A 57,671-nucleotide genomic window follows, 5' to 3' on the forward strand; every position below is an offset into this window, starting at 1 on the left:
TGAGAAAAAGGCTTTTAGCACCAAGTTCGAACTGATCTTGCGGCGGAACGTCGCCCAAAAGCGCACCGACCGTGATCGAGCGCTTGCCATTGGCATGAAGGATCGGACGCAACTTCCCGGCTTCGGCGATAGCCTCCCGCAACTGGTCCGCAAGCAACACATTGCGTGGATAAACCGCGATCACCTTTGTAAAACGCGCAGCGGCGGGGTCGAGTTCTGCGCAGATCGCAGTAAATGCGGGGATATAAAATGCCTTAGTCTTGCCAGCGCCGGTGCTCGCACAGACCACCGTTCCGCTTTGCTCCTCGGAACCGTATGAACGAAAAATGCGCTCGAACGAGCGGACCTGAAACCCAGCGAATGTATAGTTGCCGCCGCCAGGCCGTGATGCCAGCGCATCAAATATCTGGCGTTGGAAGGATGGGTGGGTGGCATACGGCGCCATGCCTTCCCAGGCGACCTTTGCTGTAATGCCAATGGCTGGATAGCGCCGCGGCGCAAGATGTAGTTTGACATCAGCGACAAGGCGACGACCGCTGGCCCAATCCTGGTGACTGAAGCGCTGGCGCAAGTGCGCAATTAGCCGAAGTCCCTCAGCAAAGCGACTGCGTACCCGACCCGAGCCGTCGGGCAGCAAATAAAGTAGATCTGCGCGCCTCATTTCCTTGAGCAGCGTCCCAAGGCTTGCGCCATTCGAGACGAGACTCTCCCAGACCCGAATTAAATTATCGGGCGCGTCGGTATGGATCAATGCTTCAAGGTCGGTCTCGTCAAAAGCGACATCGTAAAACCCCCAATTCTGAAGTCGCTGTTCGCACTCTTCAATAAAGTTGAGCAGGTCGGAAACAAATTCGGGAGATGCAGTTAACACTAGAGTGAAACTTTCAGCATCGCCCAGACCGCCGGATACGCCTCAAGAAATGCAAGAACGTCGGCGTCCTGTAGATCGCGTGCCTTGGCGCGACCGTTCGAAGCATCGACCATGAATTTGCCCGCACGCCCCTCAAGACCGAGTTTCGCGATTGATGCTGGCATTTGTGCAGCATGTTCGCTGTAGAGGTGGGCGGCTTGGCGGTTCACCGGCGGCCTATCCCGCCAGCCCTCGACCACTCCGATTGCGTTACGCAGCGAAGACGCCCCCGGCAGCATTGCCCGTTCGGCCGCTTCCGCCAACGGTTTGAACCGGCGCACCTGATCGTCAATTAAAGCGCGCCAACCCTTATCGACTGCCGAACTTCCCTGATCGAGGCGCTCGTTGATTTGGATAAGCGCTGCATCCGCGCGTTTGAGATCGAACCCCAAGCCCTGGTCGTAGCGCTTCTTTAATGTGGTCGCCGATTGAGAAGCTTGCGTAAGACTCAACGTGCCCTTGTCAACAAAATCCACGTCCATAATTGCCGCCAACGCGACGGTCCGCACACGTAATCTATCGGCGGCATCAGCGGCGGCACGGACCTTATCGCGCACTGCCTTCATGCCTTCCAACTGAGCTGCACGCGTTTCCTTGTCCGGAATCGCTTTCATGCGCTCCACGAGTTCAGCGATCTTGTTCACAAGTGAACCTCCGCAGGTGCATCCAGGCGCAAAAGTTCCGCAATGATTTCTCCCTCTATTAGATCGGGATCGCCATCCGCAGTCAAATGGTCAAGCTTAGCATCAGCAAAGCGACTAGCGTCATCAATGATTTTTCGACAACGCTCCACAAAAGCGGCTACAGATTGCAGTTCTTTAGGATCAAATTGTAGGACCTCACTGTCGTTGACACCCTCAGCCACCGCAGCGGCTCTTGTGAGTACCTTAGCAAAGGCCTCAGCGCGATCAATGATGCGGTCTCGCTTAAAAAAGTCGATCTCGTTCGCGGGCCAGTGAAACGCCGACTTCATCAGTTCTATGAGGCGAGCAGTTTCGGCGAAGAATTCTATACACCCCCCATAATTTGCGCCAACTGTAAACCCAAAGCGAAGGAAAATCCTGTCGATCTCGCCAACCAGATCCCCGATGGCAGCGCGCTCATTCGCGATGGCTTCCGGGAGCGCCGACCAACCGCGTAACCCGTCGAAGGCCTGATACCGCGATTTCCAGTAGCTTGCTGCATATTCATCCGGAAGGGCAGCAATTGACGGATCGGTTCGGGCCTCGGTGATCGCCTCCATGATGATCTGCGGATCAATGACAACGACGTCGCCCCGCCGCCCCTGGGGAAGATTGGTCTCGTCAACGACAAACGACTGGAGCATGCGTCGACGGTCAGGCAAATCAGCATAAAGTTTGCGAAGCTGTTCGGTCAGCACCGTCGGTGGTGACGTTTGTGCAGTGGAAGTCACATAAGACAGCGCCACTGGCGTATCTGCTGGCAGGCCTGCTCTACGCTCGATGATAGACGCGACGCACAAGAATTTGGTTGCGAGCTTGATTGGGTCGGTGGGTGAAAGGCCTTCGGGATCGAGTGCAGCAAACATCGCGGACTGATACTTACGAAGCCAGCGCGCAACGATCCGCTTGTAGCGCTCAGCGCCCGGGAACTGCCATGACCCGCCACCTTCGACGTCGTGGTGAACAAGTGCTTGGATCAGTTGATGCGTGTCCTCGGTGCGCGGGAAATGAAACGATACGCGATTCTTCGTCGCCTGGGTAGAAGCCTCTTCGATACGGATGGAGCCACGATCGGCATCACGTAGTTTGAGTTGCGCGGGAATTGCTGGCGTTCGGATATCGTCGAGAGGCAGTGCGCCCTTGAGGAACTTGATCAACAGGTCTTGATAATCCTTAGGCGTCTCAAGTTTCTCACCACTTATCCAGCGGTCTAGTCGATTGAGGAGGCCGTCGAGCCGCTTTTGCATAGCCGTATCGATCGGCTGCTTGCCCGGCCCCATGGCGTCGTCGATCGGCACCGTCGGTCCCTTCGCGCCGCCCGGAAGAACCGGCGTCGCGTCAGGTGCCTTCGCGCTATAATCTGGCAGATTTAACGGCTTAAGCAAAAGCTTTAGGTCGCTGGCGATGTCGGTCGCTTTGACCTTCGGGGTCCAGGCCTCGGCCAGCAGGCGAAAGCGTTCTCGCTCGATCTGGGCCCAACCACCTAGGAAGACTTCACTCAGCGTCTGCCAGTCGGTAGGCTGTCGACGGTTGATCGGAAGTGTCAATGCGTGACGATCGCCTTCGGCAAGGGCACCGACATAGCGCATAACCGGCTTGGTCACATGATCGAGAAGACCGCGTTGAGTTGGCCGCACCCCAGTTTGGTGGGCATCAAGATTATCCAGCAGATAGTGTGCCGTGCTTGGCCGGAACGGAAACAATCCGATGACGGTATCCGTATCTAGAACGACCGAACCAAAAACTGCATGGCAATTCTCGCGGACTGGGCAGTCGTCGCATGCGCTCAATTCTACATCCGCGCCCTGGCGGCGGCGGTCAGCGATTTGATCAACGTGGGTCTCTGAGAGGCGCGCCGCGTTTAGATAGCGCCCGACGAAGCGGTCGACATAAGCGCTGTCATCGACCCATGCATCGGCGCTGGAATCCTTGGGAAAGGAAAGGATGAAACCACTTCCGGTTATACGCTGATATTGGTTATCGCGAAGGCGCTGATACGCCTGTTCGGTCATGCCTAACACAGCCGTAAGATCGCATAAGCTCGCGTCGTCCTGGGGTTCAACGGCGTTGACTACCTCGTCATCTAACACCGAGAGCGTTGATACGTCTTCGATAAGTAGGACGAGACGCATGTTTTCTTTGCGCAGATCCTGCCGGATGTCGCGTAGAATGCTCGATAGAGCAGCGTTCCCTAGCCCCATCAATTCGCGCAGTGCGCCGCGCAGACTTTCATTGCATAAAGCCGCCGCTTGCTCGGCTGATTTTGGCTCGTCTTCAAGCTCGTCGATCAACCGGATGACATTATCGGTATTAAGACCGCGGCTGCGTTGCCGGGGATTGGTGATACGAAATTCTTCAGCCGTGAATGGTGGGAAACTCTCGCGATCTTTGATTTCGCTTGGACTGATTAGTTGTTGAATATTGCGGTCTATCACGCCACCTTCGCGGCACAGCCAAGCGCCAAATCCTTCCGCGTGAAATGCCTCGGCGAGGTGTCGGATGGTCCGCGGCAAGCGTTCCTTTCCTGCATCTTCCCTCCGAATACCAAGTTCAAGGTGCAGTTCGGTGGCAAGCTTCTTGCGCGCTTCCTTTTCTGAAATTCTATCAATCGCGGACTGCACTGGTTCGAGATAATTGTGGAAGCGCTCTGGGAGTTGCTCGACCAACTGTTCGAGCGCATCCTTGAGACTGCCGGTACGGCGTCGCACCAACACCGGGAGGACCCCGACAATTTCACCAGAATCGACGGCGTGGTCGTAGCGAAGTTTGATCCAATTAATCAGATGCGATTTGCCGGTTCCCGGAGCCCCATGGATCAGAACGACATTTTCTCGTGCGCGCAACCGCGCAACATTCTCGAACACTTTAGCGTCAGAGAGCGTACGGTCGGTATCACCAATCCTTACATGGGTAATGGGAGCATGGGTTGCCAAGAAGCGCGAGGCGCTTTCGTCGCCCATCGCAGCAACGGTCCTGATCGTCGCCTCGAGGTTGGCTTCGGTCCAGCACGGGTCGCCAAGGCGGTCAGGGATCGCAATGGGTTCAACCATTGGTCCGCGCTCCACCAGCAGACCGCATTCGCACACTGGCAACGCGATCGGATTTTAGATTTTTACCGTCATATGGTGGCGCGGCTTTGGCAATGCTCCAACCGTCGCTGTCGAGTGGGCAATTGAGTTCGATGGCACCATCCAGATGTAGATCGACTAATGCATGCGATAGTCCGAGTGAGACCGTCCGCGCAGAGACATCCCAATCTCGGTTGGCCCTAAGAAATATGTGCCCACCGTCAAGTTCCGGGCACAGTTCCGAGAGACGGTCCATGAATAGATCGATCGAAAGATCACGCACTTTGTTGAAGATTGCAGGCAACTGACGTTCAAGTCTCTGATATGGGTTAGGATGGAAGCATTCTTCGCCATCGTGCCAACCGAGTCCTGAATAGCGGAACCAGCGGCGTAAGCCACGATATTTCGATTCATTGAAGCGATTGTTCTGCCTCGTACCGCCAAAAAGCTCGCGTTCGAAGCGGTTCTCCCAATGTGTTCCGGCCGCAGGTCCCAGTGCCGCCATTTCGTCCCGTCCCAGGAGGAACGCATAAAATAGTGCAAACCACGGTTCCACTTCGTCGCTCCGCAGCACCTTATCATCGATCGCATCTAGGACGGCGCGATGTGCGGAGCGTGAGTCACGTTGGCGAGTTGGCCGGATCATAGCATCGTCTTGTTCCTTGACGAGATCGAGTTCCTTGGCCGCGTTTAGCACGATGCGGTACTGGTTGCTCCCTTTCGTCAGACCAGGCAGCCCGGTAGGCTGAAGGAGTTGCTGGATCGTCGAAGAATCGAACTTCCTGCTTTGCATGCTGCGTGCCAGATCGAGGAGCATTTCAACACGAGCAGGTGTTGCTTGGTCATCAGTGAACATTAGAGTTCTGTCCGCCATTGGTCAAAGGAAGGAAAGAAGAATGCGCCTTCGTGTGTGAGCAAGACCCGATTATTGGCGTCAGTGATTTGCGCGTCGGCGGGAAATAGATGTGAAACCCGCACGCCTGCTCGTAACCGTAGCATCGCCCGATCGGGTAAACGGCCATGAATCGCAATGATATGGTCATTGGCGTCGATACCGAGCCGATCGACCTCATTTGCGCCGTCGAGACGGTAGAAGTGCCGACCGATGGGCGGCAGGCGCTGTCCAATCTCTCTCGTAAGATTCTCAAGCAGATCAGACGCAATAAGAAATCGGACGCAATGCTGCTCGCTAATCAGGTCGACCAGATTTTCGGCCAGCGCGGCATGCGACTTTGCACCAGTGGAGAACATCCCGGTTGCAACAACATCGAGTCGCGGTTCGGTCGGGCGAGGAGGATCGAAATCAAGCACTGGAATAGAGTGCCGGTCGAATGGGTGATCGCGGCAAGCCAGACAACCACCGCAAGCAATGATAGTCTCATCGCCATATTCGCGGCGCAACAGCCTGCATATTTTTGAGCTACCGTCGAGATATGTGTCGAGCGCCGCAATCCCACACCTCGCGTTATCAAGTTCGCGTTGGCGTGGCAGCTTGAGCAACTCAGCGATCCGTGGGTCGCTTGGTACGAAGTTGCAGCGCAACAAAATGCGCTCGACATGCCCGCCAGGTTCATCGTCGTCTTCCTCATAAACGAGGTCGACTAGATCTATAAGCGCCGCTCGCGCCATCATAAGCAGCAACCTTTTGTTCCAGCGAATATTTTCGCCGTAGCTGCGCCCACCCATAAGACCCTGGTGCTTCGCATTGGTCTTCACACTTAGAACGCCATCTTCGAGTTTCCGTGCACCGACGCGCATTGTCTCCCAGCGCAGTTTGATCTTCTCAGCGCCCAGCATGTTAGGCAAAAGATTGCTGGCGACTGTTCGGTCGCGCGGTAACAGTGGCATCCAGAGCGCAATCGACCGGGCACCATCCCGGCCGCCGCGCCCGACTTCTTGGTAATAGCGATGTACGCTTTCAGGAAAACACGCGTGAATGACCGTTCGAACATCCGCCTTGTCTACGCCCATGCCAAACGCTGAGGTTGCGACCATGATTTCGATCTTATTTGCGCGCCAATCCAGTAACAAGCGCCGCCGGTCAGCACCCGCAGTCTCACCATGGAAGCATTGGGTGTGGATAAAGCCGGCATCGCTCAGCACCTTCGCGAGGTGTTGCGCCTCTTTTACCTCGGTAACATAGAGGATCAGCGGCCTGGGCAAATGCAGCAATCCCTCGAGCAACGCTTCTTCGCGATCAGAGGCGTTGACGAAAGCTCTATGGAAATAGGATAGTTCCGGTCGGAGGCGCTGGCAGGCGAACTGGCGCCAAAGCCCACCACCGAACATCGACTTCAGCAGGTCCAGACAGCCCAGCGTGAAAGTCGCCGACAACAACAGTGTTCTCAACGTGCCGCCACTTTTCTGCAGCCATTGCTCACGTCTAAGCGCGAGCAACTGAAATGCGACACGAAAATGGCCACCCCAACTGTCAATGATATGCGCTTCGTCGACCACCAGCGTATGCAACCGTCCAGCGGTGGCAAGGTCATCGATAATGCCACGCAGGCTTCCAGACACGCACGATTCTGGGGACGCAAAAAGCAAACGACAACTGCCATCTAGTAGCGCCGCCCTGACCGAGGCGGGATCGCTGTTCGGATCATTCGACGAATAATAGCGCGGCCCCAAGTGTGGAAAAGCAGCGAGTATCTCGCTAGCTGCAATGCACTGGTCTATCGCGAGCGCAGTCGTTGGAACGATGACAATGGTAACCCCGGGACTAAAACGGGCCGCTAGTTGGAAACTTAGGCTCTTGCCGGCCCCGGTCGGAAGGCCGAGTAATGTTGTCGCGCCGGGCGGTGCTGTTAACGCTTGCCAGCAAGCCTCCTTTTGAGCGGGTGAATGCCATGTGCGCATCTGCCCGTTGGCCAGCGACCAAAGCCAGGGTTCCGCTGGAAGTGTTTCCTCAGGTATCGCAGGTTCGGGAAGTTGATCGAGGCCTTGTCCATCGGCCCACGGTTCGCTGGTCATCCAGAATGGCTGATAAGGCGCTGTGATCAGATCGCCGGCGGCTGACAGAACAATTCCACAGCGCGTGCCAACCGCCGCCAAAGCTGGCGTCCAGCTTCCTACGAAGAGCTTGTCGCCCGACCATCGGACGGCCTGGCGAAGCAGAACACCATGGTCTAGGGTTGGCGTCGGGCACCGTTTGAGCAGTTGCAGAAAGCGCCAGCACGGATAGTCTGGATGCGCAGTGCTCGTCGGCAGCGGGATGGCTTCGGCAGCCACTCCGCTGCCGACGGCCAAACGGAACTGCTGAGCGAGGCTCGTCGTCGAGGGAGGCGCGATCGCACTCACTATCTTAATTCCTAATATTGACCGCGAGAAAACCTATACCGTCGATTACGATATCCCAGCTTTCAATGAGCGCCTGATATTGCTCGAGCATCGTTGCTTCTGCAATGGAACTGGGATCGGCAGCAGCGAGGAGTTGGTCGCGTTGTGCAACGATTCGCGCGATCTCCGCACCAATCGGCTCAGCAAGGTCCTGGGCCAGTGTTTGCCGTGCCATTGGGATAAGTTCGGTCTGAGCACGGTGCAAACAGCCAGCCAAATCTCCGTCGTAACGCTGCACAAAGCTCTCGACTTCGTCGCCGCCAAGATCACGCCAGCGCGGACTCGATCCGCCAGGCTTCAGCGATGACCGCAGAACACCAAGTGCCTGCCCGTCGACCGGATTTTCGGCCAGGAGTGGCACAAATAACGGCCGGCGACGCGTGCCAAAGATTGCCTCGGCGAGGTTAAGTAGGCTGGGTGATATGTCCGCTGAACTAAGATGCGGCCGGGCTGCAATGATAACCTCGAGGCCGATGAATTCGGCCGTGCCTGGTGCTTGGCACGCAATTGCATAGGTGCGGCCCGTCAGCTTCTGGCCAAGTGCTGCAACGATGGCGTCGAACAGCGGGTTTCCATAGGTGAAGAACTCAATGTTACGCTGCCGCTGAGCGAGGTTGCGCCGAAACGTGCCGACGCGTTTTCCGATTTCACCAGTACCGTCGCGATCAACAACTGTAATCTCACCATGGCGGATGTCGTCTGGGCGCAAGGTCCATATTCCATCTGTGTCGTCTGCGCCTTTGTAGCGTGACACACCTTTCCCTCCGGCCAGCAATCGAAAATAGTCTAGGAACGCTGTCTCGAGTTCAGTCTCATTATCTGCAGCAGGCGTACGGACAAATCGTTCGGCGCGCACTGCGTGGTAAGAGGCCTCGTCGAGCAATGCTTCACTGTCATCGCGAACCCGTTCGTTTGCTGCCATGACACTAAGTGCAGGGGCTAAATCAGACAGCGCGTCCCGCCCCCCGGCAAGCGCAGCATCGATAATCTGATCCTGAATGTGCCGGAGTGAGAATTCCAGGCCGCTCACGGAGGAGCCGAAGAGATCTAGGCCTTCATTGTAGCATGCATACAGTCCGGCTTCCCAGGCTCCGGAGCTAACGCAGACGTGCGAAACTACTTCGGTCGACACCAATTCACGCCCAAGGCGGTCGAGACGACCAATGCGTTGCTCGATAACGGCGGGCTGCCACGGAAGATCCATATGTACAAGGCTGTGCGCAAACTGGAAATTTCGACCCTCGCCACCGCTCTCGTCGCTGACCATGACCATCACATGCGGCTCGGCGCGAAATCGGCGAACATTTTCCTCCTTCGCCATATCATCAAGATCACTGCGGAACTCAGTGACTGCCTTGTCGCCGAAACGATTTCGCAAGGTTTGGGCCAGTCGATCGGCAGCGCCGGGGAAGCCCGCAAACACCAGCGTCTTGCGGCCTTGGCCGATTTCCACCGCGACCAGCTCGGCCAATGCCTCTGATCGTCCTGCCGATGTGCGGGAGGATCGCCAGATTGCGACCAGCCTGTGTGCGTTCGCGAGCAGCCCCGGTTCGACATGCGCTTTGACGCCAGCACATGCGGTCTCGAGGAGTACCCTCCAACGTTCACCGCCCATACCAACGACACCGTTAAGCATCTCTATACCGTAGGAATTGACTTTCGATGCCTTGGCACGCTTCAGCGAATCGAGCACATCAAGTGTCGAGCTTGGATCAACCAGCGCCTGCAGAAGCACCTGTGCAAATGGTCGAAGAATGTCAGCGGAAAGGTCCGGAATTTTAGCAAGGCTACCCAGAAGTTCCTGAACAGCATCGACCGCTTCGCCCTCGATTTGATCAGCATCGTATAGGAGCAGTGCTGGCATCCGCGTGATAGCGGCAAGGCGATCCTGGCTGATAAGTCGTTCGCGGCGATTACGAAGAATGCGTCGGTTAACTCGATAGCGATCTGAAATGAGTGTATGTACTTGACGCGCAATGACACCGACGCTGGCTGCATCGTTTTCAGCAGCGGCCAACATAGCCTGCAGTTGCCTATCGCTTTGAAGGATGGGCAATGAAAGAAGGCGATCGAGGCGATCGATCACGTCTTCTGTACTAGCTTCCCCCTCATCGAGATCAGCCAGGTCATGCGACAGAAGATTAAGCCGGCGCCCGAGTTGTTCCTGCGCACCATAAATGGCGAGGAAAGTCTCTTCTTTGGTGCCGCCAGGCCCATATGCACGCGGATCCAGCAGTCCGAGCAATCGATAGAGTTCAGATTCGCGCCGTCGAACTGGGACAGCGCTCAACAGGAGGAGATCGCGAGCCTTCAATGAGAGTCTCTGGACCAGATCGTACAGATGCGGGGTGTTGAGCAGATGATGAACCTCATCGACTACCACTAGATCCCATGGGACTTCGAGCAAATCCTCGTCAAGCCCGTCGAGTGCAAAATTGGTTGAGCAGATCAGCTTCGACCAGTTGTTGAGATCAACTGCTTCGATCGGATGCAGGTCAGCAAGCTTGAAACCTTGACCGCCGAAGCTACTATGCATTTCACAAAGCCATTGGCGCGTCAGGGGCCCCGGCGTCAGGATAAGAATCCGCGCATTTGGTCGACGGGATAATAGATCATGAAGAATGATCCCAGCTTCTATCGTCTTTCCTAGCCCAACTTCATCGGCAAGAATATAGCGGCGCACCGGGTCAAGAATGACCGTGCCCGCGACGAAGGCTTGGTGCGGATGTAAATCGATCCGACTAGCAAGAAGGGCGCGAAGGCCGCCGACCTGGCGATTAAAGCGGCCCAGCGAGATAAGCAAGCGGTGGCGTGCACTGAAGACCGCATAGTCGTCAGCCCGTCCTTCGAGTATGCGATTTGGTAGACTGTCGGCGAAACTTGCGGGGAGAGGCAGGAGTTCGATTTCACTGACATTGGCACCGAGGCCATCCTCAACATAAGTGATACGGTAGTGTCGGGGACCGGCAGAGTCACTTTCAATTGTCGCGCCAACGACACATTGACCATGCGGTCCGATGGCGAGAGCGCCCGATCGCAGAACGGTTCGTTTGAAATCACGGCCTTCGATCGCTTCGCGGGAAAAAAGCTGGCGACCGCCGCTATCGCACAGGCGCAACTCGACACGGGCACCGTCGATCTTTAAGATTTTGCACGAACCAAAATGACGATGTTGGACGAGGAATCCAAGCATTGCTGAAGCGGGAGACGATACCGGGGTTTTCATTTGAGATTTAAAAACGAAGGCTAAATGCGAATGCAAACCAAGGATCGAGACCGCATTTCAGCGGCATCTCACCATTACTCAGTTTCGAATCGTGTGCTTCAGCCATTACATGCTCCCACGTCTATGATGGTGCATGGGTAGCGCGGATGCAATCGCCGAATAGTTAACCTTTGACCATTCAGGATGCGCTAAACACTTGCCATCCTTTGATTCTTAGCGCGCAAGCTGGACACTCACTGCATCCATAGCCCCAGTCATGTAAGACGTCATGCTCGCCGCGATAGCAGGTGTGGGTGCCTCTGCGGATGAGATCGACCAGCCGTTTACCGCCGATCGATTCCGCCAAACCCCAAGTCTGCGCCTTGTCCAGCCACATTAGCGGCGTGTGGACGACAGAGCGGCTACCCATGCCCAGATTGAGGGTTACCTGCAGCGACTTGAGCGTGTCGTCACGGCAATCCGGATAACCCGAATAGTCAGTCTCACACATACCGCCAATGAGATGCCGCAACTCTCGGCGCGAGGCGAGCGCTGCGGCCAGTGTAAAGAAGAGCAGATTGCGGCCGGGCACGAAGGTGTTGGGGAGACCATCTGCGCGCAGCGCAATTTCAGCATCGCGCGTCAGTGCCGTTTCACTCACTTGACCTAGCAGCGAGAGGTCAAGCATGTGATCCAGTCCAAGCCTACCGGCCCAGGTGGGATTCAATTTGACCACCTTCGCGCGAAACTCCTCGCGGCATTCTAGCTCAACGCGGTGACGCTGGCCGTAGTCGAATCCTATGGTTTCGACGGTCTCAAACCGGTCAAGCGCCCAAGCGAGGCATGTGGCGCTGTCTTGGCCGCCGGAAAAAAGTACGAGTGCGCCATTGCCACCGGTCACGCCGGAACTTCCTCGCCCCAATAGGAACAAGCCTCGCCGCTGCTGTCCCGGTACACGCTGACCTTGGACAGATTGCCGACCTCTGGCGAAAGCCGGTCCCAGATCCAGCGGCTGAGATTTTCCATGGTCGCTGGTCCCAGGTCATTGATCTCGTCGAGGAAGCGGTGGTCGAGCGCGTCGCGGGCGTCGTCCATGATGCGTTCGAGCAGCCCTAAGTCGACCACCATGCCGGTGACCGGATCGGGGCAACCGCGCACGGTCACCTCAGCGCGGTAACTGTGGCCATGGATACGTCGGCTCGATTCGGTGTTAATCGACCGATCAAGGGTATGGGCAGCGTCGAAGCGAAACTGTTTGCTGAGTTCGAACATCAGCGGATTCCGATCATCTTGTGCGACTGGAGCGACAATCTCCAACGCGGGTTGTCGGTGCAATAGGCAATCGCGGCCTTGAGATTAGCGGCCGCGGCTAGCGAGTCCATCGGCTGTATAAAGAAATGGCTAAACGCCAGATGTTCAAAGTTGTGAGGCGCAGCGCTTGCCTGAGGGTACACGAGTTTCAGTTCATGGCCGGACTTCACCACTAGGTCGGCATCAGCCTTGGGACTAACGCAGATCCAATCGATACCGGCGGGCGGAACCAGCGTCCCGTTGGTCTTCACGCCAATCTCGAAATCGCGAGCATGGAGCGCTGCGACCAATGCATCGTCCACCTGGAGCAAAGGCTCGCCGCCAGTCAGCACGACATAACGATTGATTGCGGCTCCATTCCATTCGACCGCAATCGCGTCGGCAAGTGCGTCGGCATCAGCAAAGCGCCCGCCTCCGCTCCCATCCATCCCTACGAAGTCGGTATCGCAGAAAGTGCAGACCGAGGCTGCGCGGTCGGTCTCGCGGCCCGACCAGAGGTTACAGCCGGCAAAACGGCAGAAGACTGCGGCGCGGCCCATTTGCGCGCCTTCGCCCTGCAGAATCTTGAAAATCTCTTTGACCGCGTAGCTCATGCGGTCCCCGCTTCGGGTTCGAACAAGGGCACGGGTGCGGCCTTGCGACGCTTACGTTGGTCGGCCTTCACAATACCGATCAGATAATGTTTGAGTAATGCGATATCGCGATTAACGTTCTGGAGGCTATTCCAGCGGCGGACCTCGCCCGACAATTCCCATTCGCCGCTGGTCCAGGCGGTTTTGTCCCTTAAACATTCGAGTCCCTCGCGGAACTCCTCGACGCTGCGCGCTTCGGAGCGCTGCGCGAGCACTTCCATGACATCGCCCAACGCCTGGATGCCAGCGCCGTGCAGGAGCCGCGAGGTCGCGGGCTTCTGGCCGTGCCAGGCCTCGGGCCACACCTTCTTTACAGCTTCAAAGAAATTGGAGACGAGGCGGACGCAACGCTCGACGCCCTTGGGGGTACGGATCAACTCACGCATCACGCCGTTGGTGAGCGATTCCATGATGATTCGCTGCATCACTGTATCGGCGATGATTCCCTCTGGGCAGGTATGCTGCTTGATATACCCCCTGAGGGCGGTGTTCTCGAAATTGAGGCGGGCGGTGAGATCGGAGGCGACCGACCGGCGGCCGAGCCGCGGCGGCAGATTGTCTACGGTCGGCAGCAGTTCGTAGATCAGCGACTTCGGCAGCGGCTTGGTATTGTTGATTAAGACGAACTGTCGGCGCAGCTCCGCCTCGTCGCGGCATATGAGTGCGGACACAAAGATCTGAAATTCGCGGTCTACCTCGGCCAGCGCAGACAGGCGCTGCTGGCCATCGACGACTAAGCCGGGCACGCCGCTGCTCATGTCGATCGACAGCCGCATGGTGCCATTGCCGAGATCCTCGACCTCGACGCGATCGGTGAAGGCAACGACGATCGGATTTGGGAGGACGGAATTCGGCTGCTCGAGGTAGTCACGAATCTCACGGATGTGCGCGGCGACCTGCGGGCGTTGGAACCCGCTGAGTTCACCCTGCGCGTCGCGGCCGATGCGCTCGATAGCGGCGAATTGGAGCACATCCGCCGCTGTAGTCGCGAAGCTGAGCACACGGTGTTCACTGCTCTGTTGCGCACAGACGGCGAGGTAGGTCATTGGGGCTAACGGCACGCTTCAAATCCAGTCGTTCAATATGGTCGTGGTAGACCGCGAGATTGTGAATCCCGCGGCGCTTGTTGCGGTTGCTGCCGCGAAAGATGATCACATCGATCGCGGCGTCCTGGCAGATCTTGCATGTACATTGCTTCCAGGGACGTTCAGTCAGGGTAACGCGATAGCGCTGCGCGAGCCGCGCCAGCGCGATGCTGTCCTTGCAGTCTTCAAAGGGCTTTTCCTCGATCAGCGGAGCGCTGTAAACGAGGACATTGTGAAGGGTTTCCTCAAGGTCGGCGGCGCCGCGATCAAACGCGCGCAACGAATTAAGCGCCAGCGCCTCGAGACGCACCAGTTCCTCGGCACGAAAAATACCCTTCTTGACCCCGCGCTGGAGTTTGGGGTTCTCGATTGCCTGGGGCACACGGATTGACGTGAAATAGCGCAGGCCGAAACCGTCGCCGGGCAGGTAGTAGTTCTGCTTGGCGTCCTTGAAAGCGCGGATCAGCGGCGAGGTCGTGTCGAAGCTGGCGATGTCATAGCCGTGGAAGCTGGCGATATCGTCGGCCTTGGCGAACCCCAAGATATGCAACCGGGTCGATGCAGGCACGGCGTCGCGGATCGCCTCGAGGACCAGCTTGATCTCGGGTGACTTCAAGGGGACCATGCCGCCGATCGCGAGATAGTCATAGCCCATAGTCACAAGTCGGCGCGCCGCCTCGGCCATGCTGCCCGGCGACCAGCCCTGGACCACGCCTAAGGGTGTGAAGCTTGCGTCGATCGCCTTCGCCTCGCGGCGGAAGGCATCGGCATTTTCAAGCGTGATCTCGAATCGCGCCTTTGCGTCATCGCTGCCGCCGCTCATCCCTTGGATGGCGGGATCGAATTCGAAGATGATGTGATCGACCGAGCAGCCATGGGTGAAACCGCATTCGTCGTAGAATTCGGCCATCTCCCCGGCCGAATAGGGCGGACGCTCTTCCTGCACATAGGTGAAGGCGCCGCAGTCGCCGAAAATGTCGAGATGCGCGAACTCGGGTTTGTCCAGCCGCAAAAACTTTCGCACGCCGACCAGGTGGAAACGGCGCGCCTGGCTGGCCGTGTATTTGCCTTTTACGCGGTGGTCGCCAACGATGCCGCGTGATACCAGCACGCCATCATAAGGCGCATAACCCAGGATCTCATGCGGATAGGCGTCGTCCCAATAGGGCTGACGCTCGGCACGACTTCGGTCGCCGATAAAATCGAACGCAGGATCGACATAATCGAGGCTATCGGCGAAAATGAACTTCATGGCGCCCCGCGCGCTAGGTCGCGCTCGACATGCATCAGATGGTCGCTGAGCTTGGTAATGTGCTGCGAGGTCGACTGGATCTCATTCCAAACCAAGCCCAAGCCCTTCCAAGTACCACTGGTCCAACAACAATGCGGCGCCAAGCGCTGCAGCGTTGCGCGCACAGCGGCGGCCTTGTCGGCAGCAGCATCGGCGCGTAGCATAATCGTATCCATCAATGCGCCCATCGCGCGAATGCCGGCCGAGTGCATGAGCCGGCTTTCAGTCGCTGGCTTGCCCCAGGCATCAGGGAAGATGTCGCGTACCGCAGTCCAGTAGAGCAGCATCGCGCCATACATAGCTTCGGTATCGTTGCCGTCGCCAATGTGCTTGTATTGCCCGAGAGCGCCTGCGGGCGTCTTCAAGCTCGCCTTCATGGTCTCGATCAGCGCGCTGTCAGTGACGATGCCCGCGCGGTCCTTGGCGTCGGACTCGCGCTTGATCAGCTTGAAGAAGGGCGATTTGGGGTCGGTGTTGAGCGCTTCGCACAAGGTGCTCGGCAACTGTTTGGCAGCGAGATTACGCGGCAGCAGGACGCTCACTTCGGGTAGCAACTCGTTGATCAGTCCGGTCGGCAGTTTGCGGGCCTTGTTCACGAGGATGAACTGCTCCCGCTGGATTGCGAGTTCGTCGGAAACAAACCCGATCACTGGCACAGCGATCGAAGGGTCCTTTGCGGCCCCCAATGCCAATGAACGCTGCTGACCGTCGACGATCCAAGCGGCTCGATGGCCTTCGGGATATAGTGGTATCTTGAGAGTGCCGGTCTCACCGACCTCACAGGCCTGGTCGGGCGAGCGGCCTCGAGAGCGGGCAAACTCGACCTCTGGTGACATAGCAAGGATAATTGCATTAGGAAAAAGCACTGGGCCACTGTCGAGAAACGCAGTGATTTCTTTGACATGACCGCGGATTTCCCGGCGCTGGAAGCCCTTAAGTTCTTGCTCTTCGCGGCGGATACGGCTGATATCAGCGATGCGATTGATATCGGAGCCGTAAAGGAAGAAGGCGAACACGCCGGTCCGGTTTCCCTGCTCCGAGCGGACCGCGCGAACCTTGAGATGCTCGCGTCCGATCATGCCTTCTCGCCGCGCACTTGGCGCGCAAGATCCGCAAATCGCCCTTGCTCGCACGCTACCCCGAGCTTATCACGTAAGCGCCGCAACAGCCGCGCGGTGCTGCCGCGCTCGGCATCCCAATGATCGCGGATAAGGCTCAGAACTGCCGAATCGTCGAGTCGCTGTCGACTAAATCGAACTGGCATGCGCCATCCATCAAGCGCCGCCGCTACAGCCGCGCCATGCTCGCCGGCTGATCGGTCATCTCCTTCATTGACAATGTAGTCGCTAAAATGATGCACGGCACGCCCAGCAAAGTCACCGCGCGTTCCGCGGACACGACTATCGGGTCCGTCGAGCCTGTCATCATAGGGCATTACGAACGGCCGGAGCGGAGGCGCAAGTCGCTCCAACGGCGCCCGCGTAAACAGCCGCAGTCGCGCCAATGTCTCGGCTGGCAGAGCACAAAGGTCGCCTGTGATCATCTCGATGTAAGTCTCGGAAAGCGCCGCGCAGATTAACCCCCCTGTTGACGCAAATGCCCCTTCCAGCGACTCGGAAAATGGCGACACTTCTACGAGCGCCTTCCACCAACAAGCTACCGAATAGTCTCCTTTCACCCGTGACGCGATGCTGTCGGGCGCCTCAGCGAGCACGGTGCAGGCATAAGCCGGAACACGTGTATGAGCCCACACAAGGCCAAGCCCTGCCGAAACGATCAGCAACGGCGCACTTAGCAGATTAGCGGCGAGTGATGCTTCCCTGAACGAGCGCCCGCCGTAAATGTCGCAGGCAGAAAAGAGATCGTTCTGTCCAGACAGGCGCGCTGCCCAGCGGCCCGCCACATCATCAATAGGTCCTGGTTGAAGTGCGGCTACATGGAGGCGATCGGGAACCGTCTTGCGCTTGCGATTTGTGCAGGTCGTGATCACAAGCGTCATTAATTACCTTCCCATTGCCCACAAACTTTATCGCATAAATCCCTAACCGGCTATCGAAACTTTTCCAAATTTAATGCGGCAAAATGTGTGGATATTCAGTTCCTCAACCCTCCGAATTCGCCCTATCCGCAAGAATTTTTCTTAAAATTCAACTGCGCGACCTGAAAATCGGCGACAAACCTGGACCAGGCCTGGGCGTGCACTAAGCCATGATCACCTCACCAGAACGAAGGGCTAGCCACCGCAAGGGTCAGACAAGAGCATGCTATCCGATTTTTACCATCAAGACCGTTTAGAGGCCCCCAAGACAATGGCAGCTAACGATAGGATCGCGAGGACAGCAAAATAACCGATATTAGGTTCGAAACAGACCTGCCACACTAGCAACAAATGCTAGCTGCCGCTGCGCCGTATGACGATCTAAGCTTCTGATAAATATTAATAATTTGACAGATCCCGTCAAATTTGCTACGGTGTTTTGGCAGCAGCTATTTGTACGCCATGCTGCTTGCCCACCATCGAGAGGTCAACCCTATGTCCCGAGCCCCTGCGCGGGTGCTGGAGGCGGCTGACGTGTGCCGGTTGCTGGCGCATGTTGGCGCGCTCAGACACCCTGCGCGCAACACACTCATCGTTACACTGAGCTTCAAGGCTGGCCTTCGGGCGGGCGAGATCGCCGGGCTTACTTGGCCCATGGTCCTTACCACGACTGGTCATATCGGCGACCAGCTACGTATCTCCAACGGGATCGCCAAATATAGCAGCGGCAGGATTATCCCGATGCACGGTGACCTTCGCAAAGCGATGCGCGCCTGGCACCGGGAGTGCGGTCGACCGACTATTGGCCCGGTCATCGTGTCGGAACGAGGTGGAGCGATGACCGCCCGGAGCATCGTCAACTGGTTCCACGAGGCCTATGCCGCGCTCGATCTGACCGGATGCTCGTCGCACTCAGGCCGCCGCACGTTCATCACGCGCTCCGCCCGCGCCATTTCAAAGGTCGGCGGATCACTGCGCGACGTGCAGGAGCTTGCTGGCCACCGCGCACTGTCCACAACCGAACGCTACATCGAGGGCGACCGTGTTGCCCAACGCAGGCTCATCAGCCTGATCTGATCGGCCAGAGCTGATCGTCCTACCCGCAGCTCGCAGCCACAAACCCTCCCACCATCGTCAAACTACAGGAGACTTGGCCATGAACCGCCAAAGTGAAGACGCACGCCTATCGCCCGCGCAGGACCGCATGCAAAAGATACGCACCCTCAACGACAGCTTGCGCAAGGGCAAAAGCTCGGGCCGCACCCTGCTGACCCAGGGCATCATCAGCCTGGGCGATCAAGCGGTCGCTTCCATCCTGACTGCCGTCCACGACTTCGACGCCTTCTCGCCCGACAATGATCCCTATGGCGAACACGATTTCGGATCGTTCGAACATGCTGGCGAGCGCATGTTCTGGAAGATCGAGTATTACGACAGCGACTGCCTGTCAGGCTCGCCCGATCCGTCAGACCCTACCGTCACTACGCGGGTGCTGACCGTCATGCTGGCGCGAGAATACTGATGCACCAGCACCGCTGCGCAACGGCGACCTCGATCGCCACGGAGCTGCCACCCTATTGCCAAGGCGATCTGGATGGCTTGTGCGGACCCTATGCGCTGATCAACGCGCTCCGCATCACTCTTGAACCCTTTCGTATCATCAGCGACGACCAAGCACGCGACCTGCTGCGCCAGATGGTCGACCACGCCATCCCGCCCAAGCAGATGGCAGAAAGCCTGCGCGACGGCATCACTTTGCCCAAGCTGCGCAAGATGGCGATGCTGCTAGCCGAACTAGCCACCGACAAGGTGACCGGAGTCCAGCTGATCGAGATCAGCGCGGCTAACGAGGCGGAGCGCTGGGAGACACTGTCCCTTTTGGTGGAAGCAGGCTCGCCCGTGCTGTTCCATGACAACACGATCGACCATTACACCGTTGCCATCGGCCTCACTGCCAGCAGGGTCAGGCTCTATGAAGGCGATGGGCAGCAATGGCTTGCGCGCGTTGGCCTGAGGCTGCGCCACGCAATGGCTTTTATCGTCGAGCCTGCTTGATCAAATCCCCGCACGGTCGGTCAGAGCAGCAACGGTGAGGCCCAGCGCCGTTGCCACTCGCTTTACATTCAGGATCGTCACGTTGCGTTCGCCACGCGCAATCTTGCCCATGTGAGAGCGATCAGTGCCCGTAGTATCGGTCAATGCCCCCTACGACATTTCACGCTCGCTGCGAACAAGTCTGATGCCATCGCCAAGCGCGACTACACTTACAGGCAGCACCGGCAGGCGACAAACCGCCAAACCATTGACACCTTCTTTCCCGAATGATCCGGTGACATAAAGTGCGCCGCAGGATGCCACCGTTCGTCCTCGGTCACAGCCGATTTTATGGCTGATTTTATGACCAAAGGCATGTTATCCGGCATAATCGTTGGAAAACTAGGATTTCAAAGCGGACTCCGTCTCCGCCACCGGCTACCCCTGCAATCCTGGTGGAACTGCCAATCTTGATCGAGAGCCGAGCCAGCCTTCCGTCAAATGGTCCCTCAATTAGGGGCTGCTGGCATAGCAACCTCGTCGCCCTTTTGCCAAAGAGGACGTTCTTGCCAATCGAGTGTCAGTCCGCATTCGCTGTACGCCTGGAAAAAGCGGTTCGCCCGGAAAGCGTCTGGCGATACCCGTAAGGATGCCGAGATCGGGCTGTTGAAGCGTGATTTGGCCCGAGTGACCGAGGAGCGCGACATCCAAAAAAAAGCCACCGCGTACTTCGCCAGGGATGCAAAGTGAGATACGTGTTTGTTGCCGAGCATCGTGACCAGTTCCAGGTTCGCTTGTGTCGTTGTTTGCGCATCCAGCCCAGTGGCTTCTATGCCTGGCAGAAGAGCCCTCGGAGCCAACGGGCTTAAGACGATGCCCGGCAAACCGAGCTGATCCGTCAGGCCTGGAACGACAGCGGCAATTGCCGCGACAATGCCGTCGCCGAGACCTTCTTCTCGTCGCTCAAGCGCGAACGCATCCGGCGCAGGACCTACAAAACACGAGAGGAAGCCCGACAGGACGTGTTCGATTCCATCGAGATGTTCTCCCCCCCTCCGCGCAAACGGATCAGGAGTGGGATGCTATCGCCCGTCGAATTTTAACGATAGCGGATTTTGAAAGCACAAGGCGCCTAGAAGACCAGGCGCTGTTCAACCATGTGCGGAAAGCTCAAAGACCGGCGCCGCATCCACACCCGGTACGATCTATGCGCCCACACCTTCATGTCGGCCATCTGCAATGAGTCCTGAGCCTAGGGCCGTGACAGGAGACAAACACGGGCCGGCCTCACGCCCCCGCGACATTCAATCTCCCAGCCAGCGCGGGACGATACCCAGACGTGGAATTGTGGCGTTCAATGCCTGACAGTGTGGCCGGACCGGCACAGCCCAGCACCAGCTCTCGACACCACGATTGACAAATCTCAAAAAATAATCTGATTATGTTATTGTCGCGGCCAGGGGGAGCGCTGCTGCAATAGGGAGGGTGATGTGACCAGATCAGGATTGATGTCGAGTGCAGCAGCGGTGTTCATGGCCGTGAGCCCGGGAGTGGTCGCCGCGCAGGATGATATCGCCTCGGACGAAAGCACCGAGAGCCGCGCCACCACCGGCGAGATCATCGTCACTGCCCGCAAGCGCGAGGAGCGTCTGGTTGATGTGCCCGGCCCAATCACCGCGCTTTCGCCCAGCCAGATCACCGACGCCCGCTTGCAGGAGCCGCGCGATCTGCTGCTGCAGGTGCCGGGGGCCTTCCTTGTCGAAAACAACGCCGGGACCGCGCGCGACATCTCTATCCGCGGGGTCGGGACACCGACGCTCTTCGCGGAGCCGGGCGTCGCAATGTATGTCGACGAAATCTATTCGAGCGGCTTCATCAGCTTCCCCACCCAGTTCTACGATTTGGAACGGGTCGAAGTACTGCGCGGGCCGCAGGGCGCGCTGTATGGCCGCAATGCGGTCGGCGGGGCGGTCAATGTCATCTCCAAGCGGCCGACCGGCGAATTTGCGGGACTGGTGCGCGGTACGCTTGCCCGCTACGACCGGCGGGAGATCGAGGCGATGGCCAACCTCCCCGTGAGCGACAGCTTCGGGGTGCGCTTCTCGGGCCTATACATCGATCAGGATAAGGGAGAGTATCTCAACACCGTCACCAACGAGTTCATCGACCGGCATGATTCGATCAGCGGCAGGGTGGTAGCGCGCTTTGCTCCGGCAGGCGGGTTCAGCGCAACCCTTACCTATGAACATACCGATGCCGACACGCCCGGTACCGCCCTGTTCTTCCGCGACGCGGGCGAAACGCGCCGCACCATCCGCCGCGACACGCAACCGCGCAACAGCTATAATGTCGACCGGATCGCCGCAGAGCTTGCCTATGAAAGCGAAACCGCAGGCACCTTCACGCTGATTGCAGGCGGGCGCGACTACAAGCTGCGTGGTGTGGAAGACACCGATCTTTCGGCCAACATCATCCCCAACCTGGCCACCGGCGACCTCGGCCAGCAGGTTACCACCCGGTTCAACCGGGTCGAAAGCCGCAATGTCGAATTGCGCTGGCTCTCGCCGCAATGGGGCGCGGTCTCGGTGCTCGCCGGGATCACCTATCTCGACGAGAGTGCGACGGGAGACATCGCCACGGATCTCGTCAGCATCCGCACCTTTCTTGGCGGTGGAACGGTGCCCTTCGTGCTTGGCATCGCCAATGATCAGTCGCTCGAATCCTGGGCCGGGTTCATAGAGGCCGATATCGCGCTGGCCGACGACATCAGCCTGATCGCTAGCGCGCGCTACACCGATGATACCAAGCGGGTGAACTTCGCCTTCAACCCCACGCCAGGGCTCGCCGGGTTCGGGCTGGTGCCCCAAACCGCCAACCTGACGCGCGGGTTCAACCGCTTCACGCCGGGGGTGACCCTGTCGTGGACGCCGGGCGATGCCAATATCTACGCCAAGATCCAGACCGGCTTCCGTGCAGGGGGCTTCAACTTCAACGTCGCCAATGCGGCTAACCTCGAATACGGGCAGGAGACCTCGGTCAATTACGAGATCGGGGCCAAGACCACGCTGCTGGACGGCAAGGCGCTGATCGGGGTATCGGCCTATCTGCTGACGCAGGACGATGTGCTGGTGCCGTTTTTCGATTTTACCGCCGCACCAGGGCTTCAAGGCTTCCTCGACAACGCCGGCAAGGCCAAGACCTGGGGGATCGAGCTGGAAGGTTCGGTCACGCCGATCGAAGGCGTGACGCTGGGCGGCAGCCTGGGCTGGATGAACCCCGAATTCACCAGCGGCACCTTCATCCGGGGGCTGGGTACGGTCACGCCGCTCGACGGATTGCAACTGCCTGCGACGCGCGAATGGAGCTTTTCGCTTAACGCCGAGGTGCGCCGTCCACTGACCGACAGCATCGATGTGATCGCCAATGCGGCCTATTCGAACCGCTCAGGCGGGTTTCAGGATGTCGCCAATGCCTTCCGGATCGGTCAGATCGATCTGCTGAACCTGTCGGCGGGACTCGATTTCGGAGTCTTCGACGTGCTGGCCTTCGTCCAGAACGCTGGCAACAACCGCTTCGACATCGCGTTCGGCGGCAATCGCAACGGCACGTCGGGCGTCACCCAGGCGCCCGGGGCAACCTACGGGGTCTCGGCGCGGGTCAATTTCTGAAGCATCGCATCGGGGCCGGGTTCAACCGGCTCCGGTCAGCCGCGCCAGCTCGGCGATTATCGGGCGGCACAGTTGCTCGTCATTCCAGCGATGCCCTGCGGCGGGCACGATATGGAGCCGTGCATCAGACCAGGCCTGCGCCAGATCCCATGCGCTTTGCGGCGGCGTGCACATGTCGGACCGTCCGGCGATAATCGCACCGGGGATTCCCGCCAGCCTTGCTGCATCACGCAGCAGTTGATCGGGCGCGAGGAAATAGTCATGCGCCTCGTAATGCGCGAAAATCCGCGCTGATCGCACCGCACCGTCTGTGATTTCGGCGAAATCCTCCCCCGGCGCAACAGGCCACAGGTCGAGCGTCTGGCCCTCGGCCATCATAAGCACATGGGCCGCCTCGCGGTGAATAGCTGGATCAGGATCACGGATACGGCGCAGAAACGCCCCGCGCGGATCGCTGCGCTCGGCTGCGGGGAGCCATGCGTCACGCGCGGCGAAGACCTCGGGAAACACATGGCCTACCCCCTGCCACCACCACCACTGGTCAAACGCCCGCGCGAGATAGACCCCGCTGACCACCAGCCCAGCGACGCGCTGCGGATGCGCCTGGGCATAGGCGAGCGCGAGAGTCGAGCCCCATGATCCGCCGAGCACGATCCAGCGCCCGAACCCCAGATGCGCGCGCAGCCGCTCCATATCCGTGACCAGGTCAGGCGTGGTGTTGCGATCAAGCGCGCCCGCGGGCAGCGACTGGCCGCAACCGCGCTGATCGAAAAACACCCCCTGCTGGCGGTCTGGATCGATCAGGCGGCGGTAATAGGGCCGGATCGCACCGCCCGGTCCGCCATGCACCACCACCACCGGCACGCCAGCGGGGTCGCCCGTCAACTCCCACCAAATCTGATGCCCGTCTCCGCAATCGAGATGGCCTGATACACGCGGGGCTGCGACCGGCGGAAAGAAAGCTGTGTCCTGTCGAAGCGGCCAGTTCATCGGGCGGGTGCCTTTCGGGTCAGCGCCGCCAGCGGCAACGCGAAGCTTTGATAGGGGTCGATGCGCACGCCCGAAAGGTCCGCGCGGTAGGCTATGATCGGGTTCGCGCCGAAGATCATCACCAGCGGGCGATCTGCGCGCAGCCGGGCATCGATCTGCCGAAGGATCGCCGCGCGGACATCAGACGAAGGGGTAGCCGCCGCCTCCAGCAACCAGCGATCGACCTGCGGGTCGGCATAGCCGGACACATTGGTCCCGTTCGCCCGCGCTCGGCCCGAGACGAGCGCTTCGAGCATCGCGGTCGCCTCGGGCGAATCCAGTGTCCAGGAATCGTAGACCAGATCGAACTCGCCCGCCCGTGCCAGCGCCGCCATCGCCCCGGGTTGCCGGCGCTCGATCACGACGTTGATACCGGCGCCAGCAAGGTTGGACTGTATGAACTCCGCCACCGGCCCCAGCATAGACACCATCAGCCGCAGCGGTTCGCCCTTGTATCCCGCCGCCGCCATCTCGGCTCGGGCTGCGGCGAGATCGCGCTGCGGCGGCGGCTCGGCAGGGTCAAACCCGGTCGAACCGGGCGGGATATAGCCCGGAATTTGCACCGCATTGCCCTTCAGCACCCGCACCCTGAGCGCCTCGTAATCGAGCGCATGCGCAATTGCGCGGCGTAGGTGGATATTCGCCAGCGGGCCTTTGCGGGTATTGAGCGTCAGGAAAGATTGCGACGGCCCGCCCGCAATGCTGGTCACAGCAACGCCCTCCAGTCCGCGGTAGCGCGCGGTGAATGCCGCCGGGACCGCGACGGTCAGGTCGACGTCGCCGCGTTCGAGCAGCAGGCGGCGCACGCCTTCATCGGGCAGCGCCACGAACCGCGCGCGGGTGAACTGGCGCGGCTGCGTTGCGGCGCGGTGGTTTGCGGCGAGTGTCAAGCTCTCGCCTGCTCGCAGATCGGCGAGCGCATAAGGACCCGAGCCCGCGCTGTGCGATGACAGCCACAGCCGCGCATCGGCGTCTGTGTCACCCGCCCCGGCCAGCGCCGCCTTGCGGTTGATCACCGAGGTTGCCGGATGGGCGAGCAGGTGCAGCGCCAGCGCGTGCGGCCGCTTGAGGGTCAGGGTCAGCGAGCGCTCCCCCGTCGCCTCGGCCCGCTCCAGCCATTCAAGGAAATAGGCCGAGCTGAGCCCAAGTCGCCTGACCCGTTCGAGCGACCAGACGACATCACCGGCGGTAATGGGCGAGCCGTCGGCGAAGATGCGGTCTTCCTTCAGCACGATGTCGATCCGCAGGCCGTCTGCCGATACCTGCCAGTTCTGGGCGAGTTCGCCCTCGATTTCGGGCTGGGCGGTGCCGGAACGGAAGCGCAGGAGCTGATCGTAGAGCTGGTCAACGATTGGCAGGCCGGTGCCGGTTGCGCCCTGCGCCGGATCGAGCGACTGCGGCGGGAAGGCGGTGGCGACCACGACGGTTCGCGTGCGTTCCTCCGGATCGGGCTCTGGAATGCAGCCCGCCAGCGTCAGCAGCAACCAGGCCAGCACGAGCGCGCGAGCGATCATGGCGCGTCTCCGATGAGGAGCTGGGGTGCGGCCTGCCCTATCGCGCGCCATGCTTCGCCAGCGTCCGGGGCGACCCGATCAAGTGAGATACGCAGCAAGCGCAGGAAGCCGAAGGTTACACCTGCAACCGCGCCGCTTTCATCCAGCTCGAAGCGCAGGTGCACTTCGCTGGGCGCACCATCGGGCATGTGACAACGGAACAGCACGCCGCTCACCGGCACCAGCGGCCAGCCTTTGCCGCCTGGCCAGACTGGGCCGGTGAGCACCCTTAGACCGCCCTTGCCATCGTCCTTGATCGTCACCGGATGGGGCAGGCTGGCGCAGGCATAGGTCCCAGTGACTGCCAGGGACGAAAGCGCGGAAGGCGCGTCCACCCGGCCGAAGGTGACCGCGTGATTGCCTTCCCACCGCTTCAGCTCGGCCGGGGGGGCGGCCGTATCGGCTGCGTCGATCACAAACGGCTCGACGCCGAGCGTCCGGCGGAACAGGCCGTCTGCCCCGCGCGGCATCCGGCGCCCATCGACCGCGATTTCGCCGCAGCTCCCACTGACGCTCAGCGAGGCGATCGCCTCGGCACTGGCATAGGTCGCCTCCCACAGCGGCGGGGGGGCCGGGCCAAGCAAGGCGGGCGTCGCCCCCGGATCGGGCGGCAGGCCGAGCGCGGTCACCAGTATCTCGCGCGCGCGTTCGTACGCATTGGCGTCGGCCCGGTTGGCCAGGATGATGACGGCAACATCCTTCTCCGGGGCGTACAGATAGTCGCTAGCCCATCCCGAATGCCCGCCCGCATGGCCGATCACGGGCACGCCGCTCAGCGACTGGCGTACAAAACCCTGGGCATAGCCGCTTGGCGAGCCATCATCATGTCTGACCGCGCCCGCCAGCCTCGCCCGCCAGTCATGGGGATTGCCGCGCAACCAGCGGTGCCATGCGATCAAGTCGATAAGCGAGGCGATCACCCCGCCGGGTGCTGCCTCTACCGCCGCAGGATCGGCCGGAGTGAAACCCTCTCCCGCTTTCGCATATGCGATCGCGGTGGCGGGCAGGCGATGGGCAAGGCCATCATCCAGCACCGCGCTTGCCATTCCCGCCGGATCGAACACATGCCGCTGCATCAGGCGCGCGAGTGGCTCACCCGTTGCCCGCTCCGCGGCCAGATGCAGCAGCACGGTGTTGGCATTGGCATAGAGCGTCCGCTCGCCGGGGCGGAAGTTGAGCATTCGCTGGGCCAGCAACAGCGCCATCAAGGCCTGCGAATGCTCGGCCAGCCGCGCCGCATCTCCCAGCCCGAGCCACACCAGCGGGTAGGTTTCGGGAACGCCGCTTTTCATCGCCAGCATCTGGCCAAGCGTTGGGTCTGCCCCGAACCGATGTTCGGGCACGTGCCGGGAGAGCGGATCGCTGAGCGCCAGCCGCCCCTCATCCTCCAGCGCGGCCAGTGTCAGCGCGACCATCGGCTTGGTGATCGAAGCGATCCGCATCCGGGTTGCGGCCGTCAGCGGTGTTGCAGTGTCAAGCCGGGCGAGGCCGAAGCACCTCTGCCATGCCACCTCTTCGCCTTCGAGCAGCGCGGCCACACAGCCCGGCGCGGCGCCAAAGTCCTGGCCGGCAAACAGGTGATCCAGCGCCGCCGCGTTCACCGCGTCGCTCCGGGCATGGCAGCAATCAGGCCTCGGGTGTAGGGGTGTCGGGGGCTGTCGAAAACATCATCGGTTGGTCCGCTTTCCACAATCTGACCGCCCGTGATGACATGCACATGGTGGCACAGGTGGCGCACCACATCGAGATCATGGCTGATGAACAGGTAAGCCAGCCCGCGCGCGGCCTGCAACGCCAGCAGCAGGTTGAGGATCTGCGCCTGCACCACCAGATCGAGCGCCGAGGTCGGCTCGTCGAGCAAGATGAGATCGGGGTCTACTGCCAGCGCGCGGGCGATGGCGATCCGCTGGCGCTGCCCGCCCGAAAGCTCGTGCGGACGGCGCAATGCCATTGCCGGATCGAGGCCGACATCGGCCAGCAATTCTGCCAGCCGCTCGCGTCGCTCGGCGCGGGAACCGATGCCGTGGATCGCCATCCCCTCGGCAATGATGGCGCCGATGGTGAGGAACGGATTGAGCGAGCCCACGGGATCTTGAAACACAATCTGGATGCGGCGGCAGTGTTCGCGGGGGCGGGCGCCAGGCGCGATCGGCACTCGCTCTCCTGACAGCCGCAGGTCGCCCGTTGCGCCCTCGGCCAAGCCGGCGATCACCCGCGCAAGGCTTGATTTGCCCGATCCGGATTCGCCGATCACGCCCACGCATTCGCCACGAGCGACCGACAGGCTCACCCCGTCCAGCGCCGCGAACCGGGCAAGACCGCGGCGATAGGTGAGCCGCGCATCGGCGAGTTCGAGCAGCGCGGCGCTCATGCCTCGGGCACCGGCAGAGGCATATGCGGCGGGGAGTTTGCGGGCAGAGCGGCGATCAGTGCACGCGTGTAAACGTGGCGGGGCGCGGCCAGTACCTCGGCTGCCGTGCCGCTCTCGACAATCGCGCCGTACCGCATCACCGCCACTCTGTCTGCATAGCGGCGCACCAGCGGCAAGTTGTGGCTGATCAGCAGCACGCCTGCACCCTCATTACGCGCCCGCGACACCAGCAGATCGAGCACCTCGCCTTGCGCGCTCATGTCGAGCGCGGTGGTGGGCTCGTCCGCGATAATCAGCCGCGGCCGCAGCGCAAAGGCGAGCGCGATCAGCACCCGCTGCAATTGCCCACCACTGAGCTGGAACGGATAAGAGCCGAGGATGCGCGGGGGATCGGCGATCATCACCGAGGCCAGCGCGTCCTCCGCCAACTGCCGCCGCGTGTTCGAATCACCCTTGCGGTGGTAGCCCAGCACAAGATCGATCTGCCGTCCGATCCGCAGGGTGGGATTGAGCGCCGCCATGGGTTCCTGCGGGATCAGCGCGATCGTGCTTCCGCAAAGGGCCCGGCGTTGCCCCGAAGGCAGCGCCAGCAGATCATCGCCGCCCAGCGCAATCCGCCCCGCCTCCACCCTCGCGGCCGGATCGAGCAGGCCCAGCACCGCCATGCCGAGCGTCGATTTGCCCGACCCGGATTCACCCACCAAACCCAGCACCTCGCCCGCAGCCAGCGTCAGCGATATGTCCTGCACCACCGGTTCGGTGCCATAGGCCACCGTCAGGCCTTCGATCGCCAGCAAGGCGTTCACCGCCCGCCCCCGCGCGGATCGAGCCAGTCGCGCAGACCGTCGCCAAGCACCACGAAGCCCAGCGCCGAGACCGCCACCGCAAGTCCAGGGAGCACGGCGGCCCACCATTCATACATGATGGTGTTGCGCCCCTCGAAGATCAGCGCCCCCCATTCGGGCGTCGGTGGCTGAGCGCCCAGCCCGATAAAGGACAGCGCCGAGGCCGCGACCAGTGCGGTGCCAAGCGCGGTCGAAGCGAGGGTCGCGAACAGCGGGGCGATGTTGGGCAGGATATGCACCGCCAGCAGCCGCCATGCAGGCGCGCCATTCGCTCTGGCGGCAAGCACGAAAGGCCGCTCGCGCAGGGACAATGCCTCGCTGCGGAACAGCCTCAGGTACAGGGGAACACCCAGCCCGCCGAGGATCGTTACGAGGTTTACCAGGCTGGGCCCGACTGCCGCCGCCAGCGCCAGCGCGATCACGAGGGAGGGGATCGCCAGCGCTACGTCGACCAGCCGCATCGCGATCCGGTCGACCCAGCCTCCCGCCATACCAACCGCGCAGCCCAGCAGCGCGCCTGCGCCCATCCCGATTGCGACGATGCCGAAGGCCACGCCAAGCGAGGTGCGTCCGCCATAGAGGATCCGCGCAAACAGATCGCGGCCGAGATTGTCGGTTCCTGCCCAATGCCGGGCCGACGGCGGCTCAAGGATCGCCCCGGTATCGACCTCGTTCGGGCCATAGCTGGTCAGTAGCGGCGCCAGCAGCGCCAGCAGCACCATTAGCGCAACGATCCCGCCACCGATGATGATGGATCGCCGCGCGCCGCTCATGCCGGGCGCACCTGTGGATCTATCAGGCCCAGGGCAACGTCGGCCACGGTGTTCACCAGCACATAGGCGATGGCGGTCAGCACCGCGAAACCCATAATGACCGGAAAATCGAGCGCGAAGATCGATTGCACCACATAGTGCCCCGCCCCCGGCCAGCCGAACACGGTTTCAAGGCTGACCGATCCGAACAGCATCATGGCGATCGACGCAGCGACCAGCGTGACCAGCGGGGTCAGTGCGTTGCGCAAAGCATGGCGCCACAGGATCGTGCGCTCCGGAAGCCCGCTCGCTCGCGCCATCCGGACATAGTCGGACGCCAGCACCGCACGCATCTGGTTGCGCACCAGACGGGCGAGCGGCCCGGTTTCCAGCAATGCGAGCGACAGCACCGGCAGGGCTAGGTGAGCCGCCGCCGCTGCCAGCGCCTGAAGATCGAAGGCAAGCAGAGAGTCCATCAGCAGGAAGCCGGTCACCCGAGGCGGTGGGTCGCCAGTGAATCGGCCCGAGGCGGGGAACCATTCGAACTGGCGATATAACACGATCACCATCACCAGCCCGAGCCAGAAGGGCGGCACCGAAATCCCCGCCACCGACAGTCCCGAGACCGTCCGGTCCAGCCACCCGCCACGCTTCACCGCAGCCCCGATGCCGATCGGAATACCGACCAGCAGCGACAGCAAAAGCGCGCTGCCCATCAGTTCGATCGAGGCCGGTGCACGGGAGAGGATCTCGCCCAGCACCGGCTCGCCCGAAACATTGGAGGTGCCAAGGTCAAAGCGCAGCAGATCGCCGAGATAGCGCGCATATTGGTGCCAAAGCGGCAGATCGAGGCCAAGCTCGGCGCGCAGGGTCGCCACAGCTTCCGCGGAGGCGGCGGGCCCCGCCATCATCCGCGCCGGATCGCCCGGAGCAAGATGGGCAATCGCAAAGGTAATGAGGGAAACACCGACCAGCACCAGCGCAAGAAGAACCAGCCGTTGCAGGACGAAGCGCGCCACTACTCAGGCTCGCGGGCTGGATTGCCGGGCAGTCGCCCCAATTGGCGACCGGCGCAAAGGGCGATCACAAGCGCCAGCATGAACAGGATCAGCGTGCGCAGGTCGATCAGGCCGAAGCTGGGGGCGACATGGTCGCTGAGCGCCTTGGACCACAGGTTGGTGCCGCCATGCACCAGCACCGCTGGCCAGACCGATCCGCCCGCAAGATTGACGCAGTATCCCGCAACAACCGCCAGCGCAAGGCACAGCGCCCAGAACACGCCCTGTGTCAACAGGAAGCTTCCCGGATCGACGCCGCCCAGCAGGGTCAGCACCTCGCGCGGCAGATGCCACGCCCAGTGCAGCGTCCCAAGAAGCATTGCCGCGCGCAGCGGGTGCTTCATCGCCGCTTGCAGGAGCGGCCAGGCAAACCCGCGCCAGCCCAGTTCCTCCAGCGTCCCGCCTTCGTCCATCAGCAGGCCGACTGCCGCACCCAGCAACACGCTTCCGCCGAACATCGCGAGCCGATCAGTGATAGTGGTGCCCGGCCCGGCGACGAAGTCATAGGCGGCAAACCCGGCGGCATAGACTGCCAGCATGCCGCAATAGACCGCTATGGCTCTGCGCCTTGTGGTGTTTGCTCCGACAGGGCGCAGCCTGCCCGCGAGCACCTTCAGACCGCCTCCGCCGCCCCGCGCCGCCACTATCACCGCAGAGATGCTAGGCGCAGCAGCGAAGATGAACACCCCCAGCAGATCGGGCCGCGCCAGCGCATGGGGGAGCATCGAGGCGATGTTGATATACTGGCCGCTGGCATAGATGCCGGTGACCATCTCGCCCAGCATCCCTGCCGATGCCGGATCGGTAGTGAAGCGGTACACCGTCCAGACCATCACCAGCGAGGCAATGAGGAGTGCAAGCAGGTAGAAAGCGAGCACGGGCCGCCTGTGCGAAAACCGGTTCATGAGATCCCCCGATGCTGACAAGCGAGGCTAACCAAGCCGCGCGGCAAGAGCAAGCATAACATAATTGAATTATGCCAACCGATCAAAGCCCGACCACGCCGTTGGGATTGAACAGGATGAGGAACGAAATGAAGCGCATCAGCGCTGCCATCGTCGCGAACTCGGCGGACACGGTGCAGGGCCCGGTCTGTTCGATGAAGGGCAGATAGGCGGCCATTTCGGCCGCCACGCGGGTGCTGAAATCGATCTCCAGCCGATAGGGCCCTTCAAGCCGAAATGGCCTTGGCCTCGGGGTGGTGAGCGCTGATGCGGCGGCGGTGCTGATCGCGGCGCAGGCTTCGCGCGGGGTTAGGGCGGCGGCGGCGCGGAAGCCGACCGACTGCTTGACAATGCAGGCCACGGCCCCCGGTGCATAAGCTTTCGCATCGGCGGCAGTCTCGGCATCACCCGTCACCAGAACGATCGGCACGCCGAACTCGCCTGCCAGCGCCGCGTTGAGATAGCCTTCGGACGCGCTCACGCCGTTGAGGCGCAGGTCCCGGAACGCCGCGCTGGAATAGGTGTGGGCCAGAATCCCGCCATCGCCCATTGCACCGTTATGGTAGCCGATGAAGAACGCCGCTTCGATTCCCGGCGTGTCGATCCCTTCCATCTGCAACAGCGCGCGCGGCCAGGATCGCAGAAGACGCACGCCATCGGGCATGACATCGGGAAGGAGGTTGTGGCCATTGCCGTGGCCATCGACCACCAGCACCTCGTCAAATCCGTGCGCGAGCGCGGCTTCAGCGGCAGCCACGACCTCGCCCGTCATCCACCGGCGCGCATCCTGCCATTCGAAGCGGTCGGCGGCCAATGCGTGCTGGCTGGCGACACCGGCGCAACCTTCAATGTCGGCTGATATATAAAGTTTGCGCATCGCGGTCTTGCCTCACGTCCTGAGCGTTGCCATAACATAATCAGATTATGTTATGGAGAGCAAGCCGCGATGCCGTCAGATCCCGCAGAAATCGTCGATGCCCAGATCCGTGCCTATGAAGCAGGCGATACGGATGCGTTCGCTGCGCTCTATGCCGAAGACGCGGTCTGCGCCGCTCTGCCATCCGGCCGGGTCATCGCCGCCGGGCGCGCTGAGATTGCCAGGGTGTGGGGCGCGATGTTCGCTCGTTCGAAGCGCGAAGTGACGATTGCCCAGCGGATCATCGACGGACGCTATGTCATTGACGCTGAACAGGTGCGAATTCTTGCGACCGGCCAACTGATCGAAGCAGCAGCGATCTACCTGGTAGGTGAACGGCTGATCGAGCGGGTCTGGTTTCTGGATCCACCGCATAGCCCCACCTCGGCTGCCTGACCTTGCGTCCACCCCGGTTGCGGCCCTTGCACCGATAACATAAAGGCGTTAGGCAAACGTCAGGGTGAGAAACATTGGCCAGGGTTCTACGTAAGCCAAATCAGACGCCGGGCGACCTCGCTCCGGCTCCCGACACGCGTGGTGATAAAACTCGCCGACAAATCAAGGCGGTAATCGCTAAGCTTGCGAGCAAGCATGATCTGGCAGACATCTCGCTGGCAGATATCTGCAAGGGCAGCAAGCTCACCACCGGCGCGGTCTATTTCCACTTCAAGGGCAAGGACGAGGCAGTCGAGGAGATGGTCATCGACGAGGTCGAGACGATCTATGGCCGCCTTCTCGAGACAGATCATCCCAGCTTTGATGCCATGGTGCGGGCGATCATCGCCCAGTGCACCGCCTATGAACGGACAAACGGCCGCCGCAGCCGTGCCATCCAACTGATCATCAACTCGCGACCTCGTGCCTATGAAGCATGGATCGCCGCGAGGGCACCGATTATCGAGCGACTGACCACGCTCATAGCCCGCGCTCGCCATGAGGCGGGGCTGGAACAGGATGCCAGCGCATTCCTTGCGCTGTTCATCCTCAATTCGATCGAGGATCTCGGCATGGATGTGTTTCAGTGGGGCAATCCGACGCTCAAGCCTTATGCCGAACAGCCTGAGGATTGGATAGCACGGCAGACCGCGCTCTGGTCCCATGCCATCCTGGCGCCGATCCCGAAACTCTAGCGCTTGCCGGTGATCACGCGGCCCGCGAGATCGCGCAGGGACTGGTTGATGTCGGGGCCGTGATCCGTATTGAACTGCACCGCTGCGGCGAACCCATGATCGATGAAATAGCCGACATTCGAGGTATAGCCGGGAAAGAACCCCGAATGGCTGATGTATCGCCCGAATTCGGCGCGCTCGTTGATGAAGATGCCGAGACCGTAGGATGATGTGACTTCGGCGGTCTTGACGACCGGCAGGCTCGATCCGGTCATCTGTGCGAAGCTTGCGGGCGAGACGATTTGCCCGTGCGCCAGCTTCCAGTAAAACCGGGCAAGGGCACGCGGGGTCAGCGCCAGGCCGCCGCCGGTGTATTCAAGCGAAGGATCGTGCCGCAGCACGCCGGTCTCGTCCGTGGTGCGTCCGGTCATGCCCGCCATGGCCGCAATGACATCGCCTCGCGCATAGCCTGCCGCCAGTCGCTCGATAGTCCGGGTGTTGGCCGGGGTGACATCGTCATGAGGATCGCCAAGCTTGGCCAGCACCCGCTCGGTCAGCAGATCGTAATAGGACCGGCCTGTGATCTTCTCGGCCGTGATCCCGGCTAGGTGATAGTGCAGGTCGGAATAGGCATGCGCCGCCCCGGGCGCATTCAGTGGCGCTGCGTCAAGAATGAAGGACAGCATCTTGCGCGGGGAATAGGCGATATCTTTCCCGGTCATCGCATCCCAGATGTAACTGCGCATGAAGGCGCCCACATCAAGGAACTGCGGAAATCCAGCCCCGTGCATTAGCAACATCCGCAAGTTGAGCGCCTTGGCATTGGGCAGGCGCACGAACCAGCTTTCGTCGGCAAACACTGGTGCAATGGGCGCGTCGAGATCCAGGACACCCTCCTGTGCCAGCGAGACCAGCGTGGCGGCGCAGAACGTCTTGCCGGTGCTGCCCGACATGAGCCGTGTGGAATTGGTCATGGCGAGCCCAGCCTGCGGATCGGCCAGCCCATTGGCAACGGTAATGATTCGCGCATCCGGCGTGACCACGGCTGCCGAGACACCGGGCGTCATGCGGGTTGCAAGCGCCGAGGACGCGAAACCAGAAATCGCCGAGCCCGTTTTGCTTTCCGCTGCCAGGCCAATGCCCAGCGGCGAGCCGAACGGCAGCGCGGCCAGCGCGAGCCCCGCCCCTCCCAGCAGCTTCCGCCGCGAAATGTCCGTGACTGTCATGCCGCCCTCCGTTGTGCTCCGCGCACCACCTTGCCGGGCTTTGCACCGGTCAGCCGATCGCGGTCGGTCACCACCTGTCCTGCCACCATCGTCGCCAGATAGCCACGCGCCGATTGCACGAAACGGGTGCCGCCCGCCGGCAGATCGCCCAGCAGCGTCGGGCGACCGATCGTCAGCGAATCATGGTCGATCACATTGATGTCGGCACGATAGCCCAGCGCAATCTTGCCCCTGTCGTGCAGGCCAATGTGTTCTGCCGGGGCCGTCGTCTGCAACTGCACCGCGCGTTCGATCTGTATGCGCGGGCCGTGATTGCGGTCGCGGGTCCAGTGGCTCAACAGATAGGTCGGAAAACTGCCATCGCAGATATAGCCGACATGCGCACCCCCGTCGCTGAGGCCCAGGATGGACCAGGGGTTGCGGAGCGTATCATGGACGAAATCGTAATTCCCCCCGCCCCAGTTCATGATCGGGACGAAGACCTGCCCCGTTCCGTCCTGCGTGAGAAGCTGATCGTAGAGCAGATCGGGCACACTGCGCCCGGTCGCTTGCGATTGGCCGTAGAGCGAGCGGTCCAGCGGCTGTTCGTAATCAGGCTCCGGATCGAGGCAGAAGGTGCGCTGTGCCATGCGGATCGGATCGGCACCCCATTCCTCGACCCTTGGGCTGACCGACATGACGAAGTCCGAAATCGGGCGATCATCCTCGGTCATCAGCCGCGCCTTGAAGGCGGGATCGCGCATGATCGCCACCCGTTCGACATGGGGCAAATGCATGATCGCCATATAGCTGGGGCGCGTCATGAAGGGATTTATTGTGCCCTGCAGGCTGTGAATCCCGCCGATCGCACGCGGAGCGACCTGCGCGCGGATCGGCACGCCGGTAGCATTGAGCGCGTCCATTTCGCCGGTCACATATTCGTGAAAGCCCTCGGGCCAGGCGTCGTCCTGTTCATAAGTGAACGACAACGGGCGGCCACTGCGCCGCGCCAGTTCGGCGATGGTGGCGAAATCGCCCGCGTTGTCGCGATAGAAGTCGTTGAATATCTGGATGACGCCCTTGCCCGCGCGGCCCATCGCCTCGCCCAGCGCATAGAGCTCACTCGCGGCCACCTGCCGGGCATAGGTGGGGTTGCCATGCGCATCGCGGTGGCCGACGGTGTCTGCCGTGGTGAAGCCCAATGCGCCGGCTTCCAGCCCTTCGACCAGCAGCGCCTGCATGGCGGCGATATCGTCAGGCGTTGCCGCCTCGCGCCGCACCGCGCGTTCGCCCATCACATAGAGCCGCAGGGGGTTGTGCGGCACCTGCACCCCGATATCCATGGTGCGCGGGGTGCGGTCGATGGCGTTGATATACTCGCCCATCGTCTCCCATTCCCAGGTTATGCCTTCATGCAGCGCCGTGCCGGGAATATCCTCCACACCTTCCATCAGTGCGATAAGGGTCTCGCGGTCGCTGCTGCGCGCAGGCGCAAAGCCGACCCCGCAATTGCCCATGATCGCGGTGGTGACGCCATGGTTGGCGGAGGGGAGCATCTCTGCATCCCACGAGACCTGCCCGTCATAATGGGTATGAATGTCGATGAAGCCGGGGGTGACCAGCGCGCCGTCGGCATCGATGGTCCGCGCTGCGGGCGTCGTAACCTTGCCCACCTCGACAATCACCCCGCCGCTGATCCCGAGATCGGCGGAAAAGGCAGGCCGCCCGGTACCATCTACCACCGACCCGCCTTTGATGAGGACATCGAGCATTGCTACCTCTCCCTTGGCTTGTTTCCGCCCGACTGTATGACGGACCGCAAAGGAAGAAAACATAATTCTGTTATGTTCTGTTGCGATGGATGCGCTGGTCCGCTAAATCGGGCGAATGCCAAACCCCTCCACCGCCGGGCCGATTGCCCCCCAGCGCCATCTGTTTGACATTCCAGCCGACCGCGCGTGGTTCAACTGCGCCTATATGAGCCCGCAGCTTCGCAGGGCGACGGCGGCGGGGGTCGCGGCTGCGGCGCGCAAGGCTGCGCCGTGGACGATTGCACCAGCCGACTTCTTCACCGAGACGGAAGACGTGCGTCGCCTGTTCGGCGCGCTGGTCGGGGCCGATCCGGCCTGTGTCGCTATCATGCCGTCAGCCAGCTACGGGCTGGAACTTGCAGCCCGCACATTACCGCTCGACGCCGGGCAGACGGTGCTGGTCCTGGCTGAGGAATTTCCCAGCAATTACTACCCCTGGACCGATCGCGCATCGCAGGTTGGCGCAACGGTGGAGACTGTTCCGGCTCCGGAGGACGGTGACTGGACCGCGGCAGTGCTGGCGCGGCTTCGGCCGGGGGTCGCCATTGCAGCCCTGCCGAATTGTCACTGGGCAAGCGGCCTCGGGCTTGACCTTGTTCGGATCGGCGCGGCCTGCCGGGCCAACGGCACCCGGCTTGCGCTCGATCTTACCCAGTCCTGCGGCGCGATGCCGTTTTCGGTTGCGCAGGTACAGCCCGATTTCATGGTCGCTGCAACTTACAAGTGGTTGCTCGGCCCCTACTCGATCGCCCTCGCCTATGTTGCACCCCAATGGCATGGCGCGCGACCGATCGAACACGTCTGGGCCTCTCGCGCGGGGGCGGAGGATTTCTCAGGTCTCGTCAATTATCGCGATGCCACCCAGCCCGGCGCACGCCGTTTCGACGTCGGCGAACGCTCCAATTTTGCGCTGCTGCCGGTGGCGATCGCCGCGCTGGAGCAACTGCTCGACTGGCAGGTGGAGCGGATCGCGACGAGTCTTGGCGCCATTAACGCCGGCATCGCCGATCGTCTTGCCGCCAGTGGCTTTGTGGTTCCGGCAGCCCAAGTGCGCTCACCCCACATCCTGGGAGTGGCGGTACCTCCGGGCGCCTCCGACATTGTCGCCCGCCTTGCCGCACAGCAGATTCATGTCAGCCAGCGCGGGTCCATGATCAGGATATCGCCGCATCTGCATGTGTCCGATCACGATATCGACCGGCTGTGCGACGCACTGAACGCCATCGGGCAAGGGGCATGAGCAACACTGCAGACGTCATCGTCATCGGCCTCGGCGCGGCGGGGAGCGCGGCGCTATATCAACTCGCCCGCGCAGGGATCAGCGCCATCGGCATCGACCGCTGGGAGCCCCCCCACGCGATGGGATCGAGCCATGGCGAAACCCGCATCACCCGCCAGGCCATCGGCGAGGGCCAGGTCTATGTCCCGCTGGTCCTGCGCTCGCACGAAATCTGGCGAGAGCTGGAACGGGAAACCGGCCAGAGGCTGTTCGAAGCGTGCGGGGTGCTGATCATCGGCGCGGAAGGCGGTGCGGCGATGCACCACAGCCGCAGCGGGTTCGTGCTGAACACCATCGCTGCGGCACAGGCACACGGGATCGAGCACGACATCCTGAGCATCGAGGAAACCCGCGCCCGCTTCCCGCAATTCGCTCTGTCCGGGGACGAACTGGTCTATTTCGAACCCGGCGGCGGCTTCGTCTATCCCGAACGCTGCATCGCAGCGCAGCTTGCCATGGCCCGCAAGCTGGGTGCGCGGATGGAGACCGGGTCGCAGGTTACCGCGATTACCGAAACGCCGGGCGGCGTGACAGTACAGGCGGGTGGGGCAACCTACCATGCGGGCAACGTGATCCTTGCCGGTGGGGCGTGGACGCCGGGCCTTGTGGGTAGCAACGGCCTCGCCCCGCTGACTCTGCGGCGGCAGGTACTGCACTGGTTCGCACCCGAGCGCCCGCAGGATTTTGCGGTCGGTACCTTCCCCACCTTCATCTGGCTGCATGGCAACCACCCGGAGGACAGCTTCTACGGCTTCCCGATCCCGGATGATCTTGGCCATGCCCTCGTAAAGGTCGCCGACGAGAACCAGACCCGCGCCACGGCCGATCCCGACCAGCTGGATCGGGACGTCCGACCTGAGGAGGCCGCCGAAATGCACCGCGATCATCTTGTCGGCAGGATCCCCGGCCTCACCCTCCCGCAGGTGCGCTCTGCCGCGTGTCTTTACACCTGCGCGCCCGATGCCGACTTCGTAATCGGGCCCGTCGATGGGATGGAGCGCATCACGGTGGTTTCGGCATGCTCGGGCCATGGTTTCAAGCATTCCGCAGCCGTGGGCGAACACGCGGTACGCCTGATCACCGAAGGCCCTGCCGCGGCGATCCCCGCCTTCGATCCTCGCCGCCTGAGCGCGATGCCGCAGCCGTGAACGCCCCCACCTCCGACCAAGCGATGAACCCCGCCCTGCGGTAGGAGACGATCGCACCGCTCGCCCAGATCGAGCAGCGCTGCGCTGGCTGTCATGGTGCACGGTGCACAACGCCAACAACCTGGGAGACAAGCGCGATGGGCCGAAGGTCGGCGGGCATCAGGCCAGCTGCGCCTCAATCACGGCGGTGATGGCCGCGCTCAGTTGCCACGCGTTGCACCCGCAGGACAAGGTCGTGGTCAAGCCGCCGGCGACGGCGGCGCGCAAGCACCCCATCTGCTTTTCCCGCGAGGGGCAACGCCTCTGCATTGTCCGAAACTTGTATACGTAATTCAGACGCTCAACCTTGCTCGTTGTCCGAGACTAGGGTGCAGATTTCGGAAATGGTCCAACTTTTATTCCAACTGAAGGCGCAGATTCCTGACCGCGTCAGCCGGTCACCTTCGAACACCGTCTGGCAGCAACCCGCATGGGCGTCTGTTTGGCGACAGCGCAGAGACTCGGCACGGCGCCGCAGAATGTCGAGAAGGACTTCCGCGCCTGTTGGGCACTCGACGCCTTGTTCAACGGGATCGAAGGCGCCTTGGCTTTTGTGGCGATCACATCGCAGCGGGGCGGCGCTCAGTTGCGGCTGGCGAGCACCGAGACGCGGCCGACGCGGTAGCCGCGCTTGCGCATTGCCTTGACATAGTCCTTGTCCGCATCGACCAGTTCGACGGCATATTCCTCCCACGCATCGGCGATGTCCTCGCGGTCGCTGGCGCGGCGCAGGTCGTGGTTGAGCTCCTTGTCGGCCTCGTTGACGTTGGCAAGATAGTTGAACCACTGCGCGTTGAAGACCTCCGAGATCGGTTCGCTGCGTATGGCCGGCAACGGGAAATCGGGGCCGGTGGAATATTGTGCGGTGGCCAGGGCAGGAACCCCGAGCGAAACCAGGCAAACAGCGACGGCAAGCAACTTCATCGAACTTCTCCTCATTGGCGTTGACGTTCCGAAGGGACAACGACGCGCGCGCCGCGTTTCATCCCGCTGCAGGAGAATTATCAGCGGCGGCCCGGCCGGCCCGGGCGAGGTGCCACCCAGCCCCCCGCCTGCCAGGCGCGCTCGGTTGCCGCATCGGCGACATCGCCCGCGCGCATCGCATCGACCGCTGCGAGCAGATCGCTCGCACCCGCCAGGCGATAGGTGGATTGCGCGGAACCGGCCACCGCCTGGCGCAGCGCCCAGCGATCATCCTGGCGGCAGGCGATCCCGGCAATGGCGGCGCTGTCGAAGCTGCGGCAGACCGCGCCCTGCCTGTCGCGGAAGGTGAGGCCGATGCGGATATCGGTTGACGCAGGCTGGGCAGATGCGAGCTGGCGATCCAGCGCGTCAGCTAGTCCGCCTTGCGCAACCAGCATCTCGCCCCGGACCCCGACCGGCCCAGCGCCGGGTGCCGTCTCGAGTGCCGTGTCGGGGGCCAGAAGGCGCGGGCCGATCACCAGCCCCAGCACAAGGCTCGCGGCCATCGCGGCGAAGGTCGGCCAGCCGAACCGGCGCCGGGCATCGGACACTGGAATGGCGGCGACCTCCAGCGGCCGGGTCAGCCGCTCGGGAAGAGGTTCATCGAGCGCCGGGTCGAAATGCGCCTTCAGCCTGGTCTTGAGCGCTCGCTGCTGCGCGATCATCGCCGCCAGCGCCTGGTCCTGCTCTGCTGCGCGCTCGATGCGGCGGCTGGTGACCAGATCGAGCTCGCCATCGACATAGGCCATGATGATATCGTGATCGAAGGTCATGCGGCTTCTCCGAGCATATTGGCCAGAGCCTCGCGCCCGCGCCCCAGGCGCGAGGTCAGAGTTCCTACTGGAACCGAGGCGATGTCGGCGGCTTCGCGGTAGCTGTAGCCCTCGACGAGCACCAGGACGACCGCCTCGCGCTGTTCGGGCGGCAGCCTGGCCATGGCGCGATCGATATCGCCCAGTTCCAGTTGCGCTTCCATCCGCCGATGGCCGTCATCCGCGATCTGCACGGCATCGTCATCGATATTGGCGGTAGGGCCGCGCCGTGCGTTCGCGCGATGGCGATCGATCCAGAGATTTCGGGTGATGCGGTACATCCAGCTATCCAATCGTGTTCCCGGCTGCCATTGCTGACGTGCGACCAATGCACGCTCGACCGCCGCCTGGCACAGGTCGTCGGCATCGGCGTGATGACCGGCAAGCCCCCGCGCAAAGCGTCGCAACCGCGGCAGCAGGGCAACCAGATCTTGCTCAAATGCCATTCTCGCGCTCCACATCGGCGGTTGCCATGCCGCATCGGGTCAGCCATTTTTTGTGGTTCATGCGGATGAAACGTCCCGGTTGATGCGTTTCATCCCCGGACCACGAAAAATTCGTGCAAGGACAAGGCGGAGGGATGGCCTCTGGCAGGGACGCAGCAGCATGATGGCAAAAATATGCAGGGTCATGGCGGGGGTGGCAATGGTCGCCCTTCCGGCGGCGGCGATGCCCCAGATCGGGCTGCCTTCGCTGCCCACGCCGCGCGGCGGGATCGACGGGCTTGCACGGCCCCTGCTCGACACTCTCGACCTCGATCGGCTGTCGCCCGATGCGGTGGCGCGGCAACTGCGCTCGGCAAGGCTTGATCGCCTGACCGGTTTTGTCCGCACCCATCGCGATCGGGTCGAGTTCGACGCGGTGCGCGCGCCTGCCCTGCGCGGCGTGCTGCTGGCGACGGGGGTGGCGGGCGCCGACCGGGCCAGAGCGATTGCGGCAGGGTACCGCATCATCGACGAAGAGGTCATCGCGGAGCTCGACCTGACCTTTGTCCGCTTCGCGCTTCCCGAAGGACTGCCGCTCGGCAAGGCGCAGCGCCAGCTGGCCGCGCTGATGCCCGCAGCCGAGATAGCAGCGGACAACCTCTATTTCCCCAGTGGCGGTCTTCCGCCCGCAGCATCTCTCGGCGCGCTGGCCGCTGCGCAGACAGGCGGGCCCGGCGGCGCGCGGATCGGCCTGATCGACAGCGGCGTGGGCCCACTCCCCGGCCTCAGCGCACGGGTCGTGCAGAAGGGCTTTGCCACCGGCGCGCCCCGCGCGGGCGACCATGGCACCGCGGTGGCGGCGCTGGCGCTGGGCGCGGCGGGTTCGGGCAGCGCGCTCTATGCTGCCGATGTCTATGGCACCGATGCCACGGGCGGTACCGCCTCGGCAATCGCACGCGCGCTGGGATGGCTCAGCGGGCAGCAGGCCGCCGTGATCAACATCAGCCTGGTCGGACCGGACAACGCGCTGGTCCATGCAGCGATCGCGCGGGCCCAGGCCAAGGGTGCGCTGATCGTCGCAGCCGTCGGCAATGATGGCCCGGCGGCGCCGCCAGCCTTTCCGGCAGCACAGTTCGGTGTGCTCGCGGTGACCGGTGTGGATACCTCCGGCCGGGTGTTGCCCGAGGCGGGACGCGGAAAGCATGTCGCCTTCGCAGCACCAGGGCGCAGCCTGGCGCCCGCCGCAGGGGGAGGTAAGAGCGTCACGGTGCGCGGCACGTCCTTTGCCGCGCCGCTGGTCGCAGGCAGGCTGGCGCAGCTGTACCCCGCCCCTGCCCCCGGCCGAATCGAGACCGCCGTGCGCGGCCTGATAGGCCAGGCGCGCGATCTGGGGCGCAAGGGCCGCGACCCGGTCTATGGCCATGGCCTGGTCTGTGGCGATTGCGGCCGCTGACAAATTCCTCCCGGCCGGGGATGGATTACCCGAGCCGCCTCGTTGTCTCTCCAGCGGATGCCGTTCCGGCGCATCCGGCAAGCGAAGGAGATCAACGATGAAGCATGTTCTGAAGATGGGCTGCGTTGCAGCGATTCTCATGGCCGCTCCAGCTCAGGCGCAGTTGCTGGGCAGCGGCGGCCTGGGCGGTGGCGGCCTGGGCGGAGGCTTGGGCGGTTCGCTCGGTGGAACGCTGGGCGGCACCCTGGGCGGCACGATCGAGCGGCCGACCCGTGATCTGGACGCGAGCGTGGAACGCACCCGCCGCTCGGTCGATGCAACCGGCAACGCCAGCGGCGAGGCCCGCGGCGAAGCGCGCGCGCGCCGGCAAGTCGATGCCCGCAGCGGCCGCGTAGCGGCAGATGGCGGTGGCAGCGCCAGCGGATCGGGCAATCTTGCAGGCACTGGCGGACTGCTGGGCAACGGCATCGCCGGCGCGGTCGGCGGGTCGGGCGCGGGCAGCGCCAATGGCGGCGCCGAGGCGACGCTGATCGGAACCGACCGGGCGGGCGAAATCGCGCGCAGCGGCGCTGGCTCGGCGCGCAATACCGTTGCCGGTGCCCGCCAGAGCGCAGTGCAGCAACTTGGCCTCGCGCAGGCCGCAGCAGGTGGCGCTACCGGCCAGATCGGAGCGGTTGCCGGTCTTGCAGGCAATGCCGGTGGTTCGCTCGCGGGCAACGCAGGCGCGATCGCAGGCAGCGCGGGTGGCTCGGCCAATGGCAGCGGGGCATTGACCGGTTCGGGCGAATCCGGGCCTGCAACGCTCGCCGGGATGCCGGTGACAAACGCAAAGGGCCGTGCCATAGGATTTGTGCAGAGTGTGCGGACCGGAGCCAATGGCGCTGCAGACATGGTGATGGTCGAGATCGATGACCGCATCGTGCCGGTGCCCGCGAGCCAGTTGAGCGGCAACGGCGATGTGCTGGTCACGGCCATGTCCGCAGGGCAGATCAAGGCAGCGGCAAAAGATGCCCAGCCGGGCGAAGCCCAGGCCGAGCCAGGCCCCGAATGACCTGCGGGTCCATACGCCGCAGCCGGTCAGGGGGTACTAACCCTGCCCGGTTGCGGCATCGCCCCTGCCGGGGTACCAGCGCAAGACGCGCACATCGCCCGCCATACGCCAGAAGGCCTGGCGCTTGCATGCGGGCCAGCATGCAGTGTCACCACCGCGTGGCGCACGCCTGCGGCTTTGGTGACGTGCAAGTTAATGGCGCGTTAGGGGCTGAAGCCCATTGTTCACTGCATGGGGGGCACATGCGGCCGGAAAACCAACATGACATCTCGCGCACCGCCTATCAGTCCTGAACAAACGATCCTCCAGCTGATCGCGAAATACTCGCGCGACGTGATCGCGCAGGTTCGCCCCGACATGACCTTCAGCTATATTTCACCGTCTGCCGAACGGCTGTTCAACCGTCCGACCACCCAGATCATCGGGCATCACATTGCCGAGTTCGTGCTGGAGGAAGACCTCACGCTGATCGCGCAGGCGACTCACCAGGTGGTCTCTGGCAAGGCGGACGACAGCGTCGTGACAGTGCGCGTCATCAAGGGCGATGGCAGCCTGATCTGGGTCGAAGTCGCATCGCGGCTGATGGACCAGACCGAAACCGGCGCCCCGGGCAACCGGGCGGTGATCATGCGCGATGTTTCCGAGCGCAAGGCGCTGGAAGATACGCTGCGCACCATGGCGCTGAAGGACGGGCTGACGGGGCTGGCCAACCGGCGCTCGTTCGACGAGACGCTGCTGATGGAGTGGAAGCGCACGGCGCGCGCGCGATCGCAGATGTCTCTTCTGCTCGCCGATATCGACGGGTTCAAGACGTTCAACGACGCTTTCGGCCATCAGGTCGGTGACGATTGCCTGCGCAGCGTCGCCAACGCACTGGTATCGGTGGTGCAGCGCCCCGGAGACACCGTCGCCCGATATGGCGGCGAGGAACTGGCCATCATCCTGCCCGAAGCGGATGCACAGGCCGCCACGATCGTGGCCGAGCGCGCCAGACAGGCGGTCGAGGATCTGCAGATCCGTCATGCAGGCTCGAGCGGTCAGGTGCTGACGGTCAGTATCGGGTCGGCAACCGCGCGCGCCAGCCATGGCGGCTCTATCGGAATGCCGCAGGCGTTGCTGAGCTCGGCTGACCGGGCGCTTTATTCAGCCAAGGCCGAGGGGCGAAATTGCTGCAGGGCAGCCGTGTCGCTGGTCGAGCGCTAGGGGGCGCGTGCCGGTTGTGCGAAGTCCATCGTCACGTAGCACCAACGCGAGACAAACAGACCGACAGCCGGTTTTTCCGGCATCCACCAACCGACTTGCGGGCCGACCGCCGCTGATCATTGGCTGACCAGCTGGAATTTCGATCCGAAAACGAATACTGCCACCTTGATCAAGCGCGCCAAACCCTTTGCACCAAGGCCGCCCGGCTGTAGCGTCCCAATGGGCCTTGCGTTTCGACCCGTCAGGACGTTCGGGTTTGGTCGCTCAAGGCAGAATACCAGCCATCGACAGGCGACCCCTTCACAAGCACGAAAGAATATTCAGTGTCGAAAATCGTCAATGGCGCCAGCCTGAAACCACGGACCGGAACTCGGCCCAGGAACATCGTGCTGCTGCTTCACGGCTATGGTTCGAGCGGCACGGACATGATTTCGCTCGCGCCTCAATGGCAGGATGCGCTTCCCGATACGTTGTTCCTTGCGCCGCACGCGCCTCAGCGCTGCGGGATGATGGGGGCGGGGTATCAGTGGTGGGGGTTATCGGGGTTCGCGCCGTCGGCATTGGCGGCGGGCGCAGCATCGGCCGCTCCCGCCATCGACGCCTTCATCGACCGCAAGCTCGCCGAGTATGAACTGACCGAGGCGGACCTGGCCTTTGTCGGGTTCAGCCAGGGCACGATGATGGCGCTTCATATCGCGCTGCGCCGACCAAGCGCGGTCGCTGCCGTGGTCGGCTATTCGGGGATGCTGACCGCAACGGCAGGGCTTGCGCATTCCGACTTCGCGAAGCCGCCGGTGCTGCTGGTGCATGGGACCGCCGATCCGGTCGTACCGATTGCGGCGCTGCATATGGCAGAAAGCGAGCTCAAGCGGCTTGGCGTCGCAGTCACGACGCACGTCTCCTACGGTGTAGCGCACAGCGTCGATCCTGTCGGTCTGCGACTGGGGCGGGATTTTGTCCGTGACGCCTTTGATCGGTCGTCCTGAGCGCCTTACATGACCAACGGAGCGGCATATCCCGTCAGCTCAAGATAGCCCCGGCCACCTTCGGTGCGGACCAGCCCCTCCCAATAGACCGGCAGACCGCTCGAACGCGCATCGAGTTCCTGGTCTGCGAACATGGGCGCGAGCGTCAGGCGCTTCTGGCCCTCGGGCAGCTTGATCGTCAAAATCTGCGCCACCGGATAGGTTGCTCCTGTCCGCTTCGATCGCCACGTCCGCGTTGGCGTGAAGGTGATATCGCCCGGCTCGAGAGTCACCGCTGTTCCGTTCGCGCGCCGGAATTTACCACCGGCCCAGATGCTGCGGCCATCTTTGCCCCGGATACGGAACGCCATCAGCGCTGCCCCATCGTCGAAGTTGAGCCCCGTCCAGTCCCAGCCGACCGCCGCTCCGCCCAGGTAGCGCGACGACCATTCCCGGTCGAGCCAACTGCGCCCCCTGACGGTCTCGGTCGATGAGCCGCGCGTGATCGTTCCTGTCGTCTCCAACTGCGGCAGCGAATAATAATAGCTGGCAGATTGAGGCTCGGGCCCCTTGCGGCTGTAGCCGCCTCCGCCCTGCAGGATCGGTCGCTGCGTGGGCGTGAATATCAGCTTCAGCGCAAACCCGCGCGCGACGATCCGCGCCGAAAAGCGACCATCGGCCAACCGGGCCAATCGCCAATCCTTGATGCGAACATCGGCGTCACCAACCTTGGCTTCGGCAATGCCGAACCCGCCACGCGCCGCGCGCTGATCATGCAGGAGTTTGCCGATGGCTGGATCCGAAACGGCAGCGTGGGCAAAGAGCACCTGTCTCGGCGCAAACTTGCTGGGGTTGCCGTGATCGACCCGCGGCCGCGTGCGAAAGAACGTGATCTGGAACCCCAAATCCTTGCCTTTGGAGGTTTTGACTGTCCCCGTCACATACCACCATTCCGTGCGGAAATCCGGATGCGCGCCGTGATCGGCTGGAAAGGAAAAGGCACGGCCCGGCGTGACATCAGGATAAGACAATCCCGGTGTCTGCGCGACACTGGCAGTGGTCAGCGCGAGGGCTGCCAGACTGAGCGATGCTGCGCGGATCACCAGTCGGCCCTCACCGCGCGAACCGCATCCATCGATGCGGCGCGTCGCCCGGCAAGCATTGCCGTGATCGCCGAGGATACAATCAACGCCGTGATGACCGACAGCATCAGCGTCACCGGCAGCCGCGTCGTCATCGTCCAGTTGAACGATTGGGGATTGATGACATGGATCAGCACCTGGCTGATCGCGACGCCCAGTGTCACGCCGATCAGGCCGCCGACCGCGCCCAGCAAGGCGCCCTCGATCCCGAGCATCGCGACAATCTGTCCGCGCCCGACGCCGATGTGGCGCAGCATTCCGAACTCGCGTGTCCGTGCGCTGGCCTGCGCCGAAGCGGTGGTCGCAACGCCGGCCAATCCGACGATGACCGCAATCGCCTCAAGCACATAGGTAATCGCAAAACTGCGATCGAATATCGAAAGCGCCAGGGTGCGCAGGCTTGCAGGTTCAGCCATTGTCAGACGCGACTTCAAGGGCGGCGGGGCTGCAGCCCTTATGGCCCGCTGCACAACCTTTATATCCGCGCCGGGTTCCAGCAGCACCATGGCATCATCCCTCACGCTGTCGCCGGTAAGCCGATCGTAATCGCTCGAATCGATCACCGCCGCGCCTTGCTGCCTCGAATAGTCGCGCCAGATGCCCGCCACCGCAAAGCGGGCGCCGGTGCCAATCGGCAAACGGATGGCATCGCCGGGTTCAACCGCCAGGATACGCGCCGCAGGTTCGGAGAGCCAGACCGCGGTGGTGCCAGGCGGCGGCATGACTTCCTCCCCCAGCAATTCCAGCGCCGCACCGTCCGTGCCGACCGGACGTGCGATCAGGCTCATCGGAGGCTCGCTCGGATCGAGAACGATGGGCACTTGCCGGCTGAACGCGATGGAAGCGATGCCGGGGATCGCCGCCATCCGGGTTTGCGAGCCCTGATCAAATCCGCCCCAGCCCGGCTCCGACCGGACATACAGATCGCCCGACAGAATGTCGCCAAGCCATTGATCGACCGCCCCGCGAAAACTGGTCACCATGACCGCCATCGCGATCATCAGCGCCGTACTTGCCACGATGCCGCACAAAGCGGTTGCGGCGGCGCTCGGTGCCCCATGAAGATGCTGGATCGCCAGATCCGTCGGCACATTGCGGTGCGATGTCCGGGCCAGCGGAGCAAGGAGCGCGCGCGCAAGCCATGGCATCGCCGTGATCCCGGCGGCCAGCAACAACGCGACCGAAAGGTAGCCGAACAGCGGCAGCCGTCCCACCGCAGGCAGCAACGCGGCACCTATCCCGGCAACCAGCAGTGTGAGCGGCAACCCGCCGGCCAAATGATCACGCGGGTCGATGCTATCCCCGGCATTCTTGAGCGCAACGGCGGGGGCGGCGCGTGCGCCGCGCAACGCCGGGATCAGGCTGCCCCCGACCGCCGCTGCAACCCCCAGGGCAAAAAACCCGGCAGCTGCCAGAGGCGCAAGGATGAGTGCAGGCGGCGCACCGTCGAAAATCCCGCTGCCAAGATCTCCGCCGAGGATATCGAGCGCGCCGGCAGCCAGACCAAAACCTATCAGCAAACCAAGCGTCGCCCCGATCAACCCGGCCAGCGCGCCTTCGATTGTCACCAATGCAACAATCCCGCTGCGTTGCATCCCGATCGTGCGGAGCAAGGCGAAACTTTGCAGGCGCCGGGTGACCGAAAGCGATTGTGTGGAATAGACGAGGAATGTGCCGGTAAACAGCGCGACCAGCGCCAGCATCGTCAGGTTGACACGATAGGCGCGCGAAAGACCATCGCTCTGTTGGGCGTCGTCATTCTGGTCGCTGACGATTGCATCTGCCGGGATCAGGGGCCTCAATCGGGCACGGACGTCGCCTGCCTGCACATCGGAGGTCAATTTGAGGTCGATCCGGTCGATCTTGCCCAGCCGCCCGAAAAGCCACTGCGCGGCGGCAATGTCCATCATGCCGACGCGTCGCCCCTCGGCAATGGCCGGCAGCAGGCCGCGCACGGTCATCGGATGCACCTGCCCATTGGCATTGATCATCACACGGTCACCGATGCGCAACTTTCCAGCGATCAGCGCAGCTTGCGACAGGAACAGCGCGTCGCTGGCAAACACATCATCGCCCCCGCCGCCCTGTTTTCCGCCACCGGGGCCGCTGGCGGGCGCACCGATCAGGCTGGGCGTCACCTCGGCCGCGCGGATGATATCCAGCCCGAGCAATGTGAAAGGCTCGCCGCGCGCAACCCCTGCCCTGAGCACGACGACCGGGCTGGCATCGGCGACCCCTTCAACCTGCAAAACCTTGGCATAAAGCGCTTCGTCAAAGCCAAGACGGCTTGCCGCCTCGATTTTCAGGTCCGCGGCACCGTTGACCGTGTTCACCGCCTGACCAAATGCCGCGAGTGCCGATCCGTTGATCAGATGCACCGCAAACCCCAGCGCGACCCCGATGGCAATGGCGATCAAGGCAATCGCGATCCGCCCGGGATGCTGCCGCGCCTCGCCTGTGATCAGCCACGCAAGCGCCCGGGCTGAATTGCTAGACATTGGCGGGGGCCAGTCCATTCTCGGTCAAGACGAGCGTCCGGTCGGCGATGGCTGCTGCCGCGGCCGAGTGCGTGACCAACAAACCTGCCGATCCCGAATTCCGCGTCGAATCCGCAAACAGCTGCAAAATGTGCGCGGCCGTTTTGCTATCAAGGTTTCCCGTCGGCTCATCGGCCAGGATCAATGCCGGTCGATGGATCAGCGCCCGCGCAATCGCAATGCGTTGCAGTTCCCCGCCAGAAAGATCGCGCGCATAGTCATCGCCCCGGCTGCCGAGACCTACCATGTGAAGCATCGCATCCGCGCGCGCTGTGATCTCGCTTTTGTCACACGCCGCCAAGGCGAGCGGCAGCGCGACGTTTCGGCGCAGGGTCAGATATGGGAGGATATGAAAAGCCTGAAACACAAAGCCGATCCGGCGGCGGCGCAAATCGGTCAGCCCGCGATCATCGAGCAGGCCCAGATCTTCGCCGCCAATCAGGATATGGCCTTCATCATGAACATCAAGCCCCGCAGCGATGTTGAGCAATGTCGACTTGCCCGACCCTGACTCGCCGATGATGGCGACAAGTTCCCCCGCCGCAACGCTCAACGAGAGATTGCGAAACAGAACGCGACCGCCAGGAACGCTTTTGGTGAGCCCGCGCAATTCGAGTTGTGGGGTCAACGTTGGTCTTTCGGCTCTGTCGGGCTGGAGCGCATGATAGCGCATGGCCGTCTCGGACCGCCTTTTGGCATCAAACCCGTGCCCTGGCTAGATTGCCTTTCTGGGCACGTTTTGCAGATCATGCCGCGCGGTGCGGCCTCAGCCAGTTCAAGGCCGCTTACTGACCAAAACCTGCGCCAACCTCGCTGCCGGGTATCGGCAATGCCAGCCGCCATTGAGCATTTCGATAGGTTTGATCTATCGCCGGGCCGCCAGTATTTCTTGTTCACCATCAAGGCCTGTAGCCTATCTTGCTACCTGTTGCAGTTATCATGCTCCTGTACGGAGGAACGATAAGGGCATCATGAGGACACAAATCAGACATTTCTGAACGGCTTGTCGGCCCCTGTTTTTCAATCGGGAATGACGTGATGTATCGGTACATGGCATCGGGCAATTCAGGCGGTGGCTTCATTCACGGCGATCAAGAAATGAGGTTTGGCGAGAGAAGTTTTTCTTGTGCCCTATCCCTGATCTGCACGTGCTGCATATTTTTGGCCCCCATGCTTATCTCTGTCGAGGGCCGCGCGAATATCATGAGCAGTGTGCAGGTTTTCGTCATCAGCGCAGAAGACGCGAATGAAGGGCCCATCGCAGAGTCAGCCGGGAAAAAGTACGATCAGCCAGAAGGGGTAGACAAGCGCCGGGATGACAATGCCGGGCAGCCAGCACCCCGGCCAGCGTCCACGATACCGGAGCCTCCGGCATTTCCACGGGTGCGCCATCCGGAGCCGATCGAACTACCGGACTTTTCCCAGACGTTGAATGCGGCTGCCGATATCCCGGACAGCATTTTCGACCAGATTCCTGCCCATGCAGGCAATGCCCTTGTGGATACGGGCGCGCCGAGCGTGTCCGGCGCTGGCGATGGCAGCTCCGGAACAGGCGAAGGGAGCAGCGGCTCCGCTGAGAGCGGCAAGGGGATGGCAAAAGTATACACCGCGTCCTGGGCGCCAAGCATGGACTTCTCCAAGGACAACAAGTTCTACCCGCCCGGTGCTGCCGCTGCCCGTGTCGAAGGTGTAAATGCAAGGTGGTTCGCCGCGACCGGGTGCGCAATTGCCATCTCCTAGGGGAAATCCCGCGCGGCTACGGTTTTGGCGAGGCTGCCTTGAAGACCGAACCGGGCCTGCGCATCCGGTTACACGATCGCGCTGGCCGGCGCGTCTTTGACGAATGGACCATTGTCACGTCCACCTTCAGCCTGGCGGACCTTGCATCGGACTAGCGGGAGCGCCGCACCACTTCGCTGGTGCCGACACTGGTCGTGGCGAGCCGTCATTTGCTCGCTTCAAAAGACTTCAGCGCCGCGGTCGCATTAAATTCAGAATTTGCTTCCATATTCTGAACAAGTTGGTAGAGAAGCGGGGCTCACGTCGCATGCGACGGATAATCGGCAGCATTATGCCACCTCTTATCCCTTTCTAGCACTACTTGAAGCCGGGATGCTCCGCTGTTGGCGCATGCCCGTCATACTTGGGATAAAGGCTTATCCATATGATTACCGGAACCGTGAAATTCTTCAACGCCGACAAGGGCTATGGCTTCATCGCGCCAAATGGTGGCGGCGACGACGCGTTCGTACACATTTCCGCCGTCGAACGCGCCGGAATGCGTACCCTCGACAAGGATCAGACCGTTTCTTACGAACTGGAAACCGATCAGCGCGGCAAGACCTCGGCAGTGAATCTTCAGGCTGCATGATTGATGCGGGGCAGTGCGGTCAACGCGGCCGCACTGCCCCGCTCCTTGTACCGAGCTCAGTTTTCCGGAGGCAAAAATGACTGATCCTAAAAATCGTCCGTTCCTTATCAACAAGGATGCCGATGGAAATGTTCGGCTTACGGTGCGCTCCACCCGCTACAACTCGCAAGGTTACCCCTTGGTGACGTCGCTGCTGCAGGACGAGCTGTTCAAAACTGCAACCGCAGCGCGCGCATTCGCACAGGAACATTTCGGTGCTCGCCCGGGCGAATACTCAGCAAAGTAACTGCTGGCTGCTCCGCCTCGACCGCGGTCCAAGCTGACCGCTTCAAAAACCTAAGCCATTCAGGACCTCTCGGCCTCGCCACCTCCTCAAGCTGGGGCAGGTCTCTGCCGATGGCGGGGTGTGGAGAGGCAGGAGCAGGCGTCCGAGGACCGGGTTGGCCAGGTCAGCCGCCGCGCATTCCACGATGAACCTGCCGGATGACCATGGCTATGGTTGGTGGCGGCAGACATTCGCGGTGCAAGGCCGGTCGATCGACACCTATTTAACCAGCGGCAATGGCGGGCAAATGCTGCTCGTGATCCCCGAGCTGGAAATGACCGTGATGTCCCAGGCAGGCCATTACAGCGACGCCCAACGCGTTCCGCGACCGGATCGTGGGGACCTTCATCCTTCCGGCAACAGCATCTGCAAAGGCGAGAAAACGACAGGCCAGCCGCGGCCGCAAGCTGGCTTTTAAGCCATCCACGGAACGGCTTGCAGGCTGCCTCGTAACCCTGTCTGGCGCGCCGGGTCTGCCGCACGGGTTTCAGTCGAACGAGGGATGCAATCACGATGGTCTCCGCAGCATCCGTCACGATGCCGTATTGCGGGCTGATCACTGCTGATCGCTGGTTGACCAGCTGGAATTTCGATCCGATCGTGATCGCCGCGATCGCAGCGGTATCGGTACTGGCCCTGCACGGACCCCGCAATCTTGGCGCGCAGCGCTGGACCGCGGTCGCGCTGATGGCGATGCTTTGGATCTCTCCCCTGTGCGCGGCATCCGCGACCCTGCTGTCGGTGCGCGTTGCGCACCACATGGCGCTGATGCTGCTGCTGGCGCCCGCGCTGGCGCTGGGCTGGCCAAGCGTCCGGCTGGGCGATCCGCTGGCCTGGGCGATCGGCGCATCGCTGGCGCTGGCCGCGTGGTTCGTACCGTCCGTGTACAGCTTTGCGTGGCAATCGGATGCGGCATACTGGGCGCTGCAGCTGGTGATGCTCGGCGCGGCGTGGCAGTTCTGGGCGACCTGGTTTGCACCGGCCACCGATTCCCGGCCTCTGATCGCGGTTGCAGCTCCGGCTCTGCTCGCGATGGCGATGGGCTTTACCGGTGCGCTGCTGACTTTCGCCCCGCGCCCGCTGTTTGCCGAGCATATCTTCACCACAGTGCTGTTCGATGTCTTGCCCTTGTGGGACCAGCAACTGGCAGGCCTGCTGATGTGGACCGCGGGCATGGTGCCGATGGCGCTGCTGGCGTTCGTGCGGCTGGGCAGGCTGGCGGGCGCTCCGGCCGAGGGCGCGCGATGCTGATCACCTGGTCGACCCTGATCTTCAAGGCGCTGCATATCTCGGCCATCGCCCTGTGGGCGGTGGGGCTGATCATGCTGCCGCTGCTGTTCCGGCGCTATCGTCCCGGGCTGAGTGATGCGGCCTATGCCCGTTTCCGCAAGCTCACCCATCACAGCTATGTCCGCTTCCTCACCCCCGTAGCGGTGGTTGCGGTCGGCACCGGAATCGTGCTGATCCTGATGCGCGGGATTTTCGAGCCCTGGCTGTACGCCAAGCTGGCGCTGGTCTCGCTGCTTGCGGTGCTGCACGCCTATATCGGCCACATGATCGTGCAAACCGCAGAGACCCGCGGAACGGTGCGCCTGCCCTCACCCTATCTGGTGCTGGCCCCGGTGCTTCTGGTGCTGGTCGGCATCCTGGTGCTGGTACTCGCCAAGCCGGTGCCGGCGCTCGATTGGCCGCAGTGGATGACCCAGCCTCAATCCTGGTCGCTGCCGCGTTGGGTGCCGATTTGATAGTCGAACACAAGCTTGCCGCCGTGCCAACCGGTAAGGCCCGTCATCAGGACGCACAGGGCAGAGAGCATCACCCCATAAGGCAGGATCGCGCCGACCGGGTCGCCCAGCCTCAGGCCCCAGTTGCCGCCCAGCACCGACAGCAGGGTCATGGCGAGGATGAAATGCGTCCAGCTTGCCGCGCGCACCCGGATGCCCGGGACCGCGAACAGTTCGACCGTGCCGACCATGCCGGCCAGAACGCCGAAGATGAAGCCCGATCCGATCGCCCACAGCGCGGCGCGCGCCCAGAACACGTCGCCGGTGGCCCAATAGAGCAGATCCGCTCCGAAGGTGCCGAACGCGGCGGAAATCGGAAAGGCGACCATCATCGCGTGCACCGGATGACTGGCAAAGGCGATCCGCGATTCGGTCTCGTCGAAGCTGCGGCGCGAGAGAATGGGGTCGGAGCGCAGGGTCTTGGTCTTTTCGGTCATCGCGCTCGTTTTTCCTGCAGCCGTTCAGCTCTTCCAATGCGCGCATGCCTGTTCGGTTCCCTTTTGCTGCTGGCCGCCTGCCAGGGTCCGCTCTCCACGCTCGATCCCGGCGGCCCGCAGGCGCGATCGGTTTTCGTGTTCACCTCGGCGATGGTGCTGGTCGCCACAGCCGCTTTCGTGCTGGTGATCGGGCTGTTTGCGATCGCGCTGCGGCGGGGCAAGCGGGTCACGGGTGGCGATGCTGCTTCGGCGACGCAGGCCGAGCGGCGTTGGATACTGTGGCTGGGCATCGCCTTTCCGATGAGCGTGCTCACCGTGCTGCTGGCGGCAACCTTGTGGGTCGGCGAGGGTCAGTTCGTGCGCGACGACCGCCTGCCGACCTGGCGCGCGACCGCGTCGCAAGGGGGCTGGCAGTTCGCGCCGCTGGGCGCCGATGGCATGCAGGGCGCGACCACCGACCGGCTGGTGATCCCGGCAGGCGAGCCGGTGATCGTCGAGATCGTCTCCACCGATGTGATCCACAGCTTCTGGGTGCCAAGGCTTGCGGGCAAGATGGATGCGGTTCCCGGCAAGCCCAACCGCCATCTGATCCAGGCCGATACCCCCGGAACCTATCTTGGCCAGTGCGCCGAATATTGCGGCGTCGGCCATGACCGGATGCGCTTCGAGGTGCTGGCCACCGCCCCGCGCGGTTCTTCAGCCGGGGGCCAGCCATGACGACGCACCAGACATCTGCCCAGCCGCCCGTGACCCCGCACGATCCCGCCGCGCTGCATGCCGAACTCGACGCGGTGTGGCGCGGCCTGCCGGGCTGGCGCGGCTTCGTCTGCGAGGTCAATCACGGCGCGATCGGGCTGCGCTTCATGCTCACCGCGATCGTCTATTTCGCCATCGGAGGCGTGCTGGCGATGCTGATCCGCGTCCAGCTGGCCAGCCCGCGCGCCGCCTTTGTCGGCCCGGACATCTACAACCAGCTGTTCACGATGCACGGCACGATCATGATGTTCCTGTTCGCGATTCCCATGCTGGAGGGGCTGGCGCTGTATCTGCTGCCCAAGGTGATGGGGGCGCGCGACATGGCCTATCCGCGGCTCTCGGCCTTGGGCTGGTGGTGCTATGCGCTGGGCGGGCTGATCTTGCTGGTGGCGATGCTGGCAGGCGTCGCGCCCGATGGCGGATGGTTCATGTACACGCCGCTATCGGACAAGGTGCACACGCCGGGGATCAACGCCGATGTCTGGCTACTGGGCATCACCTTTGTCGAGATTTCGGCGATCTGTGCGGCGGTGGAGATCACCGTGTCGATCCTCAAGCTGCGCGCCGAGGGCATGGCGCTGACGCGGCTGCCGCTGTTCGCGTGGTACATGCTGGGCACGGCAGCGATGATGCTGATCGGCTTTCCGCCGCTGATCCTGGGCTCGATCCTGCTCGAGGTGCAGCGCGCGTTCGACTGGGCGTTCTTCGATCCGGCGCGCGGCGGCGATCCGGTGCTGTGGCAGCACCTGTTCTGGCTGTTCGGCCATCCCGAGGTGTACATCATCTTCCTCCCCGCCGCGGGCGCGCTGTCGGTGATGATCGCGACCTTCGCGCGCCAGCCGATCATCGGCCATGCGATGATCGTCGCAGCGATCTGGGCGATGGTGTTCCTGAGCTTCGGACTGTGGGTGCACCACATGTTCACGATCGGCATTCCGCATCTGGCGCTGGCGTTCTTTTCCGCCGCCTCGATGCTGGTCGCGGTGCCGACATCGGTGCAGATATTTGCCTGGATCGGTACCTTGTGGAGCGGACGGCCGCGCTGGTCGCTGCCGATGCTGCACATCACCGGCTTCTTCCTCACCTTCGTGCTGGGCGGGCTGACCGGCGTGATGCTGGCCGCCATCCCGTTCAACTGGCAGGCGCACGACACCGCGTTTGTCACCGCGCATCTTCATTATGTGCTGATCGGTGGCTTCGTCTTCCCGATGCTGGCGGCAATCACGTACTGGATGCCGCACTTCACCGGGCGGCGCGCAGTGCGTGGACTGGGGACCGCAGCGTTCTGGCTGATCTTCATCGGGGTGCACGGCACGTTCCTGGTGATGCACCTGACCGGGCTGCTCGGCATGCCGCGCAGGGTCAGCATCTATCCCGACAATCCCGAATGGGAGCTGCTCAACCTCATCTCCTCGGTGGGCGGGTTCATTATGGCCGCAGGCTTCGCGCTGTTCGCGGTCGACATGGGGCTGCAACTCTTCATGGGGCGGCGCACCCGCCGCAACCCCTGGCGCGCGACCAGCCTCGACTGGGCGATGCGGCTGCCGCCGCCCACGTACAACCTCGCCTCGCTGCCGCGCGCGGACATGGAAACCGACGACCGCACCCTCACCCCGTCGCGGCTCGATATGCTCGCGACCACGCTGGCGATGGGCGAAGGCATGCTCGCCGGCGCCCCGCGCGGGGTGCGCGAGACGCTGATCATCGACGCGGTCAGCGGGCGGGCAGAGGCGGTCGCGGTGCTGCCGGCGAACACCATGCGTCCCGCGCTTACCGCGCTCACCATCGGCCTGTTCTTCCTGGCGATGCTGGCGGGCTTCTACTGGGTCGCGGCCGCCGCAGTGGTTCTGGTCGCGGCGATGTGTGCGAGCTGGATCAGGCCGGTGGCGCCGATAAAGGGCACAACCTCCGCTGTGCCCGAGACGATCGAGGGACTGCCCGCGAGCCCGTTCTATTGCCACGGCCTGGGCTGGTGGGGATCGGCGGTGCTGCTGGTCGCCAATGCCAGCCTTTTCGCATCGTTGCTGTTCGCGGTCGCCTTTCTCTCGGTGATCGCGCCGGGATGGGAGGGTGCGGTGCAAGAGAACCCGCACGGCGTGCTGCCGATGGCAGCGTTGCTGGTTA

52 protein-coding genes and 1 pseudogene (2 of these 53 cut by a window edge) are annotated in these 57,671 nt (G+C 62.4%); 22 read left to right on the forward strand and 31 right to left on the reverse strand.

What is annotated here, in order from left to right:
- From dpdJ to IP68_RS20275, 13 genes are all read right to left on the reverse strand, one after another.
- A protein-coding gene (dpdJ, locus tag IP68_RS13690) for a protein DpdJ (protein ID WP_054135556.1) crosses the window boundary here: on the reverse strand, positions 1 to 871 show its start. Its footprint begins 3,698 nt before the window's first position; 871 of the gene's 4,569 nt are visible here — the first part of the coding sequence; its start codon is at positions 869 to 871; its stop codon lies off the left edge, out of view.
- Complete coding sequence (locus IP68_RS13695; RefSeq protein WP_054135557.1) at positions 871 to 1,554, reverse strand: hypothetical protein; 684 nt, start codon at positions 1,552 to 1,554, stop codon at positions 871 to 873. The genes dpdJ and IP68_RS13695 overlap by 1 nt, the downstream gene beginning before the upstream one ends.
- Positions 1,551 to 4,643: a hypothetical protein gene (locus IP68_RS13700; protein ID WP_054135558.1), complete on the reverse strand. Its 3,093-nt coding sequence runs from the start codon at positions 4,641 to 4,643 to the stop codon at positions 1,551 to 1,553. Before IP68_RS13700 ends, IP68_RS13695 begins: the two co-directional genes overlap by 4 nt.
- Positions 4,636 to 5,517, reverse strand: coding sequence for a hypothetical protein (locus IP68_RS13705; RefSeq protein WP_054135559.1), 882 nt, complete (start codon positions 5,515 to 5,517; stop codon positions 4,636 to 4,638). Before IP68_RS13705 ends, IP68_RS13700 begins: the two co-directional genes overlap by 8 nt.
- Positions 5,517 to 7,961, reverse strand: a complete 2,445-nt coding sequence (locus IP68_RS13710) for a helicase-related protein (protein WP_156318152.1) — start codon at positions 7,959 to 7,961, stop codon at positions 5,517 to 5,519. The genes IP68_RS13705 and IP68_RS13710 overlap by 1 nt, the downstream gene beginning before the upstream one ends.
- A gap of 4 nt (positions 7,962 to 7,965) precedes the next feature.
- Positions 7,966 to 11,226 (reverse strand): SNF2-related protein, encoded by a 3,261-nt coding sequence (locus tag IP68_RS19795; protein ID WP_082382366.1) that lies wholly within the window; start codon positions 11,224 to 11,226, stop codon positions 7,966 to 7,968.
- 178 nt (positions 11,227 to 11,404) lie between these two features.
- The gene (gene queC, locus IP68_RS13735) at positions 11,405 to 12,106 is read right to left on the reverse strand and encodes a 7-cyano-7-deazaguanine synthase QueC (protein ID WP_054135565.1); all 702 of its coding nucleotides are present in this window, start codon (positions 12,104 to 12,106) and stop codon (positions 11,405 to 11,407) included.
- A complete protein-coding gene (locus IP68_RS13740) occupies positions 12,103 to 12,477 on the reverse strand; it encodes a 6-carboxytetrahydropterin synthase (RefSeq protein WP_054135566.1) in 375 nt (124 codons plus the stop codon). The genes queC and IP68_RS13740 overlap by 4 nt, the downstream gene beginning before the upstream one ends.
- Positions 12,477 to 13,109: a 7-carboxy-7-deazaguanine synthase gene (gene queE, locus IP68_RS13745; RefSeq protein ID WP_054135567.1), complete on the reverse strand. Its 633-nt coding sequence runs from the start codon at positions 13,107 to 13,109 to the stop codon at positions 12,477 to 12,479. The genes IP68_RS13740 and queE overlap by 1 nt, the downstream gene beginning before the upstream one ends.
- Entirely contained in the window at positions 13,106 to 14,194 is a 1,089-nt protein-coding gene (gene dbpB, locus IP68_RS13750) for a DGQHR domain-containing protein DpdB (RefSeq protein WP_054135568.1), read from the reverse strand. Before dbpB (IP68_RS13750) ends, queE begins: the two co-directional genes overlap by 4 nt.
- The gene (gene dpdA / locus IP68_RS13755) at positions 14,157 to 15,485 is read right to left on the reverse strand and encodes a tRNA-guanine transglycosylase DpdA (RefSeq protein ID WP_054135569.1); all 1,329 of its coding nucleotides are present in this window, start codon (positions 15,483 to 15,485) and stop codon (positions 14,157 to 14,159) included. The genes dbpB (IP68_RS13750) and dpdA overlap by 38 nt, the downstream gene beginning before the upstream one ends.
- Entirely contained in the window at positions 15,482 to 16,603 is a 1,122-nt protein-coding gene (gene dbpB / locus IP68_RS13760; RefSeq protein WP_054135570.1) for a DGQHR domain-containing protein DpdB, read from the reverse strand. The genes dpdA and dbpB (IP68_RS13760) overlap by 4 nt, the downstream gene beginning before the upstream one ends.
- Positions 16,600 to 17,523, reverse strand: coding sequence for a hypothetical protein (locus tag IP68_RS20275; protein WP_156318154.1), 924 nt, complete (start codon positions 17,521 to 17,523; stop codon positions 16,600 to 16,602). The genes dbpB (IP68_RS13760) and IP68_RS20275 overlap by 4 nt, the downstream gene beginning before the upstream one ends.
- A gap of 501 nt (positions 17,524 to 18,024) precedes the next feature.
- Here IP68_RS20275 and IP68_RS13765 point away from each other — a divergent pair.
- The 5 genes and pseudogenes from IP68_RS13765 to IP68_RS13785 all read left to right on the forward strand — a co-directional run bounded on the left by IP68_RS13765 (position 18,025) and on the right by IP68_RS13785 (position 23,264).
- A complete protein-coding gene (locus IP68_RS13765) occupies positions 18,025 to 18,639 on the forward strand; it encodes a site-specific integrase (RefSeq protein WP_231684007.1) in 615 nt (204 codons plus the stop codon).
- Positions 18,640 to 18,718: 79 nt separating this feature from the next.
- Positions 18,719 to 19,084, forward strand: a complete 366-nt coding sequence (locus tag IP68_RS13770; protein WP_054135571.1) for a DUF3768 domain-containing protein — start codon at positions 18,719 to 18,721, stop codon at positions 19,082 to 19,084.
- Positions 19,084 to 19,617 carry a hypothetical protein gene (locus IP68_RS13775; protein ID WP_054135572.1) on the forward strand — a complete coding sequence of 178 codons (534 nt, stop codon included), beginning with the start codon at positions 19,084 to 19,086 and terminating at the stop codon, positions 19,615 to 19,617. The genes IP68_RS13770 and IP68_RS13775 overlap by 1 nt, the downstream gene beginning before the upstream one ends.
- 480 nt (positions 19,618 to 20,097) lie before the next feature.
- A pseudogene (locus IP68_RS19800) lies at positions 20,098 to 20,699 on the forward strand (IS3 family transposase).
- Positions 20,700 to 21,086: 387 nt separating this feature from the next.
- A complete protein-coding gene (locus IP68_RS13785; RefSeq protein WP_156318156.1) occupies positions 21,087 to 23,264 on the forward strand; it encodes a TonB-dependent receptor in 2,178 nt (725 codons plus the stop codon).
- A 21-nt stretch (positions 23,265 to 23,285) separates the two neighbouring features.
- Here IP68_RS13785 and IP68_RS13790 read toward each other — a convergent pair whose 3' ends face one another.
- The 9 genes from IP68_RS13790 to IP68_RS13830 form a co-directional block, all read right to left on the reverse strand.
- Positions 23,286 to 24,254, reverse strand: coding sequence for an alpha/beta fold hydrolase (locus IP68_RS13790; RefSeq protein WP_054135574.1), 969 nt, complete (start codon positions 24,252 to 24,254; stop codon positions 23,286 to 23,288).
- Entirely contained in the window at positions 24,251 to 25,807 is a 1,557-nt protein-coding gene (locus IP68_RS13795; protein WP_054135575.1) for an ABC transporter substrate-binding protein, read from the reverse strand. Before IP68_RS13795 ends, IP68_RS13790 begins: the two co-directional genes overlap by 4 nt.
- The gene (locus IP68_RS13800; RefSeq protein ID WP_054135576.1) at positions 25,804 to 27,447 is read right to left on the reverse strand and encodes a serine hydrolase; all 1,644 of its coding nucleotides are present in this window, start codon (positions 27,445 to 27,447) and stop codon (positions 25,804 to 25,806) included. The genes IP68_RS13795 and IP68_RS13800 overlap by 4 nt, the downstream gene beginning before the upstream one ends.
- Positions 27,444 to 28,217 carry an ABC transporter ATP-binding protein gene (locus IP68_RS13805; RefSeq protein ID WP_054135577.1) on the reverse strand — a complete coding sequence of 258 codons (774 nt, stop codon included), beginning with the start codon at positions 28,215 to 28,217 and terminating at the stop codon, positions 27,444 to 27,446. Before IP68_RS13805 ends, IP68_RS13800 begins: the two co-directional genes overlap by 4 nt.
- Positions 28,214 to 29,023, reverse strand: a complete 810-nt coding sequence (locus IP68_RS13810) for an ABC transporter ATP-binding protein (RefSeq protein ID WP_054135578.1) — start codon at positions 29,021 to 29,023, stop codon at positions 28,214 to 28,216. Before IP68_RS13810 ends, IP68_RS13805 begins: the two co-directional genes overlap by 4 nt.
- Positions 29,020 to 29,835, reverse strand: coding sequence for an ABC transporter permease (locus tag IP68_RS13815; RefSeq protein ID WP_054135579.1), 816 nt, complete (start codon positions 29,833 to 29,835; stop codon positions 29,020 to 29,022). The genes IP68_RS13810 and IP68_RS13815 overlap by 4 nt, the downstream gene beginning before the upstream one ends.
- Positions 29,832 to 30,833, reverse strand: a complete 1,002-nt coding sequence (locus tag IP68_RS13820; protein WP_054135580.1) for an ABC transporter permease — start codon at positions 30,831 to 30,833, stop codon at positions 29,832 to 29,834. Before IP68_RS13820 ends, IP68_RS13815 begins: the two co-directional genes overlap by 4 nt.
- Entirely contained in the window at positions 30,833 to 31,777 is a 945-nt protein-coding gene (locus IP68_RS13825) for a CPBP family intramembrane glutamic endopeptidase (protein ID WP_054135581.1), read from the reverse strand. The genes IP68_RS13820 and IP68_RS13825 overlap by 1 nt, the downstream gene beginning before the upstream one ends.
- Before the next feature lie 82 nt (positions 31,778 to 31,859).
- Positions 31,860 to 32,693 carry a M55 family metallopeptidase gene (locus tag IP68_RS13830; protein WP_054135582.1) on the reverse strand — a complete coding sequence of 278 codons (834 nt, stop codon included), beginning with the start codon at positions 32,691 to 32,693 and terminating at the stop codon, positions 31,860 to 31,862.
- A gap of 69 nt (positions 32,694 to 32,762) precedes the next feature.
- Here IP68_RS13830 and IP68_RS13835 point away from each other — a divergent pair, with 69 nt between their 5' ends.
- Positions 32,763 to 33,128, forward strand: a complete 366-nt coding sequence (locus IP68_RS13835; RefSeq protein ID WP_054135583.1) for a nuclear transport factor 2 family protein — start codon at positions 32,763 to 32,765, stop codon at positions 33,126 to 33,128.
- A 74-nt stretch (positions 33,129 to 33,202) separates the two neighbouring features.
- Positions 33,203 to 33,862 carry a TetR/AcrR family transcriptional regulator gene (locus IP68_RS13840; RefSeq protein WP_054135584.1) on the forward strand — a complete coding sequence of 220 codons (660 nt, stop codon included), beginning with the start codon at positions 33,203 to 33,205 and terminating at the stop codon, positions 33,860 to 33,862.
- Here the strand turns inward: IP68_RS13840 and IP68_RS13845 are convergent.
- Complete coding sequence (locus IP68_RS13845) at positions 33,859 to 35,067, reverse strand: serine hydrolase (protein WP_054135585.1); 1,209 nt, start codon at positions 35,065 to 35,067, stop codon at positions 33,859 to 33,861. The genes IP68_RS13840 and IP68_RS13845 overlap by 4 nt on opposite strands.
- Positions 35,064 to 36,818 (reverse strand): amidohydrolase family protein, encoded by a 1,755-nt coding sequence (locus tag IP68_RS13850; RefSeq protein WP_054135586.1) that lies wholly within the window; start codon positions 36,816 to 36,818, stop codon positions 35,064 to 35,066. The genes IP68_RS13845 and IP68_RS13850 overlap by 4 nt, the downstream gene beginning before the upstream one ends.
- 115 nt (positions 36,819 to 36,933) lie before the next feature.
- Here IP68_RS13850 and IP68_RS13855 point away from each other — a divergent pair, with 115 nt between their 5' ends.
- From IP68_RS13855 to IP68_RS13865, 3 genes are all read left to right on the forward strand, one after another.
- Positions 36,934 to 38,097, forward strand: coding sequence for an aminotransferase class V-fold PLP-dependent enzyme (locus tag IP68_RS13855; protein WP_054135587.1), 1,164 nt, complete (start codon positions 36,934 to 36,936; stop codon positions 38,095 to 38,097).
- On the forward strand, positions 38,094 to 39,284 hold the full coding sequence (gene solA / locus IP68_RS13860) for an N-methyl-L-tryptophan oxidase (RefSeq protein WP_054135588.1): 1,191 nt from the start codon (positions 38,094 to 38,096) through the stop codon (positions 39,282 to 39,284). Before IP68_RS13855 ends, solA begins: the two co-directional genes overlap by 4 nt.
- Positions 39,285 to 39,387: 103 nt before the next feature.
- Positions 39,388 to 39,615 (forward strand): hypothetical protein, encoded by a 228-nt coding sequence (locus IP68_RS13865; protein ID WP_054135589.1) that lies wholly within the window; start codon positions 39,388 to 39,390, stop codon positions 39,613 to 39,615.
- Positions 39,616 to 39,905: 290 nt separating this feature from the next.
- On the opposite strand, the gene IP68_RS13870 is transcribed toward IP68_RS13865, so the two are convergent.
- From IP68_RS13870 to IP68_RS13880, 3 genes are all read right to left on the reverse strand, one after another.
- Positions 39,906 to 40,247, reverse strand: a complete 342-nt coding sequence (locus IP68_RS13870; RefSeq protein ID WP_054135590.1) for a hypothetical protein — start codon at positions 40,245 to 40,247, stop codon at positions 39,906 to 39,908.
- A gap of 80 nt (positions 40,248 to 40,327) precedes the next feature.
- Complete coding sequence (locus IP68_RS13875; RefSeq protein WP_054135591.1) at positions 40,328 to 41,059, reverse strand: anti-sigma factor; 732 nt, start codon at positions 41,057 to 41,059, stop codon at positions 40,328 to 40,330.
- Complete coding sequence (locus tag IP68_RS13880; RefSeq protein WP_054135592.1) at positions 41,056 to 41,544, reverse strand: RNA polymerase sigma factor; 489 nt, start codon at positions 41,542 to 41,544, stop codon at positions 41,056 to 41,058. Before IP68_RS13880 ends, IP68_RS13875 begins: the two co-directional genes overlap by 4 nt.
- A gap of 199 nt (positions 41,545 to 41,743) precedes the next feature.
- Between IP68_RS13880 and IP68_RS13885 the strand changes: the two genes are divergently transcribed.
- The 4 genes from IP68_RS13885 (at position 41,744) to IP68_RS13900 (ending at position 46,216) form a co-directional block, all read left to right on the forward strand.
- Positions 41,744 to 42,976, forward strand: coding sequence for a S8 family serine peptidase (locus IP68_RS13885; RefSeq protein ID WP_197275807.1), 1,233 nt, complete (start codon positions 41,744 to 41,746; stop codon positions 42,974 to 42,976).
- Between the two features lie 97 nt (positions 42,977 to 43,073).
- The gene (locus tag IP68_RS13890; RefSeq protein WP_054135594.1) at positions 43,074 to 44,027 is read left to right on the forward strand and encodes a hypothetical protein; all 954 of its coding nucleotides are present in this window, start codon (positions 43,074 to 43,076) and stop codon (positions 44,025 to 44,027) included.
- 261 nt (positions 44,028 to 44,288) lie between these two features.
- Positions 44,289 to 45,230: a sensor domain-containing diguanylate cyclase gene (locus tag IP68_RS13895; RefSeq protein WP_054135595.1), complete on the forward strand. Its 942-nt coding sequence runs from the start codon at positions 44,289 to 44,291 to the stop codon at positions 45,228 to 45,230.
- A gap of 323 nt (positions 45,231 to 45,553) precedes the next feature.
- Positions 45,554 to 46,216, forward strand: coding sequence for an alpha/beta hydrolase (locus IP68_RS13900; RefSeq protein ID WP_231684009.1), 663 nt, complete (start codon positions 45,554 to 45,556; stop codon positions 46,214 to 46,216).
- Positions 46,217 to 46,221: 5 nt separating this feature from the next.
- Here the strand turns inward: IP68_RS13900 and IP68_RS13905 are convergent, their stop codons facing one another.
- Genes IP68_RS13905 through IP68_RS13915 form a run of 3 tightly spaced genes read right to left on the reverse strand, consistent with a single transcriptional unit; the run spans position 46,222 to position 50,502 of the window.
- A complete protein-coding gene (locus IP68_RS13905; RefSeq protein WP_054135596.1) occupies positions 46,222 to 47,298 on the reverse strand; it encodes a lipocalin-like domain-containing protein in 1,077 nt (358 codons plus the stop codon).
- Complete coding sequence (locus IP68_RS13910) at positions 47,295 to 49,835, reverse strand: FtsX-like permease family protein (RefSeq protein WP_082382372.1); 2,541 nt, start codon at positions 49,833 to 49,835, stop codon at positions 47,295 to 47,297. Before IP68_RS13910 ends, IP68_RS13905 begins: the two co-directional genes overlap by 4 nt.
- Positions 49,828 to 50,502, reverse strand: a complete 675-nt coding sequence (locus IP68_RS13915) for an ABC transporter ATP-binding protein (protein WP_231684011.1) — start codon at positions 50,500 to 50,502, stop codon at positions 49,828 to 49,830. Before IP68_RS13915 ends, IP68_RS13910 begins: the two co-directional genes overlap by 8 nt.
- Before the next feature lie 422 nt (positions 50,503 to 50,924).
- Here IP68_RS13915 and IP68_RS13920 point away from each other — a divergent pair, with 422 nt between their 5' ends.
- From IP68_RS13920 to IP68_RS13945, 6 genes are all read left to right on the forward strand, one after another.
- A complete protein-coding gene (locus tag IP68_RS13920) occupies positions 50,925 to 51,614 on the forward strand; it encodes a hypothetical protein (protein WP_156318157.1) in 690 nt (229 codons plus the stop codon).
- Positions 51,615 to 52,038: 424 nt separating this feature from the next.
- Complete coding sequence (locus tag IP68_RS13925; protein WP_054135600.1) at positions 52,039 to 52,245, forward strand: cold-shock protein; 207 nt, start codon at positions 52,039 to 52,041, stop codon at positions 52,243 to 52,245.
- Between the two features lie 76 nt (positions 52,246 to 52,321).
- A complete protein-coding gene (locus tag IP68_RS13930) occupies positions 52,322 to 52,531 on the forward strand; it encodes a hypothetical protein (protein ID WP_054135601.1) in 210 nt (69 codons plus the stop codon).
- 184 nt (positions 52,532 to 52,715) lie between these two features.
- On the forward strand, positions 52,716 to 52,988 hold the full coding sequence (locus IP68_RS13935) for a hypothetical protein (RefSeq protein ID WP_054135602.1): 273 nt from the start codon (positions 52,716 to 52,718) through the stop codon (positions 52,986 to 52,988).
- Positions 52,989 to 53,083: 95 nt separating this feature from the next.
- Positions 53,084 to 53,821 (forward strand): cytochrome c oxidase assembly protein, encoded by a 738-nt coding sequence (locus IP68_RS13940; RefSeq protein WP_054135603.1) that lies wholly within the window; start codon positions 53,084 to 53,086, stop codon positions 53,819 to 53,821.
- Entirely contained in the window at positions 53,815 to 54,315 is a 501-nt protein-coding gene (locus tag IP68_RS13945; protein ID WP_054135604.1) for a CopD family protein, read from the forward strand. Before IP68_RS13940 ends, IP68_RS13945 begins: the two co-directional genes overlap by 7 nt.
- Here IP68_RS13945 and IP68_RS13950 read toward each other — a convergent pair.
- The gene (locus IP68_RS13950) at positions 54,279 to 54,791 is read right to left on the reverse strand and encodes a DUF2231 domain-containing protein (protein ID WP_054135605.1); all 513 of its coding nucleotides are present in this window, start codon (positions 54,789 to 54,791) and stop codon (positions 54,279 to 54,281) included. The genes IP68_RS13945 and IP68_RS13950 overlap by 37 nt on opposite strands.
- A gap of 36 nt (positions 54,792 to 54,827) precedes the next feature.
- On the opposite strand from IP68_RS13950, the gene IP68_RS13955 reads away from it, so the two are divergent.
- Both IP68_RS13955 and ctaD read left to right on the forward strand, forming a co-directional pair.
- A complete protein-coding gene (locus IP68_RS13955) occupies positions 54,828 to 55,508 on the forward strand; it encodes a cytochrome c oxidase subunit II (protein WP_054135606.1) in 681 nt (226 codons plus the stop codon).
- Positions 55,505 to 57,671 carry the 5' portion of a cytochrome c oxidase subunit I gene (ctaD, locus tag IP68_RS13960; protein WP_054135607.1) on the forward strand. It continues 359 nt past the right edge of the window, so the window shows 2,167 of its 2,526 coding nt (coding positions 1-2,167); it begins with the start codon at positions 55,505 to 55,507; its stop codon lies off the right edge, out of view. Before IP68_RS13955 ends, ctaD begins: the two co-directional genes overlap by 4 nt.

It is taken from the genome of Blastomonas sp. AAP25 (assembly GCF_001295965.1).
Lineage (GTDB): Bacteria > Pseudomonadota > Alphaproteobacteria > Sphingomonadales > Sphingomonadaceae > Blastomonas > Blastomonas fulva.

Coding starts and splice junctions, on each gene's coding strand:
- IP68_RS13700 (WP_054135558.1), bottom strand. CDS start 4,643: ATGGTTGAACCCATTGCGATCCCTGACCGCCTTGGCGACCCGTGCTGG.
- IP68_RS13705 (WP_054135559.1), bottom strand. CDS start 5,517: ATGTTCACTGATGACCAAGCAACACCTGCTCGTGTTGAAATGCTCCTC.
- IP68_RS19795 (WP_082382366.1), bottom strand. CDS start 11,226: ATGAAAACCCCGGTATCGTCTCCCGCTTCAGCAATGCTTGGATTCCTC.
- IP68_RS13740 (WP_054135566.1), bottom strand. CDS start 12,477: ATGTTCGAACTCAGCAAACAGTTTCGCTTCGACGCTGCCCATACCCTT.
- queE (WP_054135567.1), bottom strand. CDS start 13,109: ATGAGCTACGCGGTCAAAGAGATTTTCAAGATTCTGCAGGGCGAAGGC.
- dbpB (WP_054135568.1), bottom strand. CDS start 14,194: ATGACCTACCTCGCCGTCTGTGCGCAACAGAGCAGTGAACACCGTGTG.
- dpdA (WP_054135569.1), bottom strand. CDS start 15,485: ATGAAGTTCATTTTCGCCGATAGCCTCGATTATGTCGATCCTGCGTTC.
- dbpB (WP_054135570.1), bottom strand. CDS start 16,603: ATGATCGGACGCGAGCATCTCAAGGTTCGCGCGGTCCGCTCGGAGCAG.
- IP68_RS20275 (WP_156318154.1), bottom strand. CDS start 17,523: ATGACGCTTGTGATCACGACCTGCACAAATCGCAAGCGCAAGACGGTT.
- IP68_RS13765 (WP_231684007.1), top strand. CDS start 18,025: ATGCTGCTTGCCCACCATCGAGAGGTCAACCCTATGTCCCGAGCCCCT.
- IP68_RS13770 (WP_054135571.1), top strand. CDS start 18,719: ATGAACCGCCAAAGTGAAGACGCACGCCTATCGCCCGCGCAGGACCGC.
- IP68_RS13775 (WP_054135572.1), top strand. CDS start 19,084: ATGCACCAGCACCGCTGCGCAACGGCGACCTCGATCGCCACGGAGCTG.
- IP68_RS13790 (WP_054135574.1), bottom strand. CDS start 24,254: ATGAACTGGCCGCTTCGACAGGACACAGCTTTCTTTCCGCCGGTCGCA.
- IP68_RS13795 (WP_054135575.1), bottom strand. CDS start 25,807: ATGATCGCTCGCGCGCTCGTGCTGGCCTGGTTGCTGCTGACGCTGGCG.
- IP68_RS13805 (WP_054135577.1), bottom strand. CDS start 28,217: ATGAGCGCCGCGCTGCTCGAACTCGCCGATGCGCGGCTCACCTATCGC.
- IP68_RS13815 (WP_054135579.1), bottom strand. CDS start 29,835: ATGAGCGGCGCGCGGCGATCCATCATCATCGGTGGCGGGATCGTTGCG.
- IP68_RS13825 (WP_054135581.1), bottom strand. CDS start 31,777: ATGAACCGGTTTTCGCACAGGCGGCCCGTGCTCGCTTTCTACCTGCTT.
- IP68_RS13830 (WP_054135582.1), bottom strand. CDS start 32,693: ATGCGCAAACTTTATATATCAGCCGACATTGAAGGTTGCGCCGGTGTC.
- IP68_RS13835 (WP_054135583.1), top strand. CDS start 32,763: ATGCCGTCAGATCCCGCAGAAATCGTCGATGCCCAGATCCGTGCCTAT.
- IP68_RS13845 (WP_054135585.1), bottom strand. CDS start 35,067: ATGACAGTCACGGACATTTCGCGGCGGAAGCTGCTGGGAGGGGCGGGG.
- IP68_RS13850 (WP_054135586.1), bottom strand. CDS start 36,818: ATGCTCGATGTCCTCATCAAAGGCGGGTCGGTGGTAGATGGTACCGGG.
- IP68_RS13855 (WP_054135587.1), top strand. CDS start 36,934: ATGCCAAACCCCTCCACCGCCGGGCCGATTGCCCCCCAGCGCCATCTG.
- solA (WP_054135588.1), top strand. CDS start 38,094: ATGAGCAACACTGCAGACGTCATCGTCATCGGCCTCGGCGCGGCGGGG.
- IP68_RS13870 (WP_054135590.1), bottom strand. CDS start 40,247: ATGAAGTTGCTTGCCGTCGCTGTTTGCCTGGTTTCGCTCGGGGTTCCT.
- IP68_RS13875 (WP_054135591.1), bottom strand. CDS start 41,059: ATGACCTTCGATCACGATATCATCATGGCCTATGTCGATGGCGAGCTC.
- IP68_RS13880 (WP_054135592.1), bottom strand. CDS start 41,544: ATGGCATTTGAGCAAGATCTGGTTGCCCTGCTGCCGCGGTTGCGACGC.
- IP68_RS13885 (WP_197275807.1), top strand. CDS start 41,744: ATGGTCGCCCTTCCGGCGGCGGCGATGCCCCAGATCGGGCTGCCTTCG.
- IP68_RS13890 (WP_054135594.1), top strand. CDS start 43,074: ATGAAGCATGTTCTGAAGATGGGCTGCGTTGCAGCGATTCTCATGGCC.
- IP68_RS13895 (WP_054135595.1), top strand. CDS start 44,289: ATGACATCTCGCGCACCGCCTATCAGTCCTGAACAAACGATCCTCCAG.
- IP68_RS13910 (WP_082382372.1), bottom strand. CDS start 49,835: ATGTCTAGCAATTCAGCCCGGGCGCTTGCGTGGCTGATCACAGGCGAG.
- IP68_RS13920 (WP_156318157.1), top strand. CDS start 50,925: ATGGCATCGGGCAATTCAGGCGGTGGCTTCATTCACGGCGATCAAGAA.
- IP68_RS13925 (WP_054135600.1), top strand. CDS start 52,039: ATGATTACCGGAACCGTGAAATTCTTCAACGCCGACAAGGGCTATGGC.
- IP68_RS13930 (WP_054135601.1), top strand. CDS start 52,322: ATGACTGATCCTAAAAATCGTCCGTTCCTTATCAACAAGGATGCCGAT.
- IP68_RS13935 (WP_054135602.1), top strand. CDS start 52,716: ATGAACCTGCCGGATGACCATGGCTATGGTTGGTGGCGGCAGACATTC.
- IP68_RS13940 (WP_054135603.1), top strand. CDS start 53,084: ATGGTCTCCGCAGCATCCGTCACGATGCCGTATTGCGGGCTGATCACT.
- IP68_RS13945 (WP_054135604.1), top strand. CDS start 53,815: ATGCTGATCACCTGGTCGACCCTGATCTTCAAGGCGCTGCATATCTCG.
- IP68_RS13950 (WP_054135605.1), bottom strand. CDS start 54,791: ATGACCGAAAAGACCAAGACCCTGCGCTCCGACCCCATTCTCTCGCGC.
- IP68_RS13955 (WP_054135606.1), top strand. CDS start 54,828: ATGCGCGCATGCCTGTTCGGTTCCCTTTTGCTGCTGGCCGCCTGCCAG.